We start from the raw sequence: 56,009 nt of genomic DNA, 5'->3' as shown, positions 1-56,009 counted from the left end.
GCGCCGCGCTCGCCGTCGACAGCGAGGGCACGGCGATCGGATCGGTCTCCGGCGGATGTGTGGAGGGCGCCGTCTACGAACTCTGCCGGCAGGCCCTGGAGGACGGCGACACCGTCCTCGAACGATTCGGCTACAGCGACGAGGACGCCTTCGCCGTGGGCCTGACCTGCGGCGGTGTCATCGACATCCTCGTCACCCCGGTCCGCGCGGACTCCGCGTCGCGGCCGGTGTTCGGCGCCGCGCTCGCCGCCGCCTCCTCGGGGGAGGCGGCAGCCGTCGCCCGCGTCACCGCAGGCCCCGCCGACCTCCTCGGAAGCGCCCTCCTCGTCCGCGCGTCGGACGACCCTGGGGCGTACGAGGGCGGCCTCGGCGGCCACCCGGAGCTGGACCGCACGGTGGCGGCGGAGGCCCGTGCCCTGCTCGACGCGGGGCGTACCGCGACCGTGGAGATCGGCGAGGACGGGTCGCGCTGCGGCTCTCCGCTCGTCGTCCTCGTCGAGTCGAGCGTCCCGCCGCCCCGCATGATCGTCTTCGGCGCGATCGACTTCGCCTCGGCGCTCGTGCGCATGGGCAAGTTCCTCGGCTACCGCGTGACCGTGTGCGACGCGCGGCCCGTCTTCGCGACGCCGCAGCGCTTCCCGGACGCCGACGAGATCGTCGTCGAGTGGCCGCACCGGTACCTGGAGTCGACCGACGTCGACGCCCGCACCGTGCTCTGCGTCCTCACGCACGACGCCAAGTTCGACGTGCCGCTGCTGCACCTGGCCCTGCGGCTGCCCGTCGCCTACGTCGGCGCGATGGGTTCGCGCCGCACCCACCTGGACCGCAACAAGCGCCTGCGCGAAGTGGGCGTCACCGAGATGGAGTTGGCCCGGCTGCGCTCGCCCATCGGGCTCGATCTCGGCGCCCGCACCCCCGAGGAGACGGCCCTGTCCATCGCCTCGGAGATCGTCGCCAATCGACGGGGTGGAAGCGGGGTCTCCCTCACAGGGGCGCACACGCCCATCCATCCGGATGGAGCGCGGGGTCCTTCGGGGCGGATCGGGTCTGTGGCCTGAACGGGCTCGTTGCCGAGTGCGGGTTCGTTGTGGTTGGGCGCGCAGTTCCCCGCGCCCCTCGCGGGTCGCTTCGCGCCCCCTGTGCGGAGTTCCCCGCGCCCCCCCCGCGGGTCGCTTCGCGCCCCCCGCGGGTCGCTTCGCGCCCCCCGTGCGGAGTTCCCCGCGCTCCTTGCGTGGTTCCCCGTGCCCCTTGCGTAGTTCCCCGCCCCCCCCTACGCCGTCAGATGGGTCACCGCCCGGATGAACATGCGCGTCGCGATCGCGGCCAGTGGGGCGTCGAACAGGGCGGGCAGGGCGCGTACCCGTAGCTCCTCGCGCCAGATCAGGCGGGAGCCCGTGTCGCACGGGTAGACCTCGATCTCCGCCCAGCCCGTCACGAACGTGCCCCGTTTCTCCAGGCGGCAGCGGCCCGGTGCGGTGTCCCGTGGCGGGTGCCACGCGACGACCTCCATCACGTCGTCGAAGCCGAGAGGGCCGAGCCCGCTGCGGGCGGCGAAGACCGTGCCGACGCGCGTGGGTCCCGGCGTACGGACGCGCACCCGGGTCAGCGGGACCGCGTCGGCGTGCCGCTCCCACACGGTCAGCCGGGACCAGGTCTCGGCCGGGGGCAGGGACATGTCCCTGATGAACTGGAAGTAAGCCACGCCCCCGAGCCTGCCAGGTCCACGCCTCGATGCGCCCTTCCGCCCCGCCGGGGACTCCGCGACGATGGGCGGTCAGTACGGCACGACCGGCACCCGGAGGACCTCGTGGACCGTCAACGACATGACAGGCTCGACGAGTTGACGCGCGATCCCTACCCGCTCTACGTCCGCGCCCGCGCGGCCGACGGGCTCACCTTCGTCCCCGAGTTCGACGCCTGGCTGGTGGCCCGCGACGCCGACATCAGGGAGGTCCTGCGCCGCCCCGACGACTTCTCGTCCGCCCGCGTGCTGCGCGGCGACGTGCGCCCGTCGGCCGAGGCGTTTGCGGTCCTCGGCGAGGGCTTCGGAGGCCGCCGCACCGTGGTGAGCTCGGACGGCGCCGCGCACCGGCGGCTGCGCGCGCCGCTGGTCCAAGGGCTCTCGGCAGTGCGGGTCGCGACCATGGTGCCGTACGTGGCGGAGCGGGCGGAGGCGCTCGTCGACTCCTTCGCGGGGCAGGGCCGCGTCGAGCTGATGGAGGCGTACGCCCGTCGCCTGCCCGGCGAGGTCGCAGGGCGGCTCGTCGGGCTCGACCCCGCCGACGTACCAAGGGTCGTGCACGGCGGGCACCAGGCCGAGCGGCTGCTCTTCCGGCCGTTGGACGAGGCCGCTCAAGTGGCCGCCGCCCAGGACATCGTGACGATGCAGCAGGTTCTGGACGGCTATGCGCGCGACCGCAGGGCGGTGCCGCGCGAGGACCTGTGCACGGAAATCGTCGCCTCCCTGGCGCCAGGACCCGCCGACGAGCCGCTCACCGTCGAACAGCGCCATGAACTCGTCGCGCAGCTGCAGGACTTCCTGATCGCGGGGCACCTCACCACCACCGCTCTGATCGGCACCACGGTGCTCCACCTGCTGCGCCACCCGGACCAGTGGGAGCGGCTCACGGCGGAGCCCGCACGGATCCCGGCGGCGATCGAGGAGGCGGCCCGCTACGACACGGCCCTCCAGGCCTTCCGTCGCGTCACCACCCGGGCCGTGACCCTCGCGGGCACCGAACTGCCCGAGGGGAGTGAGGTGTTGGTGGCGTTCGGGGCGGCGGGGCGGGACGCCGCCCGGCATCCGCGCCCCGACGTCTTCGACATCGAGCGGCGGCAGAGCGGCCGCCACCTCGCCTTCGGCCTCGGCGCGCACGCCTGTGTGGGAGCCCGGCTCGCCCGCGAGCAGCTCAGGATCACCCTGGAGCTGCTGACCCGGCGCCTGCCGGGTCTCCGGCTCGCCGACGACCGCCCTGCCGTCACCATGCGGCCGACCCTGATCCACCGGGCTCCCGAGGCGCTGCACCTCACCTGGTGACGGGCGGACCGGGGGTCTGGGGCGTGTCTTCAAAAGGGGCGTTGGAGGGAGCCGATGAGGGCGGGAGAAACGATTCACCCTGCCGGACAGTCGCTTACGCACAATTGTTTGGTGCGGTTCTGAATTGGCCGTCCGTCGCCGAAAGAACGCACTGGGCATCCATAAACAGAAGAGCATTCCCTCAGGGCCGCACGCAAAGATCCCGCTGAGTGGCGGAGGGGAATGTGCCCATATGAGGCATTTCGGGACCGTCTATTTGCCGTATAAGGGGGGGCGCACACGCGTACTTCCACCGCAATGCCCTTTACGCCCCACGTGCGCCCCCTGTGCGCCCCATGTCCGCCTCGCGATCCAGAGCAAGCGTTGTGATGTTGCCCCTTTCGTACTTAGGTGGGTCCTGTGGATTCGACCGCACACTGTCCCGAGATGGACAGGTAATTGAATTCGCCGCACATATTTTCCCGTGCGTATCGCCCTCAAAAGGGAGAATGGTTATGACGTACGAGCGTCCCACCCTCACCAAGGTCGGCACTTTCCGCAAGGTGACCGGGATCAAGAACAACGGACCCAAGGACATCCTCGGCGGCAAGCAGCTCCTCTGATCGGGCACGGCCCCGGCCGCTGACGGTCATGGGTCGCAAGACGTGTGCGCCGGCCTGAGCCCAGGCCGGCTGTCGGGTGGTGGCGTCCAGCCGCCACCCGATCCTCTGCTCCGGGCACTACTTCACCGCCGACCAAAGGCCGTTGCGCATGGATTCGCTCCTCTCCCTCCAGGCCGCACCCGCCTGGTTCATCGCGTTGCCCGACACCGCCGCGGCCGCGCCCCTCGCCATCAGGGCGCAGCCCTACGCCTCCCGGGCGCTCTCCCATGCATCCGGACGACCCTGGTTGCTGGGCCGCTGGGATGAGCGGACGGCCGTCGTGGGGCGCTGCGGCAGCACACGCATCGCGGTGATCGGGGAGCACGCTGTCACCGAGCAGGATCTGGAACAGGACGCCGCGGCGGTCGGCTCCGCCTCGTCGGCGGCTCTGGAGCGCGCCGCACGCCGACCCGGCAGCTTCCACCTGGTGGCCAGTGGCGGCGGCCGAGTGCGGGTGCGGGGCGGCGTCGTGAACCTGCGGCGCGTGTTCCACACCGACACCGCGACCTTCGGCCACGGCCCTGTCAGCGTGGCTTCCGACCGGGCCGACGTACTCGCCGAACTGATCGACGCCGACCTCGACGAACGCCGGATCGCCCTCGAACTACTCACCTCAAGCGTGCCGTACCCGCTGTCGGAGCCCCCGTTGTGGCGAAGCGTGCGGGCCGTACCCGCAGGCCACTGCCTGACCCTCGAGGCCGACGGCCGGGCCGCCACCAGGCAGTGGTGGTCACCGCCCGACCCCGTCGTCTCCCTCGCCGAGGGCGCCCGACGTCTGCGAGAGGCGCTCACCGAGGCGGTCGGGGTACGCACCCGCGGGCGTGAGCTGGTGACGGCGGATCTGGGCGGCCTGGACTCCACCGCCCTGTGCTGTACGGCAGCCCTCAGCGAGACCAAGGTCGTCGCGTACACCGCCGCGCTGCACGACGAGTCCGGCGACGACGTGTACTGGGCCCGGCGCACCGTCCAGGAACTCGAAGCCATCGAGCACCACGTCGTACCGGCTCAGGACACGGCCATGACCTTCGACGGCATCGACACCCTCCACGACGTACTGGACACGCCCAGCATCATCACCGTCGACCGCAACCGCCGGATGGGCATCGTGGAAATGGCCGCGGCCCGCGGATCCGGCCTGCACATGACCGGACTGGGCGGCGACGAACTCCTCGCCGGCACGCCCGCCCGGCTCCACCCTTTGTTACTGACCCATCCCTCGACCGCACTGCGCAACATCCGCGGATACGCCGCCAAGTACCGCTGGACCCGGCGGGAAACACTGCGCCAGCTTCTGGACCGGCGCTCCTACCGGAGCTGGCTCGGACGCGTGGCCCGCGACCTGACCAGGCCGCCCCCCGGCACGAACACACCGCTGCTCGACTGGTCCGTACCACCCCGGATGGCTCCCTGGGCCACGCCCGACGCCATCGCAGCCGCCCGCGAACTCATACGCGCCGACCTGTCCGGCATCGAGCCCCGGGGCAGGGGGCACGGTGAGCACCGGGAACTGGTCGCGATGGACGGCATCTCCCAGTGGACCCGGCACATCGGCCAGATGGCGGCGCCTCTGGGCGTCACCGTCGCCGCCCCCTACTACGACACTCGCGTCATCGAGACCTGCCTCGCCGTGCGGCCACAGGAACGGATCACACCCTGGCGGTACAAACCCCTGATCGTCGAAGCCACGCGCGGCGTCGTGCCGGAAGGCAGCCGGACACGCAACACCAAGGCCAACGCCACGTTCGAGGAGGAGGTCGGCCTGCGCAAGCATCGTCGGCGCCTGCTGGCACTGTGTGACGACTCGCGGCTGGCCCAGCTCGGCCTGATCGACGAAGGCGCCCTGCGTGAATGGTGCCGCCGCTCTCTCGCCGCGGAGACGGAGAGCTACCTGCTGCACCCGACGATCGCCTGCGAAGTCTGGCTGCGCTCCCGCGAAATGACACCACCGCCCCTTGGGAACGCCCGCCCCGCCCAGCCCATCGCCGACTGAGAGAGGTGATCCCGGTGCACGCCTTGAGGCCTGGAGTCCTGCTGACCGAGACCGAATACGGCATGGCGCTGCTCGATCAGAAGAGCGCCGAATACTGGACCCTCAACCCGACGGCGGCCCTCGTCCTGCGAACTCTGCTGGACGGTCGTGCCTGCGGCGCGGAGCGGGCCGTCGAGGCGCTCACCACGCAGTACGACGACGTCGACACCGAGGAAGCAGCCAAGGATGTGGACGCCATCGTCGGCGAGTTGCGCTCCGCGGGGCTCCTCACCACATAGCGCCCGCATGCGAAGGACACGGCCCGCGGTCAGACTCCTGTGGGCCTTCCGACGCTTCGCCTCCCTACGCCCAGCGTTTCCCCGCACCCCGCCCTCCTGCGACGGAAGAGGCACGCATGACGACCCCGGAAGCTCTCCCCTTCGACCCGCGTTCCGTGCCGGCGGCACGCCGTTTCGCCGCCCGGGTGGCCGTGGGCTGTGCCCATGTACTGGCCGCCCTGCCACCAGGACGCATCCGCACCATCCTGGCCGGACTGCGTCGCGGCGCCCGGCCCGCCACCCTCCCCGAGGCGGAAATGGCCCGGAAGACGGTACTCGCCGTAAGCCTGGCCGCCGGCGGACAGAAGGGATGCCTTCCGAGGTCCCTGGCCACTGTGCTGCTCTGCCGGTGGTACGGCCAGTGGCCCACCTGGTGCGTGGGCGTGCGCAGCCGGCCGCCGTTCGCCGCCCACGCCTGGGTGGAAGCCGAGGGTGTCCTCGTGGGCGAAGACGCCTCGCCCACATACTTCCAGCGCTTCTTCACCGTGGAATGAGCCGATGACCACGGCCCCCGGCATCGAGGACCCCCGGCCCTCCACCGGCCCCGCCGACGGCTCCGATGCGCCTGACGAGAACACGGGTCCCGGCCGCTCCTGGGCGGCGCAGCGAGCGCTGATGACCCATCTGCGCCCGCAGCGTTGGCGCATCGCCGCAGGTGTCCTGCTGGGACTGGTCGGCAGTGTCCTGGGTCTGGCCCAGCCCCTGGCGGCCAAGCGTGTGGTGGACGGCATGAGTCATGGACAGCCGGCCGCCGGCCCCGTCCTCGTGCTCAGCCTGCTGGTGGTCGTCGGCGCGGTGCTGGCGGGGCTGGGACACTACGTGTTGCAGTGGTCGGCCGAGTCCATGATCTGTGCCGCCCGGTGCCGGCTGACCGAGCGGCTGCTGCGCCTGCGGGTGCCCGTGGTGGAGCGCACCGAACCGGGCGACCTGATCGCCCGCGTCACCTCCGATACGACGCTGCTGCGCCAGACCGCGCCCCAGGCGGTGTCCGCCGCCGTCACCGGCACGCTGGTCACCGCCGCGACCGTCGTCATCATGGGGTTCCTCGACGCCGTGCTGCTCTGCGTCACTCTCGGCGTGATCGCGTTCGTCGGCGTCATCATCGCGGTCGTGGCTCCGCGCATCGGCCGCGCCACCCGGCAGACGCAGGACGCGGTGGGCCACATCGGGGGCGCCCTGGAGCGTGTCCTGGGGGCCTTTCGCACGGTCAAGGCCTCGGGCGCCGAGCACTGGGAGGCCCAAGCGCTGCGCCGTGCGGCCGAACACGCCCGCCGCAGAGGCATGCGGGCCGCGGTGTGGGAGGCGGTGTCCGCCACAGCGTCGGCGGTGGTCGTTCAGGTGTGCTTCCTCGTCGTGCTCGGGGTGGGAGGCGCACGGGTCGCTTCCGGCACCATCAGCGTCTCCACCCTGGTCGCCTTCCTGTTGTATCTCTTCGCCCTCGCTCCCCGCATCGGCCAACTCGTCGAAGGAGTCAGCCAGTTCCAGGTCGGATCCGCCGCGGCTGTCCGCATCGAGCAGATCGAGTCGCTTGAGGCCGAACAGCTGGAACCTGAGCACGCAGCCGTGCATGCACGGGGAGCGACAGCGAGGGGAGACTCCTCCGACACGGCCGCCGAAGGCTGCCAATCAGCACTCGACGTGACTTTCCGTCAAGTCCGTTTCTCCTACCGCCCCGGACTGCCCAGGGTGCACCACGAGGTCTCCTTCACGGTGCCCAACGGCGGGCTGACGGCGATCGTGGGCCCGTCCGGCGCAGGCAAGACCACCGTCTTCTCTCTGATCGAGCGATTCTACGAACCTGACGCCGGGTGCATCCTCCTGGGTGGCAAGGACATACGGCAGTGGCCTCTGAGCCGGCTCCGCGCATCCATCGGCTACGTCGAACAGGACACCCCCGTCCTCGCCGGCACACTGCGGGACAACCTGGTGCTCGGAGCCACCGACCCTTCCGGCGAAGAACTCGCCCAAGTGCTGCGTATGGCGCGGCTGGACACCTCGACGGAACGCCTTCCCCTCGGGCTGGATACCGACGTCGGCCACCGCGGCAGCCGCCTCTCGGGAGGCGAGCGACAGCGGGTGGCGATCGCCCGTGCTCTGCTGCGCCGCCCGAGACTGCTCCTGATGGACGAGGTCACCTCCCAACTCGATGCGGCCAATGAGGCGGCATTGCGCAACACGATCATTGACGCCGCCCGCAGCACCACCGTGCTGGTGATCGCCCACCGGCTCTCCACTGTCATCACGGCCGACCGGATCATCGTCATGGAGGCGGGATGCGTACGAGCGATCGGCACGCACAGCGAACTCATGGAACATGACGCTCTCTACGCCGAACTGGCGCACACGCAACTTCTCAATCGCTAGGTCGCGTCTGCGAAGTGGGCGGAGCCAGCGGGGTATTCATCTTGGCAAGCGTGCGGGTGCCCCTACTTTGCGGACGCGTCCTAGCGGTAGACCTTGCCCGGCTCGGCCTTGCCCGGGGCGAGCAGCTGCGGCACCGTCACGAAGACGTAGCCCCGCTTCTTCAGCTCGTCGATGACGCCGGGGACGGCGGGCACGGTGCCCTTGTAGATGTCGTGCAGCAGGATGATGCCGTCCCGCTTCGTCTGGTCGACGACCCGCTGCTGGATCAGCTTGGAGTCATTGGTCGTGTAGTCCTTGGCGGTGACGGTCCACAGGATCTCCGCGAGGCCGAGCTCCTTGGAGAGCTTGTTGACGTCGTCGTTGGTGCGGCCCTGCGGCGGGCGCATCAGCGTCGGCTTCTTGCCTATGAGCTTCTCGATCGCCTTGTTGGGGCGCTCGAGCTCCTTGCGCGCCTCCGCGGCGTCGACCTTCGTCAGGATCTTGTGGGACCAGGTGTGGCTGGCGACCTCGTGGCCCTCGGCGTCCATCTGCTTCACGAGCTCGGGGTACTTCTCGATGTGGTTCTTGCCGAGCGTGAAGAAGGTGGCGTGGACCTGCTTCTCCTTGAGGATCTTGAGGAGCCTGGGCGTGTTCTCGCTGGGGCCGGCGTCGAAGGTGAGCGCCACGCACTTGGCCTTGCGGCAGTCGACGGTGCCCAGATCACCCTGATCGGCCGCCTTCAGGTTCACGGCGTCCTTGCGCACGGTGCTGGGCGAAGTGGTGTCGAGCTTGGTGCACCCCGTCACCGCGAGGGTGAGGGCCGCGCCCGCCGCGAGGACGGAGGCGGTGCGACGCAACCTCCGGGGGGAGAGCGTCGTCTTGCGGGGGGAGTGCGTGTTCGAGGCTGGCATGCGATCACTATACATCGGGCGTATACATGCCGTGCATAGTCGGGATGCGCAGAGCGGCCGACCGGCTCGGGACACGCCATGGGGCTCCGGCGAGCCGTAGCGTCGTGCCGTCGCACCGCCCGCTCGCCCGCCCGCTCCGCGAGGAGGAAGATGTCACCGTCCCACCGGCCCCGCGCCGCACTCGCCAGGCCCCGCGCCGCACTCGCCATGTCGCAGAAGGCGGCCGAGGCCGTCCTCGAACCGCCGGCCCTCGCCTCGCTCGCCGAGGCCACCCTGCTCGAGCCGCCACCCGCACTGGACGACTTCGCCACCGAACGCGCGCGGGCCGTGCTCGCCGGCACCGAACTCCTCGTCACCGGCTGGGGCTGCCCGCCGCTCACCGCCGACGTGCTCGCCCACGCCCCGGCCCTGCGCGCCGTCGTCCACACCGCGGGGTCCATCCGCGCCCACGTCACCGACGCGTGCTGGGAGCGCGGCATCGAGGTGTCCTCGGCCGCCGCGGCCAACGCGCTGCCCGTCGCCGAGTACACCGTCGCGATGATCCTGCTCACCGGCAAACGGGTCCTGGAGAGCGCCCGCGAGTTCCGCGCCGCGCGCACCGAGGTGGACTGGGCGCGCACTCCTCGGAGCACCGGAAACTACCGCCGCACCGTGGGCATCCTCTCCGCCTCGCTGATCGGCCGCCGCGTCATCGAGCTGCTGCGCCCGTACGACCTGCGGGTACTGCTCCACGACCCGTACGTGTCGGACGACGAGGCCGCCGCGCTCGGCGCGGAACTCGTGCCGCTCGGCGCACTCTTCGCGGAGAGCGACACCGTGAGCGTGCACACCCCGCTGCTGCCCGCCACGCACGGCCTGGTCGGCCGCGAGCTGCTCGCCGCCATGCGCCCCGGCGCCGTGCTCATCAACACCGCCCGCGGCGCCGTAGTCGACCAGGCGGCGCTCACCGAGGCCGTCACCGCGAGCCGCGTCCGCGCCGTGCTCGATGTGACCGACCCCGAACTCCTGCCGCGGGACCACCCGTTGTGGGACTGCGAGCATGCCCTGCTCACCCCGCACATCGCGGGCTCCCAGGGCAACGAGTGGCGGCGCCTGGCCGAACGCGCCGTCGACGAGGTGCGCCGCTGGGCCGCGGGGGACGGCTTTGCCCATCCCGTCCGCCACGACAGGCTGCCGTACCTCGCGTGAGCATCGGCGCGCCCCGCACGGCACCGGCTTCCGTCTCGGACCCGTCGGACGCCGTACAAGGCTCCTGACAGGCCTCCCGCGCAGGCCGATTAGGGTGGTGCCCCGTACACCCACCGAACTCGGGCAAGGATGCTGTGCGGGATTTACTTCTGACTCTGTGCGTGGTCGCGGCCGTCACCTGTCTCCTCACCGGGCCGGTGAGGAAATTCGCGATCGTCGCCGGGGCCGCTCCCGCGGTCCGGGCACGCGACGTGCACCGCGTGCCCACGCCTCGCCTGGGCGGTATCGCCATGTTCTGCGGTCTGTGCGCGGGCCTGCTCGTCGCCGCCCGGCTGCCGGGCCTCGCAGACGTCTTCCCCACCGGCCAGCCCCAGGCACTCCTCGGCGGCGCCTCGGTGATCTGGCTGGTCGGCGTCCTGGACGACAAGTTCGAACTCGACGCGTTCATCAAGCTCGGCGGGCAGGTCATCGCCGCCGGAGTGATGGTCTACAAGGGACTCGTCATCCTCTGGCTGCCCATCCCCGGCTACGGCACGCTCTATCTCGACCAGGTGCAGGGCTCGCTGCTGACGGTCGCGCTGATCGTCATCACCATCAACGCCGTCAACTTCGTCGACGGCCTCGACGGGCTCGCGGCGGGCATGATCTGCATCGCGGCCGCGGCATTCCTCATGCACAGCTACCGCCTGGTGTTCGGATACGGCATTGAGGCGGCCCAGCCCGCGGCGCTGCTCTCCGCCGTTCTCGTCGGCATGTGCCTGGGCTTCCTGCCGCACAACGTGCACCCGGCGCGCATTTTCATGGGCGATTCCGGTTCGATGCTGATCGGCACCGTCCTCGCCGGGTGCGCCATCTCGCTGACCGGCCAGGTGGACGCGTCCTTGTTCGTCCAGGCGGCGGGCGGCACGCACGAGGCCAACAAGGTGATGGTGCCGCTCTACATCCCCCTGCTGCTGCCCCTGACCGTTCTCGCCCTTCCCGTGAGCGACCTCGTGCTGGCGTTCGTCAGGCGCACGTGGCGCGGGCAGTCGCCGTTCGCGGCCGACAAGGGGCACCTGCACCACCGGTTGCTGCAGATCGGCCACTCGCACCGCCGCGCCGTACTGATCATGTACGCCTGGGCGGCGCTGTTCGCCTTCGGCACGGTGGCGGTCGCCGCGGGCGGGGGAGCGAGGCTCCTCCTGCTGGGGCTGCTGTTCGTCAGCGCGACGGGCATGGTGCTCCTGATGCTCCCGAACTTCTCGCCGTCGGCGGTGCTTCGGACGGGGCGGCTGCTGGTGCGACGCGGCCTGCCCGCGCGGACCCTGCTGGTGCGGCGGCGTGGCCTGCCCGCGCGGAGCCTGCTGGTGCGGGGCCCCCGCCCCGCGCGGACCTCAGCGTCCGACGCGCCGCTCCTGGTCGTGCCGTCGCAGCACGCGCACCACCTGCCACACAGCTGCTCCGAGGCCCAGTGCCCCGCCGGTCCACCGCAGCCCCTTGCCGAGACGCGGTGACAGATCCCAGAACAGGCCGGGGGCCATCACCGCACCGAACACGAGGAGCCCGACGACCAGCGCGCTCACGAGCGCGAACATGATCTCGACGGTCATCGCATCCTTCTCCCAGCGCGACTCGCGGCCCATGTCCATGGGGGAAGTCTCGCACGCCCCTCGGCTTCAAGGCGGGCCTTCACCTGGGGCTGATCGCCACACCCTCGGGGTTGTGCCCCGTCTTCAGGGTCGCCCGCACCTTCGTGAGCGTCGGGTCGACCACGGAGACGGTGTCGGAGTCCTCGTTGGTGACCCAGACCCGGCTGCCGCCCGGACTGACCGCGACGCCCTGCGGTGTCTTGCCCACCGGCACGCGGGCCAGGACCTGACCGGTCGTCGTGTCGATGACGAGCAACGTATCGGCCCCCGAGTCCGCGGCGTACAGCCGCCGTCCGTCGGGGCTGACGCCGAGGCCGAGCGGCGCCTTGCCGACCGGCCAGGTGGCGGTCACCTGGCGGGTGGAGGCGTTGATGACGGAAATGCTGCCGGAACCCGTGTTGGCGACATACACCGTGTCCCCCTTCGCGGTGGCACTGATTCCGCTGGGGAAATCGCCCACAGGAATCTGGGCGACGGGCTCGTACGCCTTGGACAGCACGGTGACGTTGTTGGTGCCGCTGTTGGTGACGAGAGCGGTCCCGTCGGGCAGGGTGGCGACGCTGTGCGGGAGTTCACCGACCCGAGGCGTCGCGATGACTTTACGGCTGGCCGTGTCGATGACGGACACGTTGTCGCTGCCCCAGTTCGCCGCGAACACCTGCCGCCCGTCACGGCTGGGAAAGGCCGAGAACGGATATGAACCGACCGGAACGGTCGCCACGACTTCATGACTGGTGGTGTCGATGAAGGAGACCGTGTCGGAAAGGCCGTTCGCCACATAGACGCGGGAGCCGTCGGGGGCCGAGCCCACGCCCGTCGGCCCGTTGCCCACCGCCGTGGTGGTGACGGCCCTCTCCAGGCGGACGTCGAAGGAGGAAGCGGTCGCCGAGCCACTGTTGGCCACGTACGCGACGATACGCATGGGGAAACCCTTGCCGGGTGTGCCCTTCGCCGCCGATTGCTCATGTGGCCGCGCGTGTGACTGCGGCTGCCGGTCCGGACGCGGATGCGGGGGCGGCTCGGCGGAGGCCGCGGCCGAGGTGCACGCCATGGCGGCGAGCGCGACCCCGAGCGTCAGCCGGAAACGGAAACGGCGGCTGGCGACGGAGGCGGGCCGATGAGGGTGTCGGCGTGCGTGTCGGTGCGCGTCTCGACGAGCGTCGGACCGAGAGTCGAATCCGGGAAATCTCAGCATGGACCCACCCTTTATGTATGGCGTTTGTGGAGGACAACGTGGTGCAAAGGAGGCGTGCGAAAGGTCCTTGGCGGACATGCACGGTCAAACGCTCGACATAACTGGACCTGCACGGTCGACGAGCGAATTCGTTCCTTCGCGTGGCCATTCCGGGGCAAGTTGCCCATTGCCCATAACGCAATGGCGTGATGGCCGTTTGCGTCTCCTCCGCCCGGCTCAGCCGCTCGCGCAGGTCGGCGACGCGCTCCGCGGCGCCGAGCGACTTCATGCGGCGGATAGTATGTATTCGTCGCGCATGACGGGTCGCTGATCGCTGATCGCGAGCCGCCGGTCTCGCTGATCGCTGATCGCCGGTCACTCAACAGATCCGCTGCGCCCCGGCCCTCCGCGCTGTTCCGCACGCACTCCGCTGCCGCTCCCTCGGTGACGCCGTGTGTGCCCGAGTACGACAGGTTCCGCTTCTCTTGCCCTCCCCCGCACTCTCCCCGGCCGCCCGGCTGCGCGGCCTGCGCCCCGACTGGCTGTCCGACCCGAAGGTCTGGCGCACCGAGATCCTGGGCGGCCTGGTCGTCGCGCTCGCGCTGATCCCCGAGGCGATCTCGTTCTCGATCATCGCCGGGGTCGACCCCGCGATCGGCCTGTCCGCGTCCTTCACCATGGCCGTCACCATCTCGGTCGTCGGTGGCCGCCGCGCCATGATCTCCGCGGCGACCGGCGCGGTCGCCCTGGTCATCGCCCCGCTCAACCGCGAGCACGGCCTCGGCTACCTGGTCGCCGCGGTGATCCTCGCGGGTGTCGTCCAGATCGTCCTCGGCGCGCTCGGCGTGGCCAGGCTGATGCGGTTCGTGCCGCGCAGCGTGATGGTCGGCTTCGTCAACGCGCTGGCCATCCTGATCTTCATGGCCCAGGTCCCCGAGATGCACGACGTGCCCTGGCCCGTCTACCCGCTGATCGCCGGCGGCCTGGCCCTCATGGTGTTCTTCCCGAAGGTCACCAGGGCGGTCCCGGCGCCGCTGGTCTCCATCGCCATCCTCACCGCCATCACGGTCGCCGCCGGGATCGCGGTGCCGACCGTGGGCGACAAGGGCGACCTGCCGTCCGCCCTGCCCGTGCCGGGCCTGCCCGACGTGCCCTTCACGCTCGACACCCTCACAACCGTCGCCCCCTATGCCCTCGCGATGGCGCTGGTCGGCCTGATGGAGTCCCTGATGACGGCGAAGCTCGTCGACGACATCACCGACACCCACTCCTCCAAGAGACGCGAGTCGATCGGCCAGGGCATCGCCAACATCGTCACCGGCTTCTTCGGCGGGATGGGCGGCTGCGCCATGATCGGCCAGACGATGATCAACGTACGCGTGTCCGGCGCCCGCACCCGCCTGTCGACGTTCCTCGCGGGCGCCTTCCTGATGGTGCTCTGCATCGTCTTCGGCCCGGTCGTCTCCGACATCCCCATGGCGGCCCTGGTCGCCGTGATGGTGATGGTGTGCTTCGCGACCTTCGACTGGCACTCCATCGCCCCGAAGACCCTGAAGCGCATGCCCGCCGGGGAGATCGCCGTCATGGTCGTCACCGTCGCGTTCGTGGTCGCCACGCACAACCTCGCCATCGGCGTCGTCGTCGGCACGGTGACCGCGACGGTCGTCTTCGCCAGGCGCGTCGCCCACCTGGCCGACGTCACGGCGGTCGTCGACCCGGACGGCACCCGGGTCGTCTACTCGGTCACCGGCGCGCTCTTCTTCGCCTCCGCCGACGACCTGGTCACCCGGTTCGACTACGCCACCGACCCCGACAGGATCGTCATCGACCTGACCTCCGCCCACATCTGGGACGCCTCGTCGGTCGCCGCCCTGGACACCGTCACCGGAAAGTACGCACAGCGCGGCAAGACGGTCGAGATCATCGGCCTGAACGAGCACAGCGCCACACTGCACGACAACCTGAGCGGCGAGCTGCGGGCGGGACGCTGAGAGCCTGTGCCGTCCGGCGAGGAGAAGCGGCTGCCGGTCAGGCGTCGGCCGCGTCGCGCCGGGTGAAACGGTGCCACCAGTGGTGCCGTCGCGGATGTACGGCACGCCCCAGCCGACGCCCCAGCAGCAGGTACCCGAGCAGCGCCCCGGCCGTGTTGAGGATGACGTCGTCGATGTCGAAGGTGCGCCCGGTCACGAACGCGCCCTGCGCCAGCTCGACGAGCACCATGGTCACCGCGGTGGCCAGACCGACCCGGACGAGCCCGCGGGTGCGGGGGAGCATCACGGGCAGCAGGAGCCCGAAGGGCACGCCGAGCAGGATGTTCCCGCCGAGCTGCTTGACGGTGTCACGGAAGGCGGGCTGCCCGAGGTACTCGTCGATGGAGTCGCCCGGGCGGAAGTTGCTGTGGGTCAGCGCCTCCGAGGCCGCCGAGGGCTGCAGCGTGAGGCGGGCGAGCACCACGGCGAAGGCGACCATGCCCACGAAGGCCACCAGCATGGTCACCGCCCGGGCCAGCGGGGACAGGGGCGCCGCGCGCCCGGGCGCCGTACCCGTACGTGTATCCCCGCTCGTACCCGCACGCGTATCCGTACTCCGCGGTCGCGCGCCGCTCCTCTTGAAGCGGCCTGCTGTCCGTGCCATCAGTGCCTCCAGGAAGCGCGGTGCCTCTCGGCTGTCGTACGGCCGTGGCGTCGGTCAGATCGGTTCGGTGCGGCCGAACAGGCCCGCGTGACCCGGCGGGAGCTGTGTGAGGATGCGGCGCAGCAGCGCGTCGTCCGCCGCCCTCGCGAGAGTGCCGAGTACGGCGGTGACCGCGCGCCGTGCTTCCGCCGTGTCCTCACCGGTCCGCGCCGCCACCGCGTCGACGAACTCCAGCGGGGTCAACGGCTCACTGGCCGGCTCCGCCTCCGCCAGCACGGCCCCGCACTGCTCGGGCAGCAGTCGGGCCAGGTCGGTGCGGTCGTCGCCCACCAAGTGGGCGCCCAGTATGGCCAGTACGTTCTCGACGGCCCCCGCCGCCTGTTGACGGCTGGCGAAGGCCCCTCGTTCCCGCACCTGGTCCAGCAGTACTTCCAAGGATGTGCTGCCCATGCCGACTCCGTGCCTCTCGGGTCCGGTTCCTGCTCCGGTTACCCGAGCCGGGCGACCTGATGCGTGGCGCGCGCCCGGAACAGCGCGCGCCGGTGCCCGGGCGGCGCGCGCAAGCGCCTCACCGCACGGCGGCCCGCGCGCGGTCCATCTCCACGGTGAACTGCGCCCCGGCGAGCAGCGCCAGGTTGGACACCCACAGCCAGACCAGGAAGACGACGACGCCCGCGAGGGAGCCGTACAGCTTGCCGTAGGTGCCGAACTGGGCCGCGTACAGCGTGAAGAGACCCGAGGAGAGCAACCAGAGCAGTGCGGCCAGCACCCCGCCGGGCAGAATGTGGCGCCAGCCTCTGGCCTCGGGCGGCGCGTTGCGGAAGAGCACGAGGACGAGCAGTGCCACCAGGCAGACCAGGGCCGGCCACCTCATGACGGCCCACGCGGTCTGCCCCGCCCCACCGAAGCCGACGCGCCGCCCCACACTCTCGGCGATGGGACCGCTGAGCACGAGAAGCAGCGCGCTCGCGGCGAGCAGCGCGAGGAGCGTCAGCGCGGTCATCAGCACACGGTGCGCCTTGCGCCAGGCGGGCCTGGCGTCCTCGACGCCGTGCATCGCGTGCAACGCCCGCCGGAACACGGCCGCGTAACTGGACGCCGACCACAGCGCGCTGACCGCTCCGGCGATCACGACCGTGAGCGCCGCGGAACGCGCGTCCGCCATCTCGCTGAGCGCGGAGTGCAGGGAGGGGCCCGATTCCGCGGGCGCCCAGTCGGTGACCTCGGCGATGAGCGCCTGCGTGGTGGCGGGGCTGACGAGGCTGATGAGGCTGACGGTGACGAGCAGCGCGGGGAGGAGGGCGAGTATCGCGTAGTACGTCAGGGCCGCCGCCCAGTCCGACACGTCGTCGTCCCACATCGACACGGGGGTGCGGCGCAGGGCGGTACGCCGCAGGGCCCAGTCGGAGGGAGCACCGGGGGAACCGGCGGCCCCTGCCGTAGAGGAGGAGCCTGCCCCGCGACCGTGCGGGAGCTGGACGGGTGCCGCGCGCACAGGCGGTGGAATGTCCATGGGGCTGCTCCTTCATGCATGTCGGCGGCGCGGATGCCACCTGCCGTTCCCTTTTCCGTGTTCCCCCTTTCGGACACGTGGCACGGGGCGGTGTGACGCGTGCGCCGGAGCGAAAGTGTGTGGGTACGTCGGGGCGGGGGGCCGCCGGAAGCTGTGGGGCCCGTGCCCGCACCCGCACCTGAACCCGCACCCGGGAACACAGAAGCCCTGGACTCCATCCATCACATGGAGTCCAGGGCTTGTCCGGAGCGCTGGGCAGGCCTTGCACCTGCATTTCCCCGCAGGAAGCGGGGCGTCTTTCCTTGGACGACCAACGCCGGTCCTCCGACCGGAAGTCCGGCGTGAGGAACAAGATCCATCTTAGCCCATCGTCCGAGCCGCGGGTACTCCCTGTCCTCTTCGGCCGCCTTCAGCCGGTTCAAGGCCTGCCCGGGCTGAGTGCCCCCGCTAATCCAGTGGAACCCGAGCCGCCCCGTGTCCCACACTTGAACACAAGCCGTTACGAGGCGAAACCGCCCCGTAGTGGCGCCTGTTGCGCCCCCGCGTCCCCTTGAGGCGCCCGACGAGAGAAGGAGGAAACGTCATGTCGAAGCCCCTGCCTGTGGAATACGTCCTGTCCAAGCCCAAGTCGCCGTCGTGGTGGAAGCAGAACCGGCATCTGGTCCTGCTCGTCGTCGGGTTCCTCGTCGGCGTATGGCTCGTCAACGGCCATGGCGGTACGGCCGCGCCGGCTCCCGAGCGGCCGGGGCCGAGCCACTCGACCGTGTCCGAGCCGCATGAGAGGGAGCGCTAAGAGGAAGGGAAAGCGGGCGGCTCGCCGTCATGGTGTGGCGCGCAGGAGGACGAGTGAGCCCTCGTACACCGGCCGGTTGCGCAGGTGGCCGAAGGCCTCGTCCCAGGCGCCCGAGCCCAGGGCGCGGCGCAGCGAGGCGTCGAAGTCCTGCCGGGCGCGGTCGTCGACGAAGCTCCAGGCCGGGCAGGCCTGGCGGGCCGCGGGGTCGAGGAGGAGCTCGGGGCGGCCGTAGTACGCCTCGTTGAAACCGTCGGTGCAGTCCAAGGGGATCGGGACGGGCCGGACGGTGGTGCTGCCGCCGAGCGCTGCCGTCAGCCGGTCCAGGGACGGGTGGCGGCGGGCTTCGGCCTCCAGGACGTCGGGGGCGTACTCGTAGAGCCAGAAGTCCCGTACGCGTGCGGGGTCGCAGGTCAGTACGGCGACGGGGCCGCGGGTGACGCGTCGCATCTCGCGCAGCCCGGCTTCGGCGTCGGCCCACTGGTGGACGCTGAAGAGCGTCATCGCCGCGTCGAACTGCCCGTCGGCGAAGGGGAGGTCCTCGGCCACGGCGTCGATGGCGGTGGCGAGCCGGGCCGGACGCCGGGCGCGCATGGCGAGTGAGGGCTCGACCGCGGTGATCGAGTGCGCCGGCGCCTCGTACGACCCCACGCCCGCGCCGACGTTGAGGACCGTGCGTGCGTCGCCGAGGGCCTGGGCGATGACTTGGGCGATGCGGTCGTCGGGGCGGCGGGGGGAAGGGCGCCCGGGGTGGGAGGCGTGCCCCGAGCGGGAGGGGTGCCCGGGGCCGGTGGCCTCGGTCCTGGTGTCGTGGGTGCGCATGGCCATGGGGAACTCGCCTTTCGGGCCCGGCCGGGGCAGCGGCGGCAGCCACTCCCCGTACAACTCCTCCATCTTGCATCTGCGGCAGGCAATCGCATAGGTGGCTTGTGAATGCTTGGCTGATCGGCCAAAAGGAGCGGCATATGCGGCGCGGCATTTGGAGGTTGTGCGGCCGCTGAAGCCGGGCGCGATCCGGGCGCCGCCCCCCGCGCTGCCCGGCATCAACGTCGCGTAAAGATTGCCGGGCACCGGCAATGCGCCACGGTCGCGTGCCGGGTCAGGATGGCGGAGGCAGGAACGGGGGCGAGTTCGGGTGCCGGGTCCCGGAAGCGGAACCCGGCACCCCGGCACGCGCCCGGTGGTGGCGAAAGTTCGGGGGACGGACGATGAGGGAGTTGCTCGGCGCGGCCGCGGGTTTCCCGGGCGTCGTCTTCAGCGCCGCCTTCCTGGTCGTCATCGTCTTCTGGCTGCTCGTGCTGTTCGGCGGCTTCGACGCGGACGGCTTTGACGAGGACGCCGACTTCGCGGCGCTGGGCCTCGGCGGTGTGCCGGTGACGGTCCCCGTGTCGCTCATCGTCGTGATCGGCTGGTTCACCAGCGTGACCGGCGCGGTGCTGCTCGCCCGGTCCGAAGTCCGGGGCGTCGCGCGTCTCGTCGCGGACGGGGGCGTGTTCCTGCTCTCCCTCCTCATCGCCTGGTGGCTCGCACGGGCTGCCGTACGCCCGCTGGCCAAGCTGTTCGCCGATGAACCCGGGCCGTCGCGGCGGGAGTCAGGGCATAGGGCGATGTGCGCCGGTCCGGGAGCCTCGGGGGCTTCGGGGGCTTCGGGGCCGGGCTGACCTCCCACCGGACCTCAGAGGCCTCAGAGGCCTCAGAGTGCCTTCTCCGGCCAGTCGAGCAGACGGGCGCCGATCACGGCTGTCTGCAGGCGGTAGCGGTCGGCGGGGTCGGCCGGATTGGCGCCGGTGAACTTGTGGATGCGCTCAAGGCGGTACGTGAACGCCCGTACGCTCAGGGCCAGTCGGCGGGCCGCCTCCGCCGCGACGCAGCCGGAGTCGAAGTACGCGGTCAGCGTGTCGAGCAGCGGTCCCGGGCCGCCGCGGGCCGCGGTCAGCGGGCCGAGTGTGCTGCTGACCAGGTCCGCCATGGCCTGCCGGTCGCGGGTGAGTACGGGGTAGACGAGGAGGTCGGCGGAGCGCAGGACGGGGGTGTCCAGGTCCAGGCGCTCGGCGAGTTCGAGGGCGTTGAGCGCCTCCTCGTACGACTGCACGACGCCGCCGGGACCCGGCTGCGGACGCCCGATGGCGACCCGGCCGCCGTCCGTCGCGGCGTACGCCTGCTTGGCGAAGTGCGCCAAAACGTCGTCCTGGTCGCCCGGCGCGATGCACAGCAGCCGGCCGTCCTTGGTGGTCAGCAGGATGTTGCGGTCGCCGAACCGGCCGATGAGGGAGCGCTCCACCTGACGCGGCACCGGGTCGCCGTCGTCGTAGGCGCTCACACCCTGCGCCACCGCCACCGCGTGGGCGTGCGCGAGCCGCAGCCCGAACCGCTCGGCGCGCTCGGCGAGGCGCCCCAGGTCGCTGCGCCCGTACAGCAGGTCGTCGATGAACTCACGTCGCGCGGCCTCCTCCTGACGCACCGCCAGGCGCTGGGCGCGCTCGTACCCCTCGGCGAACGCGTCGATGGCCTGTTCCACGGCCGCGAGCACGTGCTCGGCGGCGGCCCCTCCGGCGCGGAGCGGCCAGGCGGCCCGGGTGGCGGCGAGATGCGCGCCGACGAGGGACCGCAGCCCGTGACCGGCGTCGGCGGCCTGTTCGCCGAGGGCGCGCCGGGAGATGAGCTCGTCACGGGTGAGGCGGCGGCCGGTGTCGGCCGCCGCCGTCAGTATCCGGGCATAGCCTTCCAGGAAGTCGTCCGGTATCTCCGACGCCACCATCCGTCCGTTCTCCTTGTGCCCTTTGCGCGGAATGCGCCGAGTGTCGGTCGCGGCGCCAGTCGCCGACCCTACTTGCTGTCGGCGGGAGCGTCCTGTGTGGGTGCGGGAGGGAAGGGGCCGCCTCGGTCCGGCCATCTCCACTCGATCCCGTACACGCCCGGCTTGCAGTGTGTCGGCAGCAGGTGGGTGGTGTGGAAGGCGTCGAGCGTGGTGCGGTGGCGGTGCTGGGGCTCGGCGCCGATCTGCCCGCGGTGGTAGCTCCAGCAGCTGACGGGGAGCGCCCGTGGGTGGAAGCGCACCTGCAGCAGGTAGCTGCGCAGGGGCGTGGTGACGCGGCGCTCGTGCTGGTGGGAGACGTCCGAGGCGGCCCGGAGCGTGTAGGTGACCACCGCTGTCCCGGTTCTGGCCAGTCGGCGCCCTAGGGGCAGGTCCGCAGCCACGCAGCCGAGTTCCGGCAGGAACTGGATGGGCGGGGGCGGCCCGTACGGGACGGTGAGGTGGACCGTGCCCGCCTTGGGGGAGTCGAGGAAATGGACGACGGTCAGGTGCTCGACGGCGTCGCGGACGGCCTGCACCACGGTGGTGATCGACGTCTCGTGAATGGAGCGGTGCTCGTCAAGGCTCACCGTCTCGTGGATGGTCAGGGGCCGCAGCCCCTCGTTGAAGTGCGGGAACGCGTCACCGAGGGCCTGTTCCACATCCGAGTTCTCGCCGTAGACGGTGCGGGCGACGGCCGGGTCGAGCGGTGGGGGTCCGCCGCGCGGCCGGTGCGGGCCGAGCAGGGAGCGCAGGGCGCCGGTGGGGAGGTTGAGCAGCGGCTCCAACGCGTCGACGGCGCGCAGGGACTGGGGTTTCTCCGGCTGGCTGCGGCCGCGCTGCCAGTGGCTGAGCGTGGCGAGGCTGACGGTGATCTGCTGGGCGCGCAGGTGGTCGCGTATGCGTTCCAGTGGCAGCCCGCGCCGCTGCAGTGCCTGACGGAATACGCTCGCGAAGGTGGCGTCGGGCCCTTCGGCGTGGGGGATGTTCGGCATGGCGTCTTTCGGCGGGCGGGGAGACACCATCGGCTCTCGGGTCGGTGGCCCCTCGCTCCGATGACGGCGGCTCAACGGCGGTTTCCGGCCACACGGGCGGCCAGGGGCCGCCCACCATAGCCGGTGGGCGGCCCCTGGTCTTCCCCGGTAGAGCGCTCAGTTGGTGTTGAGGGTCAGCCCGTAGTGGGCGAGGGCGTCGTCCAGCGGCTGGAAGTAGGACGAGCCACGCGAGTTGACGCCTCCGGTGCACTCCTGGTGGAGCGGGCCGCCCGAGGTCATGCCCTGGGCCTGGTTGCCGGAGATGTACGCGCCGCCGCTGTCGCCGCCCTCGGTGCAGACGCTGGAGGTGGCGAGGCCGGTGACGACCGTGTCGGGGCCGCCGTTCTGGTCGACGTAGGTGACAGAGACGTTGTACGAGCCGACCGTGCCGCACGTCCATCCGGTGGTCGCGCCGGACTTGCAGAGCGCGGCGCCGGACGCGGCGCGACGGCTGCCGTTGACGGCGACGTTGCCCGCCTGGCCCCAGGTCCCGACCTTGGTCGTGATCGAGTGGCCGGAATTGATGGCGGCGACGCCCATGTCGACGCTGCGGGTGCCGACCGCGAAGCGGGTGTCGACGCCCTCGGCGAACGCGGCTCCGTCGAAGCGCAGGGTGGGCAGCCCGGCGACACAGTGGCCCGCGGTGACGAGGTACTGGTTGCCGGAGCGGTCGCGGGCGCCGTAGCCGACGGAGCACCAGCCGTTGGTGTCGTTGATCGTCATCTTGCTGCCGGGCGCGATCGAGGCCTGCGGTGCGCGCTTCTCCTGGCCGCGTACGACCTTGACGGCCGAACCGTACGTCGCGGCCTTGGCGAGGAACGCCTTGGCGGCGGCCCCGCGGTCGCTGTTGACCTTGACGGTGACCTTGTCCGAGGCCAGGTCCACGGCCCAGTCGACGACACCGGCGGGAGTGCGCCGGGCGGCCGCGGCGTCCAGCCGTGCCTTGATGCCGTCGAGCTTCTCCTGGCCGCGGGCGGGCACGCGGGCAGCAAGGCCGGCCTTCTCGATGGCGGCGGCGTCGGCGCTGTCACCGGCGTTGACGGTCAGTTTGCCGGCGGCGTCGAAGAAGGCGCCGTCCGCGGATATCCCGCTCTTCGTCAGCTCGGCGAGCTCGGCCTGCTGTGCGTCCTGCCGGTCGAGCCGGTCGACCGCGGCCTTCTCGCTCACGCCGAGCGACGCGGCGAGCGCTCGCACCATCTCCGGCTGGTAGCCCGAGGCGGCCGGTGCCTTTGCGGGGGATTGTGCCTGTGCCGTGGCCTGGGTTCCGACGGCCACTGACGCCGAAAGCAGGGCGGCCACGACGGTGAATCTGTATTTACGGGAATGGGGCACGCTGATTCCTTCCGAATGGCAGGCAGGAATCCCGGAGATACGAGGAAACACGGGGGTGTGTCCACGTGGGGGTGTATCGCCGAAGGGGGGTGGGAGTTCCTGCCGGGCGGCGGGCGTGGGGCTCGCCGCGGCATGAACTCTGGCCCAGCCGATCACCCGTCGACAAGGTCCATGACAATGGCAGCTTTTAACAGAAGACCAAGGGAACTGTTAAAACAGCCCACTTCGCCATTGCCTTACGCATGCGCCACCGGTGCACCTGAGTCCAGGCGCCGTTCCCCTGCTCAACACCCGTTCGTTCCGGCGCCGGAGTCGCAGAACCATGCCTGAAGCAGATCGGTGAAGATGCCGATGGGGTCTTTCCAACGCCCTTCACACCAATCGCCGTTGGTGTTCACGGTGACCATCCGCTCGCCGTCGCGAGTACCGAAGGCGTACGACCACGAACCGAAGAGCGCACCACCCATTCCCCAGACCGTTTCCCCGCAGGGCAATCGCACCGAGCAAACACCGAGGCCGTATGCGGAGTCGGAAACCCAGTCACGGGTGGGAACGGTCTGAAACATGGCCCGTTGCTGGTCCGGCGGCAGTATCCGGCCCCCCAGCAGGGCGCCGAAGAACCGGTTCAGGTCCCCGGCGGTGGAGATCATGCCTCCGGCCGCCCAGAACATGGACGAGTCGAATGCGGTCGCGTCGTGGACCGGCGCGTCGGTTTCGGTCCGGAACAGCCTTGTGTAGTGGCGGGAGTGGGGACCCCGGATCGCCGGGTCGCCACCGAGCGGCAGGTACGTGCCAGTCAGGCCGAGCGGGCGGGCGATGCGCTCGGCGATCTCCTCGGCCGTCGCGCGGCCGGTGGCCCGTTCGACGACCATGCCCGCGAGGATGTAGTTGGTGTTGGAGTACGCCCAGTCCGAGCCGGGCGCGAAGGCGGGCGGACGGGAGACGGCGATCCGCACCAGTAGCTCGGGGGAGTGGGTCTCGTGACGGTTCAGGGCTTCCTGGTCGTCGGTGTAGTTGAAGATCCCGCTGGTGTGGTTGAGCAGCATCCTGAGGGTGACACCGGCGCCGTCGTTGCGGTGGCCGCCGACCACGCCGGGCAGCCACTGCTCCACACTGTCGTCCAGGCTCAGCCTTCCTTCGGCCGCCAGTTGCAGCATGACGGTGGCCACGAACGTCTTGCTGATGCTGCCGATACGGAACCGGTCCTGCCGCGAGCGCTCCTGGCCGGTCCCGATGTCGGCCACTCCCGCGCTCCCGAACCACTGCCTGTCGCTGTCGCGGACCTCGGCGAGGATGCCGGGGACGCCTCCTTGGGTGACGGCTCGGTCGAGTATGCGCTGGATCGTGGCGTGAGTGGCGTGAACGGCCCGGTGAGCGGGGCGCTGGGTCAAGTCGGCTCTCCTGCCGGGTCGTTGTGCGCTGGTGGGGCGGGCGAAGACGGCCGCTGCTCCGCTGTTCCAGCGGTCACTGTGACCGGCCGTCCAGCTTCTGCCGCGCGTGGGCCGCCAGTCGGTCCTGGTCGATGCCCGCCAGGGCGAGTGCGCGGGGCACGGTGCCGAACCGGGCGCCCAGGATGCCGAGCAGCAGATGCGTCGACCGCAGGTCCTTCTTGCGGGTGGCGGCGAAGCTCCGGTCCAGCGCGAGTCTGGCGGACGCGCCCATCCTGGGGCGCGGGGTGGAGTGGCTCGGCTTGGGCAGGGCGTAGGAGGTCGCGGACACTCCGACCGCGTTCAGGCTGTGCTCGAACTCCCGGTCCAGCGCCTCACGTACAGCCGTGTGATCGAGTCCGGCCGAAGCCAGGGCATCCCGCGCCGCGGACCCGGGCCCGGCGGCGATCGCCAGCAGGAGATGGTGCGCGTCGACCGTCGCCGATCCGTCCTCGCGGGCTTCCTGCGTCGCCCGTACGACGACCGCGTGCAGATACGCGTCAAACGCGGTCATCGCCGCGCCTCCTCAGCTCGACACCGCTTGCGATGAGCCGCTTTGCGTGCTTCTTGTGGACGGCCTGGCGGGTGACGCCGAGCGCCTCGGAGACCTGCGGCCAGCTCCAGCCCGCTCGCATGGCCTGCTCGACGGCGGCGTCCTCCAGCTGATCGGCGAGGCGCCGCAACGCCACGACTGCCGCCAGGGCGTCAGCGGGCTCCCGGGGGAGGGGAGTTGCGGGTTTCGGGTTCTCTGCGGCGGGCACGTAAGCAACTGTAGTTGACTAACTGGACTGGTCAACCTGTGTTGCTTGTCGCCCGGGCCGGCCCGCGAGGACCGGCATGCCACCGGTGGCCGGAACACGCCGGTTGCGCCCAGACTCAAGAGCAGGCGACCCGCACTCCGTACCGACCCCCTTGCCGAAGGTGCCCGCATGTTTCTGGACAAGATGGCTCACGGAGCCGCCGCCCGGCTGGCCGGGCGGCGCTCGGCACCGGCCCTGCACCCGTACGGTGTGCTCTGCTCCGGGACGCTGGACGTGCCGGGCGGCGCCGGTGGCGAGTGGGGCGTGCCGTGGCTGGACCGGGCCGGTTCCTACCCGGTGTCCGTACGCTGGTCCCGCGCGCTCGGGCTGCCCGGACGGCTGCCCGACGGGCTCGGCCTCGCCGTGCGGGTCCCGGACGCCGACGGGCCGGGCAACCACCTCGACCTGCTGTTCACGTCGAGTGGCTCCGGCCGCCTGGCCCGCCACCTGCCGCTGCCGCGCCCCCGGCCGCTGACGGGACCGTATTCGACCCTGCTCTCCTACCGTGTGGGCGCCCGCCGGCGCGTGCTGGCGGCCTTTCCCGAACCGGGTCCGGCGGGCGGCGCCAGTACGGTGGGCGCGGACCTCGCCGCCCTGCGGCAGGCGATCATCCGCGGACCCGTCCGCTTCGACCTGTGCGCGGCCGCGCCCGACGAGCCCTGGTGCCCCATCGCCACCCTGACCCTCCGGGCGGTACGCGACGACACGCCGAGCGGCACCCTCTCCTACGACCCCTATGCGCACTGCCTTCCCCGGCTCCACCCCACGCGGCGGCTGAGCCGGCTGCGCACCACCGCGTACGCCGGGTCCCGCCGCGGCAGGGGCGGGGAGCGCCCGCGCCGGTGAAGCGACCCTCGCTCGCCGGTGTCACGGTGCTCCCGGGTCGGCCACGAGATCGGCGACGATCCCGTAATGGTCGCTGGCCTGCACGGGGCCTGTCGGGATCTTGTGTGCGGGTGGAACGTGGCTGGTCGCGCAGTTCCCCGCGCCCCTGGCGACCGCCGGTGGTCGGGTCCATGTGGCCGTGCGGCAAGGGAACTCCGGGCGGCCCGTCCGGTAAAAGCGGCTCACCCCCAGACCCCCATTTGCTCGGGAAAACCAGCTAATTTTCCGGCGGGGCGGGTACAAGCCATATATGGACAAGTCTCATATGGAAACGATGGAACTCGCTGTCTCGTCCGGCGCGGCCCTGCTGATGTGGATCGCCGGTCTCGTCGTGGTCGCCGTACTGCTCGGCGCCTTCTTCTGGGGACGACGCGCTCAGGCGCGGGAGACACGCACGGTCAGCCCCGAGGAGCAGCCGAAACGGCCGTATGGCGGCCCGGCGCGGGAGGAGCGGGAGTACCGCGAGCCGGACGAGGTGCCGAAGGACGGCGGCCGGCTCACTCCGTACCAGCTCAAGAACGGGTACGGCACGTCCAGCACGCACCGCAGCCCTTCGCAGGATCCGGCCGACCACAGGAAGGGCGACAGCGGCAGCTTCGGCAGCGGCGGTCTCGGCTGAGCCGCGCCGCCGGTTCACTCCTGGCCGACACCCGTGCGCAATAGCTCGCGCAAGGCCTTTAATAGGCCCCGCCCGCAATAGGTCCGGGCGTCGTCGAGGAAGCGCCACGGAGTGGAATTGCGCATTTCCGCTCAGTGTCCGTCGTGGCGCCTCGTGCCCCCTCGCCCGTGCCCCCGCCGATGCCGGCCGATGCCCGCCATGCCCCGCCGCCCGCGAGGCACGGCGGGCCTTTTCGCGTGCCCCGGCTCACTCCCGCGGCTCACGCCCCGCTCATCCCCGCTCCACACCCTCCGGCCCGGTTTCCGTAGCGGGACCGTCGCCCGGATGGCCCACATCACCGAGCCGTCCGCGCTCACCTGGCAGAGGCTGATCGAGTACTCGACGGCCCGAGCGCCGTGTGTGACCGGAGGTCGGCACCGCACCCGGTACGCCGTCCCCGCGTACGGAGGAGATGTGGATGAGCACAGGGATGAGCGCAGGGACGGGCACAGCCCTGTCGGGGAACTGGGAGCACGCCGTCGTGACTGGCGGCGGAGGATTCGTCGGTTCGCATCTGTGCACCGCGCTCCTGGCCGCGGGCACGGCCGTGACCTGCGTGGACGACTTCAGCACGGGGCGGCCGGAGAACCTCGCGCCGCTCCTCGACCGCCCCGGCTTCCGGCTCATACAGGCCAACGTGGCCGAGGGGATAGCCGTCGAACCCTCCCCGGACCGCAAAACCCCCGACCTCGTCCTCCACTTCGCCTCCCCGGCGTCGCCCGCCGACTACCTGCGACTGCCGCTGCACACCCTGGAGACGGGCAGCCTCGGCACCCGCAACGCCCTGCGACTCGCGCACCGCTGCGGCGCCCGCTTCCTGCTCGCCTCGACGTCGGAGGTCTACGGCGACCCGCAGCAGAATCCGCAGGACGAGCGGTACTGGGGCCATGTCAACCCGGTCGGACCGCGCAGCGTGTACGACGAGGCGAAGCGCTTCGGTGAGGCCCTGACCACCGCCCACGCCGACGCCGAGGGCACCGACACCGGTATCGTGCGGCTGTTCAACACCTACGGGCCCCGGATGCGCGGCCACGACGGCCGGGCGGTGCCGACCTTCGTGCGGCAGGCACTGGACGGCGAGCCGCTGACCGTCACCGGCGACGGCAACCAGACCCGCTCACTGTGCTACGTCGACGACACCGTGCGCGGCATCCTCGCGGCGGCCGCCCACGGCATGCGCGGCCCGGTCAACATCGGCAACCCCACCGAGATCACCATGCTCCAACTGGCGCGCCTCGTCATCGAACTCACCGGCTCGCGCTCGGAGATCCGCTTCATCGACCGTCCGACGGACGACCCGGCGGTGCGCTGCCCGGACATCACGCTCGCCCGCGACAAGCTCGGATGGGAGCCCGAGGTCGCCGCCGAGGAAGGCCTGCGGCGCACCATCGACTGGTTCCGCGACCCAGCGAATCACTGACCGGGGCGGCGCGTACCCGGCGCAGGGCGCCGCGGGAGACCTGTCTGCCCAGACCCAGCTTGGTCATGTTCCCCGTACCGCGGTCCCACCACGTGCACCGCGCATCGGGACACGTGCCAAGGACCGCCGAAAGAATGTCGGATCTTCCATGCGCATCCTCGGAATCAACGCCCTCTTCCACGACCCCGCCGCCGCCCTCGTGATCGACGGCAGGACCGTCGCCGCCGCGGAGGAGGAGCGGTTCTCCCGTCGCAAGCACGGCAAGAGGCCGCTGCCGTTCTCGGCCTGGGAACTGCCCGAGCGGGCCGCCGCCTGGTGCCTGAGCAGGGCCGGTCTGCGGCCCGAGGACCTGGACGCGGTCGCCTACTCCTACGACCCCGAACTCGCCCGCCCCGCCGAGTCGATGGGGCTCGACGACCCCTGGGACCACCTGCGCCAGACGTACGCCAGAGAGGCCCCGAACTTCCTGAAGGCCGCGCTGCCCGGCCTCGACCCCGGCATCGTCCGCTTCGTGCCGCACCACATGGCCCACGCCGCCTCCAGCGCCTTCGCCGCGCCTGACGCGGCGGACTCCTCGGTCCTGGTCCTCGACGGCCGGGGCGAGCGCGCCTCGCACCTCGCCGCGCGACGGGTCCGCGACAAGCTGGAACCGCTCTACGCCCAGGACCTGCCGCACTCTCTCGGCCTCGTCTACGAGGAGCTGACGGACCACCTCGGGTTCCTGCGCTCCTCCGACGAGTTCAAGGTGATGGCCCTCGCCTCCCACGGCACCCCGCGCATGCTCCCCGAACTGCGCAAGCACGTGTATCCGACGGGCGACGGCGGGTTCCGCGCCACCGCAGTGCCGTGGCACGAGCTGTGCCCGCCGCGCGGCGCGGACGAGCCGTGGACGCAGGACCACGCGGACGTCGCCGCGAGCGCCCAGGCCGTCCTTGAGGAGACCCTGCTCGACCTGGCGCGCTGGCTGCACGGCAAGACGCACCACAGCGTGCTCACGCTCGCCGGCGGTGTGGCGCTCAACTGCGTCGCCAACTCCCGTATCGCCCGTGAAGGCCCCTTCTCGCAGGTGTGGGTGCAGCCCGCGGCCGGTGACGCGGGCACGGCGCTCGGCGGCGCGCTGCTGCTCACCGCGGGCGAGGGCGTCCAGCCGGAGCCCATGGCGGGCGCCGACCTCGGCCGCGACTGGTCGGACGCCGAACTGGGCGCCTGGCTGAAGACGGCCGCCGTCACCTTCGAGCGGCCCGCGGACATCGCCGCGACCGTCGCGCAGGCGCTGGCGGAGAACCGGATCGTCGCCTGGTTCCAGGGCCGGTCCGAGTTCGGCCCCCGGGCGCTCGGCCACCGCTCGCTCATGGCCCACCCCGGCCACGCGGGCAACCTGGAGCGGCTGAACGACGTGAAGGGGCGCGAGCAGTTCAGGCCCGTCGCCCCGATGGTGCTCGCCGAGCGCGCCCCGGAGATCTTCGACGGGCCGATGCCCAGCCCGTACATGCTCTTCGTGCACGACGTGGCGGAGCCCTGGCGGGACCGGATCCCGGCCGTCGTCCACGTCGACGGGACGGCCCGCATCCAGACCGTGGACGCGGAGCGCGAGCCGCTGGTCGCCCGCATGCTCGGCGAGTTCGAGCGGCTCACCGGGCTGCCGGTCGTGGTCAACACCAGCCTGAACACGGCGGGCCGCCCCATGGTGGACGACCCGCGCGACGCGCTGGAGTGCTTCGGCTCCTCGCCGGTCGACCTGCTGGCCATCGGCCCGTACGCGATCCGCCGCCAGGACCTCTTCCGCACCTCCGAGGGCGGCGACGCCTGATGGCCGCGTACGAGACGCAGAACGGCGACACCATCGGCGCCGACAGCACATACGCGGTGGTGATCCCCACGCTCGGGCGGCCCAGCCTGAGCGTGACGCTGCGGGCGCTGGCCGATGCGGCGGGGCCCGGACCGGAGCAGGTGATCCTCGTCGACGACCGCCGGGGCCCGGACGCCGGGACTCCGCTGCCGGTCGACGTCCCGGCCGCCCTGCGCGCCGTCACCACGGTGGTGGGCGGCAGGGGCCGCGGCCCCGCCGCGGCGCGCAACACCGGCTGGCGGGCGGCGGAGCGTGTGCCGTGGATCGTCTTCCTCGACGACGACGTGGTGCCGGGGCTCGCCTGGGGCGACGATCTCGCCCTCGATCTCGCCGCGGCCACCGAGGACACCGCGGCGGTCACCGCCCTCATCGACGTACCGCTCCCCGCGGACCGCAGGCCGACGGACTGGGAGCGCAACACCGCCGGGCTCGCCACCGCCCGCTGGATCACCGCCGACATGGCCTACCGCCGCACGGCGCTGGAAGCCGTCAAGGGCTTCGACGAGCGGTTCCGGCGCGCCTTCAGGGAGGACGCCGACCTCGCGCTGCGCGTGCTCGCCGCGGGATGGACGGTGGCCGAGGGAACACGTTCCACCACCCACCCGGTGCGCCCGGCGGGCCGCTGGATCTCCGTCCGCCTCCAGGCGGGCAACGCGGACGACGTGCTCATGACGCGACTGCACGGCGCCGACTGGTGGCACCGCGCCGCCGCGCCGCGCGGCCGGCTGCCCCGGCACGCCGCGGTGACCGCGGCGGCCGCGGGAACCCTCGTCTGCGCCGCGCTCCGCAGGCCCGGGGCCGCCACCGTCTGCGCCGCGGGATGGCTGGCGGGCACCGCCGAGTTCGCTCTCGCCCGGATCGTGCCGGGCCCGCGGGACCGGGCGGAGGTGGCCGCCATGGCGCTGACCAGCGTGCTCATCCCGCCCGCCGCCGTCTGGCACTGGCTGCGCGGGCAGGCCGTGCACCGGCGCGCCGCACCGCACGCCGCGCACCCGGCCGGGCCGGGACACGCCCCGGACCCACCGGTCCGCCCGGCCCACGAGGATCGGGTACGCCGATGAGGCGCCCGGCGCAGGCCCCGCACAGGGGCACCGGCCGCAGGACCGCGCCCTGGCTGATCGACGGCCCCCCGCTGCCCGCGGCGCCCCCGGCCCCGTACGACACCTCGTACGACACCCCGTACGACGGGAACCGGCACCTCCCGGCGGCGGTCCTCTTCGACCGGGACGGGACCCTCGTCGAGGACGTGCCCTACAACGGTGACCCCGCCCTCGTACGGCTGACGCCGGGCGCGCGCGACGCCGTCGACGCCGTCCGGGCGGCGGGCATCCCGGTCGGCGTCGTCAGCAACCAGTCGGGCGTCGCACGCGGCCTGCTGACCCTGTCCCAGGTCGATGCGGTGCGCAGGCGCGTGGACGAACTCCTCGGCCCGTTCTCCGTCTGGGCCATGTGCCCGCACGGACCCGACGACGGATGCGGCTGCCGCAAGCCCGCGCCCGGTCTCGTGCTGGCCGCGTGCGAACGGCTCGGCGTCCCGGCCGGACGCGCCGTCGTCATCGGCGACATCGGCGCCGACCTGGGCGCGGCCCGCGCCGCCGGAGCCCGCGGCGTCCTCGTCCCCACACCCGTCACCCGCGCCGATGAGGTCGAGGCGGCCGACGCCGTGGCCCCCGACCTGCTGACGGCCGTCCGCCTCGTCCTCGACCCGCCGGGAGCGGCCCGCCGCGCGGTGGTCGACCACACGGCGGCCGACCGCGCGGCAGTGGTCCGTGCGGGGGAGGGGGAGCGGCTGTGACCGGAACTCCCACTCTTCCGCGCACCCTCGTCGTACGTCTCGACAGCGCGGGCGACGTGCTCCTCGCCGGGCCCGCCGTACGCGCCGTGGCCGCCGGATCCTCGTACACCGCGCTGCTCTGCGGCCCGCAGGGCGTGGACGCGGGCAGGCTGCTGCCCGGCGTGGACGACGTACTCGTGTACGACGCGCCCTGGGTGGGCCTGGAACCGGCCGGGGTCTCGCGCGAGGCGACGCGCCGGATACTCGACGCGGTGACGGTCCGCCGCTTCGACCGGGCCCTGATCCTCGTCTCCTACCACCAGAGCCCGCTTCCCGTGGCGCTGCTCCTCAAGCTCGCCGGGATCGGCTGGACGGCCGCCGACAGCGAGGACTACCCCGGCGCCCTCCTCGACCTGCGCCACCACAGGATGCCCCACCGCCACGAGGCCGAGGCGGCCCTCGACCTCGCCGAGGCGGGCGGTTTCGCGCTGCCGGACGGCGACGACGGGGCGCTGCGGGTGCGGACTCCGCCCGACACCACGGCCCTCACCGGCAGCGAGCCCTATGTGGTGGTCCACCCCGGAGCCGCCGTGCCCGCCCGTGCCTGGAGCCCGGACCGGGCACGCCGCGCCGTGGCGGCCCTCGCGTCCGCCGGGCACCGGGTGGTGGTCACCGGCGGGCCCGGCGAGCGCGGACTGACCGCGCGGGCCGCCGGGCGGCACGGCCTCGACCTCGGTGGGGCCACCGATCTGCCGCACCTCGCGGGCGTGCTCGCGGGCGCCAGGGCCGCGGTGGTCGGCAACACCGGCCCCGGGCACCTCGCCGCCGCCGTGGGTACCCCCGTCGTCTCGCTGTTCGCGCCGGTGGTGCCGGCCGAGCGCTGGGGGCCGTACGGCGTACGCCACGTCCTGCTCGGCGACCAGCGCGAGCGGTGCGCGGACAGCAGGGCGCGGATCTGCCCGGTACCCGGCCACCCCTGCCTCGACGGCGTCGGCGACGCCGAGGTGCTCGCCGCGGTGGCCGCGCTCGCCGACGACCCGGCCATCCGCCGGACGCGCCCACGGCCAACGGACCCCCGGTCCGGCCTGCCGGCCGGAACGCCCGCCGCACCCAGTGCGTCCGGCACACCCGCTACGCCCGGAACTCCCGGTACGCAACGAGGAGCGACCGTATGAACATCCTGCTGTGGCACGTGCACGGCTCCTGGACGACCTCGTTCGTGCAGGGCCCCCACACCTACCTCGTTCCCGTCACACCGGACCGCGGCCCCGACGGACTCGGCCGGGCCCGCACCTTCGCCTGGCCCGACTCGGTGCGCGAGGTCACGCCCGAGGAGCTGCGCGACGCGCAGGTGGACCTCGTCCTCTTCCAGCGGCCGCACGAACCGGAGCTCGCCGAACGCTGGCTCGGCGGCCGGCGCCCCGGACGCGACGTGCCCGCCGTCTACCTCGAACACAACTCACCGGACGGCGATGTCCCCGACACCCGGCATCCGTGCGCCGACCGCGCCGACCTGACGCTCGTCCACGTCACGCACTTCAACCGGCTGTTCTGGGACAACGGCCGGGCGCGCACCGAAGTCATCGAGCACGGCATCGTCGACCCCGGCCACCAGTACACCGGCCGCCTCGACCGGGCCGCCGTCGTCGTCAACGAACCGGTCAGGCGCGGCCGTCACACCGGCACCGACCTGCTGCCCGCCCTGAGCGAGGCCGCCCCCCTCGACGTCTTCGGCATGCGCACCGAAGGCCTCGCCGCGCACCTGGGCCTCCCCGAGGACCGGTGCCGCACCGCCGACCTCCCGCAGAGCGAACTGCACGCGGCACTCGCCGAGCGCCGCCTGTACCTGCACCCGGTGCGCTGGACCTCCCTCGGGCTCTCCCTGCTTGAGGCCATGCACCTGGGCATGCCGGTCGTGGCGCTCGCCACCACGGAGGCGGTCGAGGCGATCCCGCGCGGCACGGGCACGCTCTCCACCCGCCCCGAGGTGCTCGCGCGGGCCGCCCGCCACTACCTCGCGGAACCGGACGCCGCGGCCGAGGACGGCGCCCGCGCCCGCCAGGCCGCCCTCGAAAGGTACGGACTCAAGCGCTTCCTCGACGACTGGGAGCGCGTGCTGACGGAGGCGATCGCATGACCTCGACCCTCGGCCCCCTCGACTCCGGCGCCCTCGGCGCGGAGCCCGTCGGCCCCGGAGTGCTGTCGATCGCGCTCGTCTCGGAACACGCGAGTCCGCTCGCCGCGCTCGGCGGCGTGGACGCCGGCGGGCAGAACGTCCACGTCGCCTGCCTCGCGGGCGCGCTCGCCGACCGCGGCCACCGGGTGACCGTCTACACCCGCCGCGACACACCCGACCTGCCCGAACGCGTCGCCCTGCGGCCGGGCGTCGAGGTGCACCACGTGCCCGCGGGGCCGCCCGAGCAGATCCCCAAGGACGAACTCCTGCCCCACATGCCGGAGTTCGGCCGCCATCTCGTACGCACCTGGCGCAACCGGCCGCCCGATCTGGTCCACTCGCACTTCTGGATGTCCGGCCTCGCCTCGCTGCGCGCCACGCGCGAACTGGGCCTGCCCCTGCTGCACACGTACCACGCCCTCGGCACCGTGAAGCGGCGCCACCAGCAGCTCGCCGACCCCAGCCCGCCCAAGCGGATCTCCCTGGAGCGCGAGGTCGGCCTCGGCTGCGACCGGGTCATCGCCACCTGCCGCGACGAGGTCGCCGAACTCGGCAGGATGGGCGTACGCGCCGCCAAGGTCGGCGTCGTGCCGTGCGGCGTCGACACGGAGCTGTTCACCCCGCGCGGACCGGTCGCCGAGCGGGGCGCCCACCGCCACCAGGTGCTCCAACTCGGCCGCCTCGTACCGCGCAAGGGGGCGGCGGTCTCCATCGCCGCGCTGGCCCGACTGCCCGAGACCGAACTGCTCGTGGTCGGCGGCCCGCCCGCCGACCGGCTGGCCGACGACCCGGAGGTACGCAGGCTGCGCGCGCTGGCCCGCGAGGCGGGCGTCGCCGACCGGGTCCGCTTCACCGGCGGCGTACCGAGCACCGACGTGCCGCCGCTGCTGCGCGCGGCCGACGTCGTGCTCTGCCCCGCCGACTACGAACCGTTCGGCATCGTCCCCCTGGAGGCGATGGCGTGCGGCCGACCGGTCGTCGCCAGCGCGGTCGGCGGCCAGCTGGACACGGTCGCCGACCCCGCCACCGGCCGCCTCGTCCCGCCCCGCGACCCCGAGGCGCTGGCCCGCGCCGTCGCCGAACTCCTCGCCGATCCCGCGCTCCGCGAGGCGAGCGGCGAGGCGGGGCGGCGCAGGGTCCTGCGCCGGTACGGCTGGGACCGCGTGGCGGCGGCCACGGAGGCGGCCTACTGCGAAGTCCTGGACGCGAAGCCCGCGGTCGTGACGGGGGTGGGGGCGGTGTGAGGGGCGGGGAGCCCGGCGCCGGGCTCCCGACCGTGGCCCCGGCCGCCCTTCACCGACCCACGTGCGGCACCGACGCACCGATGACCTGACACCTCGCCACCTCGCCCCCAACCCCCGAAGGAGGTGCGGGCCCCCGCCGTCCTCGTGGCGCGGCATGCCCGATCCGTATGAGTGAATCCCCCGCACTCGACGCCGCGCATCTGCACTGCCGGTCGCTGGAGCAAGCACTCGGCCGGCTGCGCAGGGACGGGCTCGGCCGGCTGGCGGAGTGGGGCGGGCGGCTCGCCGCCGCGCTGCCCGCCGGGAGCAGGCTCCTCGCCGCGGGCAACGGCGGCAGCGCCGCCCAGGCCCAGCACCTGACCGCCGAACTGGTGGGCCGCTACCGCAAGGAACGGCCCGCGTACTCGGCGATCTCCCTGCACGCGGAGACCTCCAGCATGACCGCCATCGGCAACGACTACGGATTCGACCACGTGTTCGCCCGCCAGGTCTCCGCCCACGGCAGACCCGGCGACATCCTCATCCTGCTGTCCACCTCGGGCCGCAGCGCCAACCTGATCACGGCGGCGGTGACGGGCCGGGCCGCCGGGCTGCGCGTCTGGGCGCTCACCGGGCCCGGACCGAACCCGCTGGGGGAGGCCGCCGACGACGCGCTGCACATCGAAGGCGAGACCACGGCGACCGTGCAGGAGGCCCACCTCGTCGCCGTGCACCTGCTGTGCGAGGCCTTCGACGCGGCGCTCGGCGAACCCGTCGTGGCCACCGCGGGCCGCATCGCGCCCCGCGACGTCGTCCGCGTCAACGGGAGCCTCTCGTGACCCGGCCGAAGCCTCTCGTGGTCGTCGGGGACGTCCTGCTCGACGAGGACATCGAGGGCGACGCCACCCGGCTCGCCCCGGACGCCCCCGCCCCCGTGGTCGACGTCACCGGCGACCGGCGCCACCCCGGCGGCGCGGGCCTGGCCGCCGCGCTCGCGGCACGCGGCGGGCGCGACGTGACCCTGGTGACCGCACTGGGCGACGACCCCGCGAGCGAAGCCGTACGCCGCGAACTCAGCGGCCGGGTAAGGCTGGTGGAGATTCCGCTGCACGGCACGCTGCCGGTCAAGACGCGCGTCCTGGCGTCCGGCCGCCCGCTGGTGCGCATCGACAGGGGCGGCGGCATACCGGGCGAGCCCGACGGCGCGGTGCGGGACGCGCTGGCCGGGGCGCACGCCGTCCTCGTCGCGGACTACGGACGGCACACCGCGAGCGCCGTACGCGAGCACCTGGCGGCCGTCGCCCCCCGCACCCCGCTCGTCTGGGACCCCCACCCCAAGGGCGACGCCCCCGTGCCGGGCGCGCGGCTCGTCACCCCCAACGCGGCCGAGACCCGCGCCCTGTGCCCCGGCGACGACGAGACGCTGCGCGCGTACGCCGCCCGGGGCGCCGAGCTTGCGGACCGCTGGCGGGTCGGCGGCGTCGCCGTCACCCTGGGCGAGCGCGGCGTCCTGCTCACCAGGCCGGGCTCCGGTACGCCGATGCTCGTGCCGTCGCCGTACCGCGCCACCGGCGACCCGTGCGGCGCGGGCGACTGCTTCGCCGCGACGACGGCCGTGGCGCTCGCCGACGGGGCGCTCCCGGAGGAGGCCCTGCAGCGGGCCGTCGCCGAGGCCGCCGCGTTCGTGTCGGCGGGCGGCGCCACCAACCCCGACCTGTGGCGCACGGCGCCCACGGACGGCGCCGCGGACGAATCCGGCGGCGAACCCGGCGACGACGCGTTCGCCCTGGCCGAACGGGTGCGGGCGCGCGGTGGCACGGTGGTGGCGACCGGCGGCTGCTTCGACCTCCTGCACGCGGGCCACGTGGGCCTGCTCGAGAGCGCCCGGCGCATCGGCGACTGCCTGATCGTCTGCCTCAACTCCGACGCGTCGCTCACCCGCCGCAAGGGCCCCGGGCGCCCGCTCAACCGGGAGGCGGACCGCGTCCGCGTCCTTGAGGCGCTCGGCAGCGTCGACGCCGTGGCCGTCTTCGCCGAGGACACCCCGCGCGAACTGCTCGGCAGGCTGCGGCCCGACGTATGGGTCAAGGGCGGCGACTACTCCGTCCAGGACCTCCCCGAGGCGCAGACCCTGAGCGCGTGGGGCGGGCAGGCCGTCGTCCTGCCCTACCTCGACGGCCGCTCCACGACCCTGCTCGCCCGCAGGGCCGCCGAGTCCGCCACGCCGCCCCGGCCGTCCGCACCCTGAGCCGAGAGGCACCCCGACCGTGAGCGAAGAGACCACACGGCCACCGCGCCCCGCCGCCCCGACGACGGACCGCCCCCGCGTGCTGGTGCTGCGGGCGCTCGGACTCGGTGACCTGCTGACCGTCGTACCGGCGCTGCGCGCCCTGCGGCGGCGGCTGCCCGGCCACGAACTCGTGCTGGCCGCGCCCGAGCGGCTGACCGCACCCGCCCTGGCGACAGGACTGGTCGACCGGCTGCTGCCCGCGTCCGCCGCGGCTCGTGCGGTGCCCGAGCACCTCGCCTGGCCGGATCCGCCCCCCGACTACGCCGTCGACCTGCACGGCAACGGCCCGCCCAGCCACCTGCTGCTGCACCGGCTGCGCCCCCGCAAACTCCTGGCGTACGCGCATCCGCAGACGCCCGGCATCGAGGGGCCCGTCTGGCGGGACGACGAGCACGAGCGGGAGCGGTGGTGCCGGCTGCTGTCCTGGTACGGCATCGAGGCCGACCCCGCGGACGTACGGATCCCGCCGCCCGCGACGCCCTCCCCGGCGCCGGGCGCGGTGGTCCTCCACCCGGGCGCCGACGCCGGAGCCCGCCGCTGGCCGCCCGAGCGGTTCGCCGCCGTGGCGCGCGGGCTCGCGGCCCGCGGGCACCGGATCGTGGTGACGGCCGGGGCGGGCGAGGGGACGACCGCGCGGTACGTGGCGTCAGAGGCGGGGCTGGCGGGCGACGCGGTGCTCGGCGGCGCCGCCGACGTGCCGTTCGACCAGCTGACGGCGCTCGTGGCGCACGCCCGCTGCGTCATTGTCGGGGACACCGGCCTCGCCCACCTGGCGACGGCGCTCGGCACGCCGTCGGTCGTCCTGTTCGGCCCGGTGGCGCCCCGCCTGTGGGGTCCTCCGGCGGACGCCCGCCACCGGGTCCTGTGGCACCCGGACGGCGACGACGCGGCCCGCCCCGGCGACGCGCACGGGCGCCTGCCGGACGATCGGCTGCTGCGGATCACCCCCGAGGAGGTCCTCACGGCGGCACGGGACCTGACGGAGCCGCATCCGCGCACGGCCCCGGCGGCCACCCGGCCGGGGAGATGACGCGGGCTCTCAGGCCGCCGCGCCCAGCGCCGACCGCTTGGCGGCGTCCCGTTCCGTTGTCGGCAGCAGCACCGGTTCCGTGCTCCCGCGCCTGCGCAGGACGAAGCCCGCTCCGATCGAACCGGCGATGATCAGGCCGCCGGACACCAGGGCACCGCGGGCGCCCACCAGCTCCATGAGGAGGCCGAGCGCGGGCGGGCCGCCGAGGCCCCAGGCCGTGCTGACGCTGCCCCACACGCCGAGCACGCGGCCCCGCAGGTGGGCGGGCGGGTCGGTCTGCAGGACGGTCGTGCCCGCGGTGTCGGAGACGGACTCGACCACGGCCATCGGCAGGACGAGGACCAGCAGGACGGCGAACGAGGGCGAGAACCCCGCGACCACCTGGAGCAGCGCGCCGGCGGCGGCCAGCGTGCCGACGAGCCGCACGGACGGCTTGCGCAGCCGGGCGCCGAGAACGGCGCCGATGATGCCTCCGACGGCGAGCACGGTGGAGACCGTGCCGAACGATCCCGCGCCCCCGGCCAGTGGCCCGGTGACGAGCACGGCCAGGGTGAGGTTGTAGTTCCGGCCGAAGACCGCGCTGACACCGGTGACGCCCGCGAGGGCCACGAGCCGGGGCCGCCGCATGAAGTACGCGATGCCCTGGCGGACGGTCATGTTCTCGCCGACCGTCATGGGGGCGCTGGGGGTGGGCCCGCTCGGCGCGGGGCCGGTCGGTACGGGGGCGACGGACCGGTCGGCGCCGGCCTGCCGCAGCGCCCCGTACGCGGGACGCAGGAAGGGGATGACCGCGGCGACGAAGAGGAACGACACGCCATTGGCGGCGTAGGCGGCGGCCGTGCCGAGGAAGCCGACCGTGACACCGCCGAGTGCGGCACCGGCGAGGCGGCCCGCGCTGTGGACGAGCGAGCCCACGCCGATGGCGGAGGGAACGTCCTCCGGCGGCACGAGGTCGTTGCCGAGGAGGGCGCAGGCGGGTCCGTCGACCGTGGCGATGACGCCCGTGACGCCGGCCAGCACCATGAGTACGGTCAGGTCGAGCCCGCCGGTCGCCACGAGGACGGCCGTGGTGAAGGCGATGGCGCCCAGCAGGGCCTGGCTGACCGAGGCGGTGAGCTTGCGGGGCCAGCGGTCCACGGCGGCGCCGCCGACCAGGCTCATGAGCAGCGCGGGCGCGGCCTGCACCGACATGGAGAGGCCGGTGGCGGCGGCGGACCCGGTGATCTGCAGCACCAGCAGGTTCTGCACGGTGAGCTGCATCCAGGTGCCGGCGTTCGACACGAAGTTGGCGACGGACCACCAGCGCATGCTGCGGTACCGCAGGGATCGCCAGGGCGAGCGCGAGGCGGAAGCGCCGTTCTCGACGGCGGAGGAATGCTCGGGCACGGACGGGGCAGGGGAGGCAGGGGGAGAAGGCGGGGCGGAAGGCGCGGGAGAGGAAGACACAGAGGCACTCGAAGACTCGGGGTGAGCCCGCAGGGACTCAAGGGGAGGTCTCGGCGGGAGTTCGGGACCGGCTGCGTTGCGCGGTCACTCCACCGGATCTGTCGGGGGCACCGCGCTGTGGGGGAGGCGTCGGCAGGGCGCGTCGAGTGACGCGTGGACGCTCCGGAGTACGGCGACGACCATCGTGGCAGACGGGATCGCCGTGCCTCGGGACGGCTCGGCCATCCGCACCGCCGAAAGCCCCCAACTGCCGCCCGCCTGACGGGATGTGGCGCTTCTGGTGTGCTTGCTCACACGCTTCTCGCGCGGGGGCGCGGCCCGCGATTCCGGCCCGTCGGCGGTGACGGAGAACACAGCTGCCCGATGTCCGCGCGCCGAGCGCCCCGAGGCCGGTCCGAGGTGCCGGACGGCGCACCAGCCGTCACAGTGGGAAGCGGGGCGGTCGCGGAGCGCGCCGCCCCGGCAACCGGCACGACGGGAAGGCACGGGCATGGGCGGCGCGGCACAGGTCGACCTCCACGGCAAGCGGGCACTGGTGACCGGCGCGGCCCGGGGCCTCGGTGCCTCGATCGCGCGGGCGCTCGCGGGGGCCGGTGCGACGGTCCTCGTCGCCGACATCCGCAAGGACCTGGCGGGGGAGCTCTGCGACGGGCTCACCGGCGAGGGCCACGACGCCAGGTTCGTGGAGATGGACGTGCGGGACGCCGAGGGGGTCGCCGCCGTCTTCCGGGACCTGGAGGCGGCGGATCAGCCGCTCGACATCCTGGTCAACAACGCCGCCGTCGACGTCTCCAAGCCGATCGAGCACCTGAGCGCCGACGAGGTGACGCGGGTCGTCGAGACCAACCTCCTCGGGCCGATGTACCTGTGCCTGGAGACGTACCGGCGCATGATCGCCCGTGGCGGCGGCCACATCGTGAACATCCTGTCCACCGCCGCGAACCGGACCTGGACCGAGGCGGGCCCGTACGCGGCGGGCAAGTCGGGTCTGCGCGCGTTCACCCACACGCTGTTCAAGGAGGCCCAGCGCGACTGCGTGGGGATCGGCGTCACGGGGATCATCGCCGGCGGCATGGAGACCCCGTTCATCATGGAACGCTTCCCGGACGCCGACGTGGCCATGCTCCAGAGCCCGGACATCGTGGCGGACACGGTCCTGTACGCGCTCTCCGTCCCGGCCGGCAGCGTGGTGGGCGAGCTGGTCGTCGTGCCGCGCAGGGAGCCGTCCTGGCCGTGACGGGTCCGGGGACGGATACGGCCGGGACGGATACGGCTGAGACGGATACGGCCGGGACGAATGCGACCGGGACGGATACGGCCGGGACGGCTGGGCACCAGACGCATCGGTGTTCCGCGGGGCCCCGGCCGACCGGAGCCCTCCTCGCAGACAGTGATCATCCCGTGACGGCGGAAGGAAGGTTGCGCCCATGACGCCCACCATGTTCTCCATGGCGCCGCAGCCGCCTCCTCCGTGGAAGAAGGTCCTGGTCACCGCGGGCGCGAGCTTTCTCGGCTCGCACCTGTGCGAGCACCTGCTCGACGCCGGGGTGGACGTCGACTGCGTGGACGACCTGCCGACAGGCTCGTCCCGCAACGTCGCACACCTGACGGACCGCCCCGGATTCCGCTTCCTGTCCCCGGACCTGACAGGCGCGGACCTCACCGAAGCCCTCCCCGGCCCCTACGACCTCGTACTGCACTCCGCCTGCCCCGCCGCGGACGCCCTCGCGCACCCTCTGGAGACACTCGACGCCGCGAGCCTCGGCACCCGCAACGCCCTCGCCGTCGCCGAACGGGACGGCGCGCGGTTCCTGCTCGCCTCCACCTGCGTCCTGCACGGCGACCCGCCCGGTGACTCCCAGCGCTTCGCCGAGGCGCTGACCACCGCGTTCGTGAGCGCCACCGAGGCCGACGCGGGTATCGTGCGCGTCTTCCCGGTCTACGGCCCGCGCATGGGGCCCGCCGACGGCCGGATGATCCCCGCGCTCATCCGGCAGGCCCTGAGCGGCGGACCGGTGACCGTGCCCGGCGACGGCAGTGGCAGGCCCTCGCTCTGCTACGTCGACGACACGGTCGACGGTGTCCTCCTGGTGGCCGCGAGCCGCTCGGTGCGGCCGGTCGACATCGGCGGCGACCCCGGGCCGACCGTGGCGGAGATCGCCCGCCGGGTCCTCGACCTGACCGGCTCCGACGCCCGCCTGGAGTACACCGGGACGTCCGCCGGGAACACCGAGAACCCCGAGCCGCCCGCCCCCGCGACCGGTTTCGCCCACGAACTCTTCGGCTGGACGCCCAAGGTCCCTCTGGAGGAGGGGCTCAGGCGCACCGTCGCCGACTTCGTCGGGCGGGAGAGCGACAGCAGGAGCGCGCCGGGCGCCGAGGGAGGCGTACGCCATGCGTGTTCCTGGTGAGCCCGTGCGGGGCGGCGCCCTCGCGGCCTCCGTGGGCAAGGCGCTCGTCGTCTGCCTGGACGGCATGAGCGGGGTGCTCCTGTCGGGCCCCGCCGTCCGCGCGGTCGCCGCAGGCGCCGACCACGTGACGATGCTGTGCGGGCCGCGCGGCGCGCCCGCCGCCGAGCTGCTGCCCCACGTCGACGAGGTCGTCGTCTGGGAGGCGCCCTGGGCGGGGACCCGCCCGCCGACGGTGGAGGAGGCGGACGTCGAGGGTTTGGTGCGGCGCGTGCGGGAGGCGGCGTACGACGTCGCCCTCATCGTCACCCCCTTCGCGCAGAGCCCGCTGCCCACCGCGCTCCTGCTGCGGATGGCGCACGTCCCCCGCATCGGCGCCGACACCGCCGACCACGCGGGCAGCCTCATCGACGTACCCCACCTGCGGCTGCCCGGCAGGCACGACGCCGAGGCCGCGCTGGACACGGCCGCGGCCCTGGGCTTCCTGCCGGGGACCGGCGACGACGGACGGCTCCGCGTGCTCCCGGCCCCCGACACCACCGGCCTCACCGGCAACGGCCCCTACGTCGTGCTGCACCCGGGCGCCGGGGCCGCGGCCCGCGCCTGGGACGCCGAGCACGCGGCCGAGGCGGTCACCCTGCTCGCCGACGCGGGACACCGCGTGATCGTCACCGGCGGCCCCACCGAGTCCGCCCTGACCCGGCGGGTCGGCGGCGACACGGCCGTCGACCTCGGCGACCGCACGGACCTGCGGACCCTGGCGGGCATCCTGCGTGCGGCGGACGTCGTCGTCGCGGGCGACACGGGACCGGCCCAGCTGGCCGCCGCGACGGGCACCCCGGTCGTCTCCGTCGGCTCCCCGTCCGTGCCCGCGGAGCGCCGCAGCCCCTACGGCGTGCCCGCCGTCCTCCTCGGCGGCCAGGACGATACCGGCGCGGACACCGGGCGGCCGGGACCGACCGATGCGCTGCCCGAGGACGTGGTGCGCGCGGTGCGGAAACTTCTGAAGGAGAGCACGTGAACGCGGGAGAGCACGTGGCCGCGGGCTCCCCGCGCACCACCGTGGCGGTGATCACCCGGAACCGCCGCGAGAGCGTGCTCCGCACCCTGGACCGGCTCGCCGCACTGCCCGAACGGCCGCCCGTCATCGTCGTGGACAACGGCTCCACCGACGCGACCGCCGACGCGGTGCGCGCCCACGCCGTCGGTGCCCGGGTCGTCGCCCCGGGACGCAACACCGGAGCACTCGGCCGCAACCTCGCGGTGCGGCACGCCACCACGCCGTACGTGGCCTTCAGCGACGACGACTCCTGGTGGGCCCCCGGCGCCCTCGACACCGCCGCCGACCTCCTCGACGCCCACCCGCGCCTCGGCCTCATCGCCGCCCGCACCCTGGTCGGCCCCGGGGCCCGCGAGGACCCGCTCAACCGCGTACTCGCCGACTCGCCCCTGCCACCCGCCGCCGACCTGCCGGGCCGCCCCGTCCTGGGCTTCCTCGCCTGCGCGGCCGTCACCCGGCGCCGGGCCTTCCTGGACGCGGGCGGCTACCACCGGGTGCTGTTCTTCGGCGGCGAGGAGACCCTGCTCGCCTACGATCTGGCGGCGCGCGGCTGGGGCGTGACGTACGAGCCCTCCGTGACGGCGCATCACCACCCGGACCCCCGCACACGGCCCGGCCGTTGCGCGGTGCAACGGCGCAACGCCCTGCTCACCGCCTGGCTCCGGCGCCCCGTCACCGTGGCCCTGCGGGGTACCGCGCACCTCGCCGCGGCGGCGGCCCGCGGTGAACGGGACGCGGGGAAGGCCCTCGGCGGCGTGCTCGCCCGGCTGCCCGCCGCGCTCAGGGCCAGGGAGCCGCTGCCCGCCCGGATCGAGAGCGCGGCCCGCCTCCTCGACCGGACCTCTTCGTAACCGCCACCCCCAACCACCTACAGGAACAGCGCAGATGACGGACCGCACCACCCCCATACCCGCCCCGCACACGACGGGCGACGAACACGCCTCCGGGCCCGACCCCCGTACCACCGTCGTCGTGATCACCAAGGACCGCCGCGACGAACTCCTGCGCACCTTGCGGACGTTGCGCGAACTGCCCGAGCGGCCTCATGTGATCGTCACCGACAACGACTCGAGCGACGGTACGGCCGAGGCGGTCCAGCGGCTCTTCCCCGAGGTGCAACTCCTCTGCCCGGGCCGCAACTTGGGGGCCGTGGGGCGCAACCACGCCGTCCGCCACGTCCGTACGCCCCACGTGGCGTTCTGCGACGACGACACCTGGTGGGAGCCGGGCTCCCTGCGGCGCGCCGCGGACCTCCTGGACGCGCACCCGCCGCTCGCGGCCGTGACCGCCCGCATCGTCGTCGAGCCGTCCGGGGAGGAGGACCCGGTGGTCGCCGAGTTGCGCGACTCGCCGCTCTCCGGCCCCGACTGGCTGCCCGGCCCCGCCCTCGGCTCGTTCCTGGCCGCCGCCACGGTGATCCGCGCCGACGCCTTCCGGGAGGCGGGCGGCTTCCATCCGGGGCTGTGGCTCGGTGGCGAGGAGGAGCTCCTCGCCACCGACCTGCTGACGCGCGGGCACTGGCTGGCCTACGTGCCGGAGCTGACCATCCACCACGCGGCCTCCAAGCTCCGTGACAGCACCGACCGGCGCGTCCTCGGGCTGCGCAACACCCTGTGGTTCACCTGGCTGCGCCGCCCCTGGCCCTCGGCGCTGCGCCGCACCCGGCAGCTGCTGCGCACCGTGCCGCGCGACCGGGCGTCCCTGCGCGCCGTCGGCCACGCGGTGGCGGGGCTGCCCTGGGTGCTCCGGCAGCGCTCCCCGGTCCCCGCCCCGATCGAGGCGCGCCTCGTCGCTCTGGAGGAGGCGCGCCGGCACTCCACGGCCCGCCGCTACGTCGGCTGAGCGGGGCCCCGACGGCGGGTCAGGGCCGCCGCCACTCGTCGCTGCGCAGGTGGGAACCGGCCTGCGGCCCCATCCGCACCATGCCGCCGTCCGCGACCCACGACGCGCCGGTCACGTAGGAGGCGTCGGGCCCGGCGAGGAAGGCGATGACGGCGGCGATCTCCCGGGCGTCACCGGGACGGCCGAGCGGGATGCCGGGGCGTCGCGCCTCGTGCACGTCGGTGTCCTCCTGCCCGGTCATGGGGGTGGCGATCTCGCCCGGCGCGACGGCGTTGACGGTGATGCCGTGCTCGGCGAGTTCCAGGGCCATCACCTGCGTGAGCAGCCCGAGTCCGCCCTTGGCGGCGCAGTAGGGGGCGGCGCCGACGCGCGGCTGATGCTCGTGCACGGAGGTCACGTTGACGATGCGGCCGCCGTCGCCCTGCTCGATCATGCGGCGCGCGGCGCGCTGGCCGCACAGGAACGGGCCGACGAGGTCGACGTCGAGGACCCGTACGACGTCCTCGTGCCGCAGATCGAGGAACGGGGTCGCGGTGCCCGTACCCGCGTTGTTGACGAGGACGTCGATCCGGCCGAGCCGTTCGGCGAGCTCGTCGACCACCTGCGCCGCATCGGGGAGCCGGGTCAGGTCCATTTGGGCGACGGCCGCGCGCCGGCCGTGCCGTTCCACCTCCTCGGCCGTCCGCTCGGCGCCCTCCCGGTCGCTGTGCCAGGTGATCCCGACGTCCATCCCGGCCTCGGCGAGCCGGACGGCCGTGGCCCGGCCGATACCGGAGTCGGCGCCGGTGACGACGGCCGCTCCGGCGGCGGAAGCGGTGCGGTCGGTCATGAAACCTCCTTGGGTGTCGCGCCCGGTCCTGTCGGGCACCGGGGCGGCGTACGGCGGGTCCACCGGGCCCCTCGCCCGGCGTCCTGTGTCCAGATTCGGCCACGTACGTCCCCGGGTCTCCCGGAGCGCGCGCCGCAACCGCCCCGCGCGCACCGGTTCGGTCGCGGTGGAGAGGTGCGCGCGCACCGTGCGTGCGAACTTGGATCACATGACTCCTCCCCGACACCCGGACCCCACCCCGGACCCCGAACCGATGGACCCGGACCCCGAGCCCGGGAACGCCACAGGACTGGAACCCGGCGGGGGCGTGCCGCCGGGGGAGACGCCGCCCGCCGAGAGCAGCATGCCGGGAGCGGGACCCGAGGAGACGCACAATCCGCCGAAGGGCTGGGCGAAGGGGCCGCTGGGTCTGATCATCGGCATCGCGGTGCTGGTCGCGGCGTTCTTCCTCGTCTACGCGCTCGTCCTGCTGCGGTGAGCCGACGCGCGGTGACACCACGTGGGCGACGCGCGGTGACACCACGTGGGCGACGCGCCGTGACGCCACGCGGACGACGCGCCCACCGGGCGGGCCCGCTCCACCCCTCGTCCGACCGAAACCTCGCATAGCGTTGTGAACCCGAGCAAAACGAACAGATTCGGGCCGAAGGAGTCGACGAACGTGACGGATGTATCGAGCAAGGGCCCCGCCCCGGACGACGGCCGGGAGACGCTCACCAACCGGCAGGGCCACCCGGTCTACGACAACCAGAACCAGCGCACCGTCGGCGCCCGCGGCCCCGCGACGCTGGAGAACTACCAGTTCCTCGAGAAGATCAGCCACTTCGACCGCGAGCGCATCCCCGAGCGCGTCGTCCACGCGCGCGGCGTGACCGCCTACGGCTACTTCGAGGCGTACGGCACCTTCGGCGACGAGCCCATCGCCCGCTTCACCCGCGCCAAGCTCTTCCAGGAGCGCGGCAAGCGCACCGACGTCGCCGTGCGCTTCTCGACCGTCATCGGCGGCCGCGACTCCTCCGAAGCCGCCCGCGACCCGCGCGGCTTCGCGGTCAAGTTCTACACCGAGGACGGCAACTGGGACCTCGTCGGCAACAACCTTGGCGTCTTCTTCATCCGGGACGCGATCAAGTTCCCCGACGTCATCCACGCCCTCAAGCCGGACCCGGTCACCCACGAGCAGCAGCCGCGCCGGATCTTCGACTTCATGTCGCAGACGCCCGAGTCCATGCACATGCTGGTCAACCTGTTCAGCCCGCGCGGCATTCCGGCCGACTACCGCCATATGCAGGGCTTCGGCGTCAACACGTACAAGTGGGTCGACGAGCAGGGCAACTCGCTGCTGGTGAAGTACCACTGGATGCCCAAGCAGGGCGTCCGCAGCATGACCGAGGAGGACGCGGCCAACGTACAGGCCGGTGAACTCGGCCACGCCACCAAGGACCTCTACGAGGCCGTCGCGCGCGGCGACCACCCGGAGTGGGAACTGCTCGTCCAGGTCATGGACGACCACGACCACCCCGAGCTGGACTTCGACCCGCTCGACGACACCAAGACCTGGCCCGAGCAGGACTTCCCGCCGAAGGCGGTCGGCCGGATGGTGCTCGACCGGATGCCGGAGAACTACTTCGCGGAGAACGAGCAGATCTCCTTCGGCACCGGCGTCCTGGTGGACGGCCTCGACTTCTCCGACGACAAGATGCTGGTCGGCCGCACCTTCTCCTACAGCGACACCCAGCGCTACCGCGTCGGCCCCAACTACCTGCAACTCCCCGTCAACCAGGCCAAGAACGCCGCCGTACGGACGAACCAGCGTGACGGCCTGATGACGTACCACGTCGACGGCGGCGGCGAGAACCCCATCGTCAACTACGAGCCGTCCATCACCGGCGGCCTGCGCGAGGCGCGGTACCCGACCCACGACGAGGTGGGCCCGGAGATCCACGGCAGGCTGACCCGCAAGCGCATCCCGCGCACCAACGACTACCTCCAGGCGGGCCAGCGCTACCTCCTGATGGAGCAGTGGGAGCGCGACGATCTCGTGGACAATCTCACCGGCATGCTGTCCCAGTGCGACCGGGCGGTCCAGGAGCGGATGGTCTGGCACTTCCTCCTCGTCGAGAACGATCTCGGCCTGAAGATCGGCGAAGGCCTCGGCATCGCCGCGCGGGACGTCGCGCACCTGAAGCCGCTGGCGGGCCAGGAGCTGACCGAGGAGGACCGCAAGCGCCTCGCCAACCTGGGGGAGAACCCGCCGCGCGACGTCAGCGGCCTGACGATGACGCACTGCGTTCTCGACGAGCGGCACGTCGTCACCCGCTGAGCGCCCCGCCCGCCCGCGGCCGGCCGTACGACGAGGCCGGCCGCGGGTTCACGGACAGGCTCTCAGCCCTCCGCGTTCTCCTGCGTCCACGCCCAGGCGTACTGCAGCCAGTCGGCGAGGGTCATCGCGGTGAGGCCGGTGGTGACGAGGCGGGCGCCGCGGGGGGCGAGGACATAGGCGCCGAGGAGGCCCGAGGCCGTCCAGGCGGAGACGCAGAACGGGCACGACACCAGATCGCCCACCGCCAGCCTGACGCCGCTGCCGCGCGGCTCGTCCATCACCTCGCCCGCCGTCGTGTCCTCGCTCCTGCGGGTGAAGGGCGCCCGGAGGAAACTGGTGATCTTGTCCTTGGTGAGCAGCCGCGCCGTTTTGTACGTCGCCACGCCGAGCAGCGCCACATCCCACGGCGGCACCCGCTCCGGCAGGACGACACCGCGCCGGCGCGCCACGACCAGGAACGCCCCGGCCGCCGCCGCGAACGTGGCCGCCACGGCGGCGTACCCCCCGAGGGGCACGGCCCCCCGCTCGTCGTACTTCTGCCCCATGGGCTCTTCGGTGGTCATGCCGCCTCCAGCGGGCAGTAGTGGACGGAACGGACGCGACAGCGTGACAAACCCTGTGCACGGAAGGAATCAGTGATCATGACGGACATGCCCGGAACCGCACCCGAGGGACCGCAGGACGGACTGTGGGACGAGTTCCACGCGGTGGTCAACATGACCTCGCGCGAACTCGGCGACTGGCTCAAGACCCGCTTCGCGGGCGAGGAGACCGAGGAGGTCCCGGACCGGGCGGGCACCCCGAACGGCCGCCGCGTCCTGGAGATCCTCGGCAAGCGCCGCGTCGACCTGACCCCCGACGACCTGCGCGTCATGCGCAAGGTCGTCGACACCGTCACCGCCGAGCGGGGTGCCGACATGGAGCCCACGGCGGGCGAGGCGCACTGGCGCCACCGGCTGATGACCCTCGGCCACGACCCGCTGAGGCCGCTCTCCTCCGACGACGGCGCCGACCGCGCCCGGCACCGGTGACGCGCCGCCGTGGCGGCGCGCACGCGATACGCGGTGGCGGCCTCCGGGCAGTGGACCGACGAGGAGGAGGGACGGCGGCGACTGCCCGCCGGTGAGGCGCACGCCTGGGAGCCGGGCCGCAACGAGAGCGTCTGCGGGCTCTCCCTCAGCAAGTCCCTGCTCACCCGCTTCCCGCACGTGCCGTGGACGGACGTCATCCCCGAGTCGGGCGGCGCCGCGGACCGCGTCCAGCGGCTCTGCCCGCGGTGCGCCTCCGTCGCAGGACGCAGGGGGGCCGACGCCCGGCCGCCCTGGCGGCGCACCAACCCCCGCCCGTGACCGCCGGCCCGGTCCGGCCCAGTGGTCGGCCGGGCCGTCATCGCGCCGGGTCCTGCGCCGCGGGCCGGATGCTCAGGCCGTCGTCCTCGACCTCCACCAGGACCCGGCCGCCCGCGCCGAGCCGGCCGTCCAGGAGCAGCCGCGAGAGCCGGTTGTCCACCTCGCGCTGGATCGTGCGGCGCAGCGGACGCGCGCCGTACTCCGGCTGGTGCCCCCGCCGGGCCAGCCAGTCCACCGCCTCCGTAGTGAACTCGATGGTGATGTCCTGGGCGTGCAGCCGGCGCCGGGTCTCCTGCAGGAGCAGCTCGGTGACCTGGCGCAGCTGTTCGTCCGTCAGCCGCCGGAAGATGACGACCTCGTCGATGCGGTTGAGGAACTCGGGCCTGAAGTGTTCGCGCAGCGGCCGCAGCACCTGCTCGCGCCGCGCCTCCTCGTCGGCCTCGGACCCGTCGGCCCGGAAACCGAGGGTCGCGCCGCGCCCCGTGAGCGCCTCGGAACCGAGGTTGCTGGTCATCACGATGACGGTGTTGGTGAAGTTCACCGTGCGTCCCTGGGCGTCGGTGAGCCGCCCGTCGTCGAGGACCTGGAGCAGGGTGTTGAAGACGTCGGGGTGCGCCTTCTCCACCTCGTCGAGCAGCAGCAGCGAGTACGGGTGCCGCCGGACGGCCTCCGTGAGCTGGCCCGCCTCCTCGTGACCCACGTATCCGGGCGGCGCCCCGACGAGCCTGCTGACGGTGTGCCGCTCCTGGAACTCGCTCATGTCGAGGCGGACCATCCGCTCCTCGCTGCCGAACAGCGCCTCGGCCAGCGCCCTCGCCAGCTCCGTCTTGCCCACCCCGGTGGGGCCGAGGAAGAGGAAACTGCCGATGGGCCGGTCGGGGCTGGACAGACCGGAGCGGGAGCGCAGGACCGCCTCGGCCACGGCGCCGACGGCCTCCTCCTGCCCGACGACCCGCTGGTGCAGATGGTCCTCCAGGCCGAGCAGGCGCTCCCGCTCCTCCTGCGTGAGCGTGCTGACCGGGATGCCGGTCTGCCGGGACACCACCTCGGCGATGTCCTCCGCGCTCACCTCGACGATCTGCCCGTCACCGGGCTCACGGCCGCGCCCGGCACCGATCTTGCGGGCCAGGTCGTTGACGCGGTCGCGCAGTTCGGTGGCGCGCTCGTACTGCTCGGCCGCCACCGCCTGGTCCTTGTCCCGGGCGAGCTGCTCCATCTCGCGTTCGAGGGCGCGTACGTCGGTGCCCTTGGTGCTGGCCCGCAGCCGCACCCTCGCGCCCGCCTGGTCCATCAGGTCGATGGCCTTGTCGGGCAGGAAACGCTCGGTGAGATAGCGGTCGGACAGCTCCACGGCGGCGAGCAGCGCCTCGTCGGCGTAGCGCACCTGGTGGTGCGCCTCGTAGCGGTCGCGCAGGCCGCGCAGGATCTCCACCGCGTCCGCGGCCGAGGGCTCGGCCACCAGGATCGGCTGGAAGCGGCGGGCGAGCGCGGCGTCCTTCTCGATGTGCCGCCGGTACTCCTCGAGGGTCGTCGCGCCGATGACGTGCAGTTCGCCCCTGGCCAGCGCGGGCTTGAGCATGTTGCCCGCGTCCATCGAGCCGCCCTCCGCGCCACCGCCGCCCGCCCCGACCACGGTGTGCAGCTCGTCGATGAAGACGATCACCTCGTCGGAGTGGGCGCGCACCTCGTCGATGATGCCGTTCAGCCGCTCCTCGAAGTCGCCGCGGTAGCGGGTGCCCGCCACCACCCCCGACAGGTCGAGCGAGATGACCCGGCGGCCCGCGAGGGTTTCCGGCACGTCGCCGTCGGCGATCCGCTGGGCGAGGCCCTCCACCACGGCGGTCTTGCCGACGCCCGCGTCACCGATGAGCACCGGATTGTTCTTGCCGCGCCGGGAGAGCACCTCGATGGTCTGCTCGATCTCCTCCTCCCGGCCGATGACCGGGTCCACCCGGCCCTCCGCGGCCCGCGCCGTCAGGTCCTGCCCGAACTGGTCGAGGGCGGGCGTCGCGCCGCCACCCCCGCTCCGCTGCTCGGGCGGGCCCGGCTGGCCGGGCGGCGGCTGCGGGGCGGGGCCGGGGTCGAAGCGGGCCGCGTTGAGGATGTGCCCCGCCGCGGAGTCCGGGTTGGCGGCCAGCGCCATGACGATGTGCTCGGGGCCGATGTACCCGGCGCCGACGGCCCGCGCCACCTCGTGCGCGTCGAGCAGCGCCCGCTTGACGGCCGGGGTGAGCGCGACCGCCTGCGTCGGCACCGCGCCCTCGGTCTCTGCCGAGTGCCGGTCGATCTCCTCGGCGATCTGCTCCGGGTCGGCCCCCGAGCGCGCGACCAGGGCGCGGGTCGGCTCGATGGTCAGCGCCGCCCGCAGCAGATGCTCCGTGTCGAGGTTGTTCTTGCCGTGCTCCGCCGCGTACGAGGCAGCGGCGGCCACCAGCTCCCGCGCCGGGCCGCTCATCAGGCGGCTGATGTCGATCTGCCGTCGGCCGCTGCCGAGGAACCGCGCGAAGAGCTCGCCGAAGGGGTCCTGCCCGAACCCCTCGGACCCGATGAAACCGCTGCTCATAGCCATCCGTTCCGGCACCCCGGCCCGCCGGGACACCCTCGTGCGTGGTCGTGTCGTGCCCGCCCCCGTGCCCCGTCGCCCGCCCCGTCAGTCCCGGCTGCCGGGCGCCGGTGGCAGGTCCTCGTCGGAGACGATGTGCATCGCGGCCTCCTCGGCCCCGGCCGCGCCCCCGTCGATCCCCTCGTCCGTGGCGACGACCTCCTTGGTGGTGTCCTCGTGGGCGCCCTCGTCCGGCGCCACGAGGCGCCCCGCGCGCCGCTCGCCCGACTCGGGGTCGATGGGCTCGCCCTCGCCGTCGGGCAGGTCGCCGACGCCGTCACCGACGGGCGGCTGCACGTCGGGGACCTCCTGCTCCAGGCGCTCGTCGAGCGATTCGCCCTCGTGCTGCTCGGCCGCCGTGGTGCCCGTCTTGGTGACGCCCAGGGGCTTCTCGGGCGGCGAGTAGCCCTCGTCGAGCATGTCGTCGTAGGTACGTTCGTCCACCGCGTCCTGGAGGTCCAGCGGGGAGGCGTCCTCCTGCTCCTCGTTGCTGCCGGTGGGCTGGTAGGCGTCGTCCGCCATGTTCTGGTCGCTCATGAACTACCTCGCGCTTCGTGGTTCTCGTGAGATCGCGCTTCGCTCTCCGATCGTCGCGCGTCGGTCCTCGAAGTGCCCGCGGCACACTCCGCCAAACGCGCGGTCCGGATGCCTGCCGCGGTGCTTTGGGGGCATTCCTGGGACATGCGTGAGAAGCGGCGACTGAGGACGAGCCACATCGAAGGCCCCGGAATCAGACGCGTCCGTTCGGGCAAGGGATTCCGCTATACGGATGCCTCGGGCCGCCCCGTCACCGACCCCGCGGAGAAGGAGCGCCTACGCCGACTCGTCATCCCGCCGGCCTGGCGCGACGTCTGGATCTGTCCCTGGCCCAACGGCCACCTGCAAGCCGTCGGCACCGACGCCGCGGGCAGACGCCAATACCTGTACCACCCGCAGTTCCGCGCGCAGCAGGAGCTGGCCAAGCACGACCACGTCCTGGAGGTCGCCGCCGTACTCCCCAAGGTGCGCGCGCAGGTGAGCGAGGACCTCGGCGGCCGGGGCCTCAGCCGCGAACGCGTCCTCGCCTGCGCCGTCCGCATGCTCGACCTCGGCTTCTTCCGCATCGGCAACGAGTCCTACCGCAGGGACAACGGCACCTACGGACTGACCACCCTGCTCAAGGAGCACGCGTCCTGCCGCTCCGGCGAGGTCTGCCTCACGTATCCGGCGAAGTACTCCAAGACGCAGACGCGCGCCCTCGTCGACCCGCCCGCCTGCCGGGTCCTGCGCGCCCTGCTGCGCCGCGACGGCGGCGGCCCCCGCCTGTTCGCGTACCGGCAGGGCCGCGTCTGGCACGAGCTGCACGCCGCCGAGCTCAACGAGTACCTGCGCGATCGCGCGGGTACGGACATCACCGCGAAGGACTTCCGCACCTGGCACGCCACCGTTCTCGCGGCGGTCGCCCTCGCGGTGTCGGTCCGGGTGGCGGACGAGTCCGAGGCCGCCCGCAAACGCGCCGTCACCCGGGCAGTCCGCGAGGTCAGCCAGTACCTCGGCAACACGCCCGCGGTGTGCCGGGCCTCGTACATCAACCCCCGGGTCATCGAGCTCTTCGACGAGGGCCGCACGATCGTCGGCGCCCTGGACGCACTGGGCGACGGCGCCGCGTTCGGCCATCCGGCGACGCAGGGGCCCATTGAGGAGGCGGTCCTGCGACTGCTCACGTGAGACGGCCGCAGGACCGCCTCGGGCTCTCAGATCAGTGCGGGCTGCGGTTCCGGCCGCACGGTGGGCGCGGCCTTCGGCTCCCACGGCCCGACGGTCCGCACGTAGCCGTAGATCACCGAGGCCATGAGGAGCAGCAGGAGGGGGCCGAACACCCACGGATGCCCGGCCATCCGCATCGGCAGGAACCGGTAGGACACCAGGAGCGCGGCGAAGACGATGGTGCCGTAGGCGACCAGGCGGATCCCCGACGGTTCCCAGCCGCGGTCGAACGTGCGCAGCGCCGCCTCCACGGTGAGCGCGAACACCACACCGGCGATGAGGTCCACGCCGTAGTGGTAGCCGAAGCCCAGCGTCGCGCCGAGCGTGGCGGCCAGCCAGAACGTCCCCGCGTACCGCAGCAGCCTCGGGCCCTTGCGCGAGTGGATGAAGATCGCGGTGGCCCACGCCGTGTGCAGGCTGGGCACGCAGTTGCGCGGGGTGATCCCGTCGTACGGCACCGGGTGCGGGGCGGTGAGCGCGGGCGGGGTGTGCGGCCACAGGTCGGCCACCGCCCACTGCACGCCGCCGGTTCCCGAGGTGCCGGGACCGTAGGCGAAGATCGGGCCGACCACTGGGAAGAGCATGTAGATGCCTGGTCCGACGACGCCGATGACCAGGAAGGTGCGCACCAGGTGGTGGCGGGGGAAGCGGCGCTCGCCGGACACGTTGCGCAACTGGTACAGGGCGACGACGATCGCGGCCACCGCGAGCTGGGCGTAGACCAGGTCGAGCAGATGGGTGCCGATCGGGTCGGTGGCCCGCAGGAGGCGGCCCGCCACCCACGACGGGTTGCCGAGCGCGTGGTCGGCGGTGGCCACGTACGGGTCGAGCACGCTCGGGCGGGTCTTGGCGGTGATCAGCAGCCAGGTGTCGCCCGCCTTGCGGCCCGCCACGAGGAGCAGGCCGAGGCCGACGCCCTTCAGGAGCAGGACGCGGTCCGCTCCGGTGCGGCGCGTGAGCGCGATGACCGCGCAGCCCAGCATCACCCACAGCGCGCCGTTGCCGAAGAGCCGATCATCGGGCGTATGGAGGCCCGCCGCCCACCGCACCAGGAGGAAGGCGACGTCGATCCCGATCGCCGCTCCCGCCGCGATGAACCGTTCACGCCACGTGAGTACCACCATCATCAGCGCGAGCCCCCCGTACAGCGGCCCCGGCTTCGGGGGGAGGATCACCTCGCTCACCTGGTTGGTGAGCGGCCCCGGCTGACCGCCGTAATGACGCGCGGCGATCTCAAGGCCGACGAGGAACGCGAGGGCCACCGCGCCGGCCGCGGTCCACAGGGCCACTCGTGTCCGGGGCCGCGAGGTATGGCTGGTTCCGCTGTCTGTTCGTGAGCACACCCGTGACGCTTTGGATATCAATTACTTAACCGTTTTGTTAGTCGTTACCGATGGGGGACGGGCCACCAGGGCACTTCCGAGGGCACTGGTCGAGAGCCGATCATCCCATTGGCGCAACGCGGCCGGCTCCGCTGGTCACGGGTGCACGGAGACCGCCGCCGGGCCGGGGCGGCCGAGAGCCCCGGCCCGGCGGACCGCTCAGCAGG

Annotated in this window: 55 protein-coding genes (2 of these 55 only partly in view); 34 read left to right on the top strand and 21 right to left on the bottom strand. The window is 72.9% G+C overall.

The features are described from left to right. On the top strand, nt 1-1,058 hold the 3' portion of the coding sequence (locus ACFVYR_RS04615) for an XdhC family protein (RefSeq protein WP_384248428.1). The gene continues 103 nt to the left of window position 1, outside the view; 1,058 of the gene's 1,161 nt are visible here — the last part of the coding sequence; its start codon lies off the left edge, out of view; it ends in the stop codon at nt 1,056-1,058. Between the two features lie 212 nt (nt 1,059-1,270). Here ACFVYR_RS04615 and ACFVYR_RS04610 read toward each other — a convergent pair whose 3' ends face one another. Beyond that, complete coding sequence (locus tag ACFVYR_RS04610) at nt 1,271-1,702, bottom strand: SRPBCC family protein (RefSeq protein WP_384248427.1); 432 nt, start codon at nt 1,700-1,702, stop codon at nt 1,271-1,273. 105 nt (nt 1,703-1,807) lie between these two features. Between ACFVYR_RS04610 and ACFVYR_RS04605 the strand changes: the two genes are divergently transcribed. From ACFVYR_RS04605 to ACFVYR_RS04580, 6 genes are all read left to right on the top strand, one after another. Then, entirely contained in the window at nt 1,808-3,037 is a 1,230-nt protein-coding gene (locus ACFVYR_RS04605) for a cytochrome P450 (RefSeq protein WP_384248425.1), read from the top strand. A 494-nt stretch (nt 3,038-3,531) separates the two neighbouring features. After that, the gene (locus tag ACFVYR_RS04600) at nt 3,532-3,639 is read left to right on the top strand and encodes a keywimysin-related RiPP (RefSeq protein WP_384248423.1); all 108 of its coding nucleotides are present in this window, start codon (nt 3,532-3,534) and stop codon (nt 3,637-3,639) included. Nucleotides 3,640-3,787: 148 nt separating this feature from the next. Then, nucleotides 3,788-5,668 (top strand): lasso peptide isopeptide bond-forming cyclase, encoded by a 1,881-nt coding sequence (locus tag ACFVYR_RS04595; RefSeq protein WP_389611266.1) that lies wholly within the window; start codon nt 3,788-3,790, stop codon nt 5,666-5,668. A 14-nt stretch (nt 5,669-5,682) separates the two neighbouring features. Further along, nucleotides 5,683-5,946, top strand: a complete 264-nt coding sequence (locus tag ACFVYR_RS04590) for a lasso peptide biosynthesis PqqD family chaperone (RefSeq protein ID WP_384248420.1) — start codon at nt 5,683-5,685, stop codon at nt 5,944-5,946. Between the two features lie 116 nt (nt 5,947-6,062). After that, nucleotides 6,063-6,479, top strand: a complete 417-nt coding sequence (locus tag ACFVYR_RS04585) for a lasso peptide biosynthesis B2 protein (protein WP_384248418.1) — start codon at nt 6,063-6,065, stop codon at nt 6,477-6,479. A 4-nt stretch (nt 6,480-6,483) separates the two neighbouring features. Further along, a complete protein-coding gene (locus ACFVYR_RS04580) occupies nt 6,484-8,349 on the top strand; it encodes an ABC transporter ATP-binding protein (RefSeq protein ID WP_384248416.1) in 1,866 nt (621 codons plus the stop codon). An 80-nt stretch (nt 8,350-8,429) separates the two neighbouring features. On the opposite strand, the gene ACFVYR_RS04575 is transcribed toward ACFVYR_RS04580, so the two are convergent. Further along, nucleotides 8,430-9,239 (bottom strand): polysaccharide deacetylase family protein, encoded by an 810-nt coding sequence (locus ACFVYR_RS04575; protein ID WP_384248414.1) that lies wholly within the window; start codon nt 9,237-9,239, stop codon nt 8,430-8,432. A gap of 150 nt (nt 9,240-9,389) precedes the next feature. Here ACFVYR_RS04575 and ACFVYR_RS04570 point away from each other — a divergent pair, with 150 nt between their 5' ends. Together ACFVYR_RS04570 and ACFVYR_RS04565 are read left to right on the top strand one after the other, a co-directional pair. Then, the gene (locus tag ACFVYR_RS04570; RefSeq protein WP_384248413.1) at nt 9,390-10,427 is read left to right on the top strand and encodes a hydroxyacid dehydrogenase; all 1,038 of its coding nucleotides are present in this window, start codon (nt 9,390-9,392) and stop codon (nt 10,425-10,427) included. Nucleotides 10,428-10,561: 134 nt separating this feature from the next. Continuing rightward, nucleotides 10,562-11,920: an MraY family glycosyltransferase gene (locus tag ACFVYR_RS04565; protein ID WP_384248412.1), complete on the top strand. Its 1,359-nt coding sequence runs from the start codon at nt 10,562-10,564 to the stop codon at nt 11,918-11,920. Here ACFVYR_RS04565 and ACFVYR_RS04560 read toward each other — a convergent pair. After that, on the bottom strand, nt 11,801-12,055 hold the full coding sequence (locus ACFVYR_RS04560) for a DUF6332 family protein (protein WP_384248411.1): 255 nt from the start codon (nt 12,053-12,055) through the stop codon (nt 11,801-11,803). The two genes, ACFVYR_RS04565 and ACFVYR_RS04560, sit on opposite strands and share 120 nt — an antisense overlap. Nucleotides 12,056-12,095: 40 nt before the next feature. Further along, on the bottom strand, nt 12,096-12,977 hold the full coding sequence (locus ACFVYR_RS04555) for a beta-propeller fold lactonase family protein (RefSeq protein ID WP_384248410.1): 882 nt from the start codon (nt 12,975-12,977) through the stop codon (nt 12,096-12,098). Nucleotides 12,978-13,714: 737 nt separating this feature from the next. Here ACFVYR_RS04555 and ACFVYR_RS04550 point away from each other — a divergent pair. Continuing rightward, on the top strand, nt 13,715-15,220 hold the full coding sequence (locus ACFVYR_RS04550) for a SulP family inorganic anion transporter (RefSeq protein ID WP_384248408.1): 1,506 nt from the start codon (nt 13,715-13,717) through the stop codon (nt 15,218-15,220). 37 nt (nt 15,221-15,257) lie between these two features. Here ACFVYR_RS04550 and ACFVYR_RS04545 read toward each other — a convergent pair whose 3' ends face one another. The 3 genes from ACFVYR_RS04545 to ACFVYR_RS04535 form a co-directional block, all read right to left on the bottom strand. Beyond that, nucleotides 15,258-15,863, bottom strand: coding sequence for a VanZ family protein (locus ACFVYR_RS04545; RefSeq protein ID WP_384248407.1), 606 nt, complete (start codon nt 15,861-15,863; stop codon nt 15,258-15,260). Nucleotides 15,864-15,917: 54 nt separating this feature from the next. Next, entirely contained in the window at nt 15,918-16,313 is a 396-nt protein-coding gene (locus ACFVYR_RS04540) for a DUF2267 domain-containing protein (protein ID WP_384248405.1), read from the bottom strand. 118 nt (nt 16,314-16,431) lie between these two features. Beyond that, a complete protein-coding gene (locus ACFVYR_RS04535) occupies nt 16,432-17,376 on the bottom strand; it encodes a YihY/virulence factor BrkB family protein (RefSeq protein ID WP_384248404.1) in 945 nt (314 codons plus the stop codon). Between the two features lie 583 nt (nt 17,377-17,959). Here ACFVYR_RS04535 and ACFVYR_RS04530 point away from each other — a divergent pair. Next, on the top strand, nt 17,960-18,169 hold the full coding sequence (locus ACFVYR_RS04530; RefSeq protein WP_384248402.1) for a hypothetical protein: 210 nt from the start codon (nt 17,960-17,962) through the stop codon (nt 18,167-18,169). A 27-nt stretch (nt 18,170-18,196) separates the two neighbouring features. On the opposite strand, the gene ACFVYR_RS04525 is transcribed toward ACFVYR_RS04530, so the two are convergent. Then, complete coding sequence (locus tag ACFVYR_RS04525; RefSeq protein WP_389611260.1) at nt 18,197-18,994, bottom strand: class I SAM-dependent methyltransferase; 798 nt, start codon at nt 18,992-18,994, stop codon at nt 18,197-18,199. A 380-nt stretch (nt 18,995-19,374) separates the two neighbouring features. Between ACFVYR_RS04525 and ACFVYR_RS04520 the strand changes: the two genes are divergently transcribed. Next, on the top strand, nt 19,375-19,827 hold the full coding sequence (locus ACFVYR_RS04520) for a hypothetical protein (RefSeq protein WP_384248400.1): 453 nt from the start codon (nt 19,375-19,377) through the stop codon (nt 19,825-19,827). 32 nt (nt 19,828-19,859) lie between these two features. On the opposite strand, the gene ACFVYR_RS04515 is transcribed toward ACFVYR_RS04520, so the two are convergent. The 6 genes from ACFVYR_RS04515 to ACFVYR_RS04490 all read right to left on the bottom strand — a co-directional run bounded on the left by ACFVYR_RS04515 (nt 19,860) and on the right by ACFVYR_RS04490 (nt 25,514). Continuing rightward, nucleotides 19,860-20,924: a PucR family transcriptional regulator gene (locus tag ACFVYR_RS04515; RefSeq protein WP_384248398.1), complete on the bottom strand. Its 1,065-nt coding sequence runs from the start codon at nt 20,922-20,924 to the stop codon at nt 19,860-19,862. 68 nt (nt 20,925-20,992) lie between these two features. After that, the gene (locus tag ACFVYR_RS04510) at nt 20,993-21,955 is read right to left on the bottom strand and encodes a hypothetical protein (protein WP_384248397.1); all 963 of its coding nucleotides are present in this window, start codon (nt 21,953-21,955) and stop codon (nt 20,993-20,995) included. 156 nt (nt 21,956-22,111) lie between these two features. After that, nucleotides 22,112-23,326, bottom strand: a complete 1,215-nt coding sequence (locus ACFVYR_RS04505) for a S1 family peptidase (protein ID WP_384248395.1) — start codon at nt 23,324-23,326, stop codon at nt 22,112-22,114. A 284-nt stretch (nt 23,327-23,610) separates the two neighbouring features. After that, nucleotides 23,611-24,717, bottom strand: coding sequence for a serine hydrolase domain-containing protein (locus tag ACFVYR_RS04500; protein WP_384248394.1), 1,107 nt, complete (start codon nt 24,715-24,717; stop codon nt 23,611-23,613). A 73-nt stretch (nt 24,718-24,790) separates the two neighbouring features. Further along, complete coding sequence (locus ACFVYR_RS04495) at nt 24,791-25,267, bottom strand: Clp protease N-terminal domain-containing protein (protein WP_384248393.1); 477 nt, start codon at nt 25,265-25,267, stop codon at nt 24,791-24,793. Beyond that, complete coding sequence (locus tag ACFVYR_RS04490) at nt 25,254-25,514, bottom strand: hypothetical protein (protein ID WP_384248391.1); 261 nt, start codon at nt 25,512-25,514, stop codon at nt 25,254-25,256. Before ACFVYR_RS04490 ends, ACFVYR_RS04495 begins: the two co-directional genes overlap by 14 nt. A gap of 168 nt (nt 25,515-25,682) precedes the next feature. Here ACFVYR_RS04490 and ACFVYR_RS04485 point away from each other — a divergent pair, with 168 nt between their 5' ends. The 12 genes from ACFVYR_RS04485 to ACFVYR_RS04430 all read left to right on the top strand — a co-directional run bounded on the left by ACFVYR_RS04485 (nt 25,683) and on the right by ACFVYR_RS04430 (nt 38,858). After that, entirely contained in the window at nt 25,683-26,399 is a 717-nt protein-coding gene (locus ACFVYR_RS04485; protein ID WP_384248390.1) for a phosphodiesterase, read from the top strand. A 304-nt stretch (nt 26,400-26,703) separates the two neighbouring features. Further along, a complete protein-coding gene (locus ACFVYR_RS04480) occupies nt 26,704-27,057 on the top strand; it encodes a DUF6479 family protein (RefSeq protein ID WP_384248389.1) in 354 nt (117 codons plus the stop codon). A 457-nt stretch (nt 27,058-27,514) separates the two neighbouring features. Further along, entirely contained in the window at nt 27,515-28,516 is a 1,002-nt protein-coding gene (locus tag ACFVYR_RS04475) for an NAD-dependent epimerase/dehydratase family protein (RefSeq protein WP_384248387.1), read from the top strand. 148 nt (nt 28,517-28,664) lie between these two features. Continuing rightward, nucleotides 28,665-30,326, top strand: a complete 1,662-nt coding sequence (locus ACFVYR_RS04470; protein WP_384248386.1) for a carbamoyltransferase — start codon at nt 28,665-28,667, stop codon at nt 30,324-30,326. Further along, nucleotides 30,326-31,426: a glycosyltransferase family 2 protein gene (locus ACFVYR_RS04465; protein ID WP_384248385.1), complete on the top strand. Its 1,101-nt coding sequence runs from the start codon at nt 30,326-30,328 to the stop codon at nt 31,424-31,426. The genes ACFVYR_RS04470 and ACFVYR_RS04465 overlap by 1 nt, the downstream gene beginning before the upstream one ends. Then, entirely contained in the window at nt 31,423-32,160 is a 738-nt protein-coding gene (locus tag ACFVYR_RS04460; RefSeq protein WP_384248383.1) for a D-glycero-alpha-D-manno-heptose-1,7-bisphosphate 7-phosphatase, read from the top strand. The genes ACFVYR_RS04465 and ACFVYR_RS04460 overlap by 4 nt, the downstream gene beginning before the upstream one ends. Continuing rightward, a complete protein-coding gene (locus ACFVYR_RS04455; protein WP_384248382.1) occupies nt 32,157-33,314 on the top strand; it encodes a glycosyltransferase family 9 protein in 1,158 nt (385 codons plus the stop codon). The genes ACFVYR_RS04460 and ACFVYR_RS04455 overlap by 4 nt, the downstream gene beginning before the upstream one ends. Next, nucleotides 33,311-34,276 (top strand): glycosyltransferase, encoded by a 966-nt coding sequence (locus ACFVYR_RS04450; protein WP_384248381.1) that lies wholly within the window; start codon nt 33,311-33,313, stop codon nt 34,274-34,276. The genes ACFVYR_RS04455 and ACFVYR_RS04450 overlap by 4 nt, the downstream gene beginning before the upstream one ends. Next, on the top strand, nt 34,273-35,559 hold the full coding sequence (locus ACFVYR_RS04445) for a glycosyltransferase (protein ID WP_384248379.1): 1,287 nt from the start codon (nt 34,273-34,275) through the stop codon (nt 35,557-35,559). Before ACFVYR_RS04450 ends, ACFVYR_RS04445 begins: the two co-directional genes overlap by 4 nt. 167 nt (nt 35,560-35,726) lie before the next feature. After that, the gene (locus ACFVYR_RS04440) at nt 35,727-36,377 is read left to right on the top strand and encodes an SIS domain-containing protein (RefSeq protein ID WP_384248378.1); all 651 of its coding nucleotides are present in this window, start codon (nt 35,727-35,729) and stop codon (nt 36,375-36,377) included. Beyond that, nucleotides 36,374-37,786 carry a D-glycero-beta-D-manno-heptose 1-phosphate adenylyltransferase gene (rfaE2, locus tag ACFVYR_RS04435; protein WP_384248376.1) on the top strand — a complete coding sequence of 471 codons (1,413 nt, stop codon included), beginning with the start codon at nt 36,374-36,376 and terminating at the stop codon, nt 37,784-37,786. Before ACFVYR_RS04440 ends, rfaE2 begins: the two co-directional genes overlap by 4 nt. A gap of 19 nt (nt 37,787-37,805) precedes the next feature. Continuing rightward, nucleotides 37,806-38,858: a glycosyltransferase family 9 protein gene (locus tag ACFVYR_RS04430; protein WP_384248375.1), complete on the top strand. Its 1,053-nt coding sequence runs from the start codon at nt 37,806-37,808 to the stop codon at nt 38,856-38,858. A 9-nt stretch (nt 38,859-38,867) separates the two neighbouring features. Here ACFVYR_RS04430 and ACFVYR_RS04425 read toward each other — a convergent pair whose 3' ends face one another. Then, nucleotides 38,868-40,166: an MFS transporter gene (locus tag ACFVYR_RS04425; protein ID WP_384248702.1), complete on the bottom strand. Its 1,299-nt coding sequence runs from the start codon at nt 40,164-40,166 to the stop codon at nt 38,868-38,870. Between the two features lie 628 nt (nt 40,167-40,794). Here ACFVYR_RS04425 and ACFVYR_RS04420 point away from each other — a divergent pair. The 5 genes from ACFVYR_RS04420 (at nt 40,795) to ACFVYR_RS04400 (ending at nt 45,614) form a co-directional block, all read left to right on the top strand. After that, complete coding sequence (locus ACFVYR_RS04420; RefSeq protein WP_384248374.1) at nt 40,795-41,541, top strand: SDR family oxidoreductase; 747 nt, start codon at nt 40,795-40,797, stop codon at nt 41,539-41,541. Between the two features lie 190 nt (nt 41,542-41,731). Further along, on the top strand, nt 41,732-42,715 hold the full coding sequence (locus ACFVYR_RS04415) for an NAD-dependent epimerase/dehydratase family protein (protein WP_384248372.1): 984 nt from the start codon (nt 41,732-41,734) through the stop codon (nt 42,713-42,715). Further along, the gene (locus ACFVYR_RS04410) at nt 42,699-43,733 is read left to right on the top strand and encodes a glycosyltransferase family 9 protein (protein ID WP_384248371.1); all 1,035 of its coding nucleotides are present in this window, start codon (nt 42,699-42,701) and stop codon (nt 43,731-43,733) included. Before ACFVYR_RS04415 ends, ACFVYR_RS04410 begins: the two co-directional genes overlap by 17 nt. Beyond that, nucleotides 43,730-44,623 (top strand): glycosyltransferase family 2 protein, encoded by an 894-nt coding sequence (locus tag ACFVYR_RS04405; protein ID WP_384248369.1) that lies wholly within the window; start codon nt 43,730-43,732, stop codon nt 44,621-44,623. Before ACFVYR_RS04410 ends, ACFVYR_RS04405 begins: the two co-directional genes overlap by 4 nt. A 34-nt stretch (nt 44,624-44,657) precedes the next feature. After that, a complete protein-coding gene (locus ACFVYR_RS04400; RefSeq protein ID WP_389611252.1) occupies nt 44,658-45,614 on the top strand; it encodes a glycosyltransferase family 2 protein in 957 nt (318 codons plus the stop codon). 19 nt (nt 45,615-45,633) lie between these two features. Here the strand turns inward: ACFVYR_RS04400 and ACFVYR_RS04395 are convergent, their stop codons facing one another. Continuing rightward, on the bottom strand, nt 45,634-46,443 hold the full coding sequence (locus tag ACFVYR_RS04395; protein ID WP_384248365.1) for an SDR family oxidoreductase: 810 nt from the start codon (nt 46,441-46,443) through the stop codon (nt 45,634-45,636). Between the two features lie 208 nt (nt 46,444-46,651). Here ACFVYR_RS04395 and ACFVYR_RS04390 point away from each other — a divergent pair, with 208 nt between their 5' ends. Beyond that, nucleotides 46,652-46,921, top strand: coding sequence for a DUF6480 family protein (locus ACFVYR_RS04390; protein ID WP_384248363.1), 270 nt, complete (start codon nt 46,652-46,654; stop codon nt 46,919-46,921). Nucleotides 46,922-47,104: 183 nt separating this feature from the next. Continuing rightward, entirely contained in the window at nt 47,105-48,763 is a 1,659-nt protein-coding gene (locus ACFVYR_RS04385) for a catalase (RefSeq protein ID WP_384248361.1), read from the top strand. 62 nt (nt 48,764-48,825) lie between these two features. On the opposite strand, the gene ACFVYR_RS04380 is transcribed toward ACFVYR_RS04385, so the two are convergent. Beyond that, the gene (locus tag ACFVYR_RS04380; protein ID WP_384248359.1) at nt 48,826-49,326 is read right to left on the bottom strand and encodes a DUF1360 domain-containing protein; all 501 of its coding nucleotides are present in this window, start codon (nt 49,324-49,326) and stop codon (nt 48,826-48,828) included. Between the two features lie 78 nt (nt 49,327-49,404). Between ACFVYR_RS04380 and ACFVYR_RS04375 the strand changes: the two genes are divergently transcribed. Continuing rightward, nucleotides 49,405-49,794 carry a DUF3140 domain-containing protein gene (locus tag ACFVYR_RS04375; protein WP_384248357.1) on the top strand — a complete coding sequence of 130 codons (390 nt, stop codon included), beginning with the start codon at nt 49,405-49,407 and terminating at the stop codon, nt 49,792-49,794. 9 nt (nt 49,795-49,803) lie between these two features. After that, the gene (locus ACFVYR_RS04370) at nt 49,804-50,112 is read left to right on the top strand and encodes a hypothetical protein (RefSeq protein WP_384248355.1); all 309 of its coding nucleotides are present in this window, start codon (nt 49,804-49,806) and stop codon (nt 50,110-50,112) included. A gap of 37 nt (nt 50,113-50,149) precedes the next feature. Here ACFVYR_RS04370 and ACFVYR_RS04365 read toward each other — a convergent pair whose 3' ends face one another. Further along, a complete protein-coding gene (locus ACFVYR_RS04365; RefSeq protein WP_384248353.1) occupies nt 50,150-52,675 on the bottom strand; it encodes an ATP-dependent Clp protease ATP-binding subunit in 2,526 nt (841 codons plus the stop codon). An 87-nt stretch (nt 52,676-52,762) separates the two neighbouring features. Then, nucleotides 52,763-53,251, bottom strand: a complete 489-nt coding sequence (locus ACFVYR_RS04360) for a DUF5709 domain-containing protein (protein ID WP_384248351.1) — start codon at nt 53,249-53,251, stop codon at nt 52,763-52,765. Between the two features lie 144 nt (nt 53,252-53,395). On the opposite strand from ACFVYR_RS04360, the gene ACFVYR_RS04355 reads away from it, so the two are divergent. Then, nucleotides 53,396-54,421 carry a DNA topoisomerase IB gene (locus ACFVYR_RS04355; protein ID WP_384248349.1) on the top strand — a complete coding sequence of 342 codons (1,026 nt, stop codon included), beginning with the start codon at nt 53,396-53,398 and terminating at the stop codon, nt 54,419-54,421. A 26-nt stretch (nt 54,422-54,447) separates the two neighbouring features. On the opposite strand, the gene ACFVYR_RS04350 is transcribed toward ACFVYR_RS04355, so the two are convergent. After that, nucleotides 54,448-55,749, bottom strand: coding sequence for a phosphatase PAP2 family protein (locus tag ACFVYR_RS04350; RefSeq protein ID WP_384248347.1), 1,302 nt, complete (start codon nt 55,747-55,749; stop codon nt 54,448-54,450). 252 nt (nt 55,750-56,001) lie between these two features. Beyond that, nucleotides 56,002-56,009, bottom strand: partial view of a glycosyl hydrolase family 18 protein gene (locus ACFVYR_RS04345; protein WP_384248345.1) — the 3' portion only. 1,516 nt of this gene lie beyond the right edge of the window; the window shows 8 of its 1,524 coding nt (coding positions 1,517-1,524); its start codon lies beyond the right edge, outside the window; the stop codon is at nt 56,002-56,004.

Source organism: Streptomyces sp. NPDC058284, from assembly GCF_042881135.1.
Lineage (GTDB): Bacteria > Actinomycetota > Actinomycetes > Streptomycetales > Streptomycetaceae > Streptomyces.
Note: the sequence above shows the minus strand (reverse complement) of the source record. Positions and strands in the feature narration are given on the sequence as shown.

Bases quoted from the DNA above. Each gene is read 5' to 3' on its own strand.
- ACFVYR_RS04475 (WP_384248387.1), top strand. From the start codon at position 27,515: ATGAGCACAGGGATGAGCGCAGGGACGGGCACAGCCCTGTCGGGGAAC.
- ACFVYR_RS04495 (WP_384248393.1), bottom strand. From the start codon at position 25,267: ATGACCGCGTTTGACGCGTATCTGCACGCGGTCGTCGTACGGGCGACG.
- ACFVYR_RS04580 (WP_384248416.1), top strand. From the start codon at position 6,484: ATGACCACGGCCCCCGGCATCGAGGACCCCCGGCCCTCCACCGGCCCC.
- ACFVYR_RS04560 (WP_384248411.1), bottom strand. From the start codon at position 12,055: ATGGACATGGGCCGCGAGTCGCGCTGGGAGAAGGATGCGATGACCGTC.
- ACFVYR_RS04450 (WP_384248381.1), top strand. From the start codon at position 33,311: ATGAACATCCTGCTGTGGCACGTGCACGGCTCCTGGACGACCTCGTTC.
- ACFVYR_RS04470 (WP_384248386.1), top strand. From the start codon at position 28,665: ATGCGCATCCTCGGAATCAACGCCCTCTTCCACGACCCCGCCGCCGCC.
- ACFVYR_RS04415 (WP_384248372.1), top strand. From the start codon at position 41,732: ATGACGCCCACCATGTTCTCCATGGCGCCGCAGCCGCCTCCTCCGTGG.
- ACFVYR_RS04420 (WP_384248374.1), top strand. From the start codon at position 40,795: ATGGGCGGCGCGGCACAGGTCGACCTCCACGGCAAGCGGGCACTGGTG.
- ACFVYR_RS04530 (WP_384248402.1), top strand. From the start codon at position 17,960: ATGTCGAAGCCCCTGCCTGTGGAATACGTCCTGTCCAAGCCCAAGTCG.
- ACFVYR_RS04525 (WP_389611260.1), bottom strand. From the start codon at position 18,994: ATGGCCATGCGCACCCACGACACCAGGACCGAGGCCACCGGCCCCGGG.
- ACFVYR_RS04540 (WP_384248405.1), bottom strand. From the start codon at position 16,313: ATGGGCAGCACATCCTTGGAAGTACTGCTGGACCAGGTGCGGGAACGA.
- ACFVYR_RS04380 (WP_384248359.1), bottom strand. From the start codon at position 49,326: ATGACCACCGAAGAGCCCATGGGGCAGAAGTACGACGAGCGGGGGGCC.
- ACFVYR_RS04425 (WP_384248702.1), bottom strand. From the start codon at position 40,166: ATGCGCTGGTGGTCCGTCGCCAACTTCGTGTCGAACGCCGGCACCTGG.
- ACFVYR_RS04365 (WP_384248353.1), bottom strand. From the start codon at position 52,675: ATGAGCAGCGGTTTCATCGGGTCCGAGGGGTTCGGGCAGGACCCCTTC.
- ACFVYR_RS04390 (WP_384248363.1), top strand. From the start codon at position 46,652: ATGACTCCTCCCCGACACCCGGACCCCACCCCGGACCCCGAACCGATG.
- ACFVYR_RS04375 (WP_384248357.1), top strand. From the start codon at position 49,405: ATGACGGACATGCCCGGAACCGCACCCGAGGGACCGCAGGACGGACTG.
- ACFVYR_RS04460 (WP_384248383.1), top strand. From the start codon at position 31,423: ATGAGGCGCCCGGCGCAGGCCCCGCACAGGGGCACCGGCCGCAGGACC.
- ACFVYR_RS04485 (WP_384248390.1), top strand. From the start codon at position 25,683: ATGTTTCTGGACAAGATGGCTCACGGAGCCGCCGCCCGGCTGGCCGGG.
- ACFVYR_RS04545 (WP_384248407.1), bottom strand. From the start codon at position 15,863: ATGGCACGGACAGCAGGCCGCTTCAAGAGGAGCGGCGCGCGACCGCGG.
- ACFVYR_RS04595 (WP_389611266.1), top strand. From the start codon at position 3,788: ATGGATTCGCTCCTCTCCCTCCAGGCCGCACCCGCCTGGTTCATCGCG.
- ACFVYR_RS04440 (WP_384248378.1), top strand. From the start codon at position 35,727: ATGAGTGAATCCCCCGCACTCGACGCCGCGCATCTGCACTGCCGGTCG.
- ACFVYR_RS04400 (WP_389611252.1), top strand. From the start codon at position 44,658: ATGACGGACCGCACCACCCCCATACCCGCCCCGCACACGACGGGCGAC.
- ACFVYR_RS04445 (WP_384248379.1), top strand. From the start codon at position 34,273: ATGACCTCGACCCTCGGCCCCCTCGACTCCGGCGCCCTCGGCGCGGAG.
- ACFVYR_RS04555 (WP_384248410.1), bottom strand. From the start codon at position 12,977: ATGCGTATCGTCGCGTACGTGGCCAACAGTGGCTCGGCGACCGCTTCC.
- ACFVYR_RS04515 (WP_384248398.1), bottom strand. From the start codon at position 20,924: ATGGTGGCGTCGGAGATACCGGACGACTTCCTGGAAGGCTATGCCCGG.
- ACFVYR_RS04355 (WP_384248349.1), top strand. From the start codon at position 53,396: ATGCGTGAGAAGCGGCGACTGAGGACGAGCCACATCGAAGGCCCCGGA.
- ACFVYR_RS04480 (WP_384248389.1), top strand. From the start codon at position 26,704: ATGGAAACGATGGAACTCGCTGTCTCGTCCGGCGCGGCCCTGCTGATG.
- ACFVYR_RS04575 (WP_384248414.1), bottom strand. From the start codon at position 9,239: ATGCCAGCCTCGAACACGCACTCCCCCCGCAAGACGACGCTCTCCCCC.
- ACFVYR_RS04510 (WP_384248397.1), bottom strand. From the start codon at position 21,955: ATGCCGAACATCCCCCACGCCGAAGGGCCCGACGCCACCTTCGCGAGC.
- ACFVYR_RS04360 (WP_384248351.1), bottom strand. From the start codon at position 53,251: ATGAGCGACCAGAACATGGCGGACGACGCCTACCAGCCCACCGGCAGC.
- ACFVYR_RS04465 (WP_384248385.1), top strand. From the start codon at position 30,326: ATGGCCGCGTACGAGACGCAGAACGGCGACACCATCGGCGCCGACAGC.
- ACFVYR_RS04395 (WP_384248365.1), bottom strand. From the start codon at position 46,443: ATGACCGACCGCACCGCTTCCGCCGCCGGAGCGGCCGTCGTCACCGGC.
- ACFVYR_RS04585 (WP_384248418.1), top strand. From the start codon at position 6,063: ATGACGACCCCGGAAGCTCTCCCCTTCGACCCGCGTTCCGTGCCGGCG.
- ACFVYR_RS04410 (WP_384248371.1), top strand. From the start codon at position 42,699: ATGCGTGTTCCTGGTGAGCCCGTGCGGGGCGGCGCCCTCGCGGCCTCC.
- ACFVYR_RS04535 (WP_384248404.1), bottom strand. From the start codon at position 17,376: ATGGACATTCCACCGCCTGTGCGCGCGGCACCCGTCCAGCTCCCGCAC.
- ACFVYR_RS04570 (WP_384248413.1), top strand. From the start codon at position 9,390: ATGTCACCGTCCCACCGGCCCCGCGCCGCACTCGCCAGGCCCCGCGCC.
- ACFVYR_RS04600 (WP_384248423.1), top strand. From the start codon at position 3,532: ATGACGTACGAGCGTCCCACCCTCACCAAGGTCGGCACTTTCCGCAAG.
- ACFVYR_RS04520 (WP_384248400.1), top strand. From the start codon at position 19,375: ATGAGGGAGTTGCTCGGCGCGGCCGCGGGTTTCCCGGGCGTCGTCTTC.